General features: G+C 68.5%; 53 protein-coding genes and 1 tRNA gene (1 of these 54 cut by a window edge). 29 read left to right on the top strand and 25 right to left on the bottom strand.

Features of this window, described 5'->3' with window-relative positions; translation table 11 throughout:
• Together KBZ13_RS14805 and KBZ13_RS14800 are read right to left on the bottom strand one after the other, a co-directional pair.
• A protein-coding gene (locus KBZ13_RS14805) for a hypothetical protein (RefSeq protein ID WP_255010567.1) crosses the window boundary here: on the bottom strand, window positions 1-1,324 show its 5' portion. The gene continues 86 nt to the left of window position 1, outside the view; 1,324 of the gene's 1,410 nt are visible here — the first part of the coding sequence; it begins with the start codon at window positions 1,322-1,324; its stop codon lies off the left edge, out of view.
• A gap of 214 nt (window positions 1,325-1,538) precedes the next feature.
• A tRNA-Lys gene (locus KBZ13_RS14800) sits at window positions 1,539-1,610 on the bottom strand.
• A gap of 60 nt (window positions 1,611-1,670) precedes the next feature.
• Here KBZ13_RS14800 and KBZ13_RS14795 point away from each other — a divergent pair.
• The 6 genes from KBZ13_RS14795 (at window position 1,671) to KBZ13_RS14770 (ending at window position 6,463) form a co-directional block, all read left to right on the top strand.
• On the top strand, window positions 1,671-2,195 hold the full coding sequence (locus KBZ13_RS14795; protein ID WP_255010565.1) for a gamma carbonic anhydrase family protein: 525 nt from the start codon (window positions 1,671-1,673) through the stop codon (window positions 2,193-2,195).
• A gap of 110 nt (window positions 2,196-2,305) precedes the next feature.
• Complete coding sequence (locus tag KBZ13_RS14790; protein ID WP_255010563.1) at window positions 2,306-2,428, top strand: photosystem II protein Y; 123 nt, start codon at window positions 2,306-2,308, stop codon at window positions 2,426-2,428.
• 8 nt (window positions 2,429-2,436) lie between these two features.
• Window positions 2,437-3,807, top strand: a complete 1,371-nt coding sequence (trmFO, locus tag KBZ13_RS14785; protein ID WP_255010561.1) for an FADH(2)-oxidizing methylenetetrahydrofolate--tRNA-(uracil(54)-C(5))-methyltransferase TrmFO — start codon at window positions 2,437-2,439, stop codon at window positions 3,805-3,807.
• Between the two features lie 31 nt (window positions 3,808-3,838).
• A complete protein-coding gene (gene crtH, locus KBZ13_RS14780; protein WP_255010560.1) occupies window positions 3,839-5,404 on the top strand; it encodes a carotenoid isomerase in 1,566 nt (521 codons plus the stop codon).
• Window positions 5,405-5,582: 178 nt separating this feature from the next.
• The gene (locus tag KBZ13_RS14775; protein WP_255010558.1) at window positions 5,583-5,867 is read left to right on the top strand and encodes a hypothetical protein; all 285 of its coding nucleotides are present in this window, start codon (window positions 5,583-5,585) and stop codon (window positions 5,865-5,867) included.
• On the top strand, window positions 5,864-6,463 hold the full coding sequence (locus KBZ13_RS14770) for a hypothetical protein (protein WP_315859650.1): 600 nt from the start codon (window positions 5,864-5,866) through the stop codon (window positions 6,461-6,463). The genes KBZ13_RS14775 and KBZ13_RS14770 overlap by 4 nt, the downstream gene beginning before the upstream one ends.
• Here KBZ13_RS14770 and KBZ13_RS14765 read toward each other — a convergent pair.
• Entirely contained in the window at window positions 6,442-7,200 is a 759-nt protein-coding gene (locus KBZ13_RS14765) for a response regulator transcription factor (protein ID WP_261359083.1), read from the bottom strand. The genes KBZ13_RS14770 and KBZ13_RS14765 overlap by 22 nt on opposite strands.
• Before the next feature lie 196 nt (window positions 7,201-7,396).
• On the opposite strand from KBZ13_RS14765, the gene KBZ13_RS14760 reads away from it, so the two are divergent.
• Entirely contained in the window at window positions 7,397-7,663 is a 267-nt protein-coding gene (locus KBZ13_RS14760) for a DUF6761 family protein (protein WP_255010556.1), read from the top strand.
• A 49-nt stretch (window positions 7,664-7,712) separates the two neighbouring features.
• Here KBZ13_RS14760 and grxD read toward each other — a convergent pair whose 3' ends face one another.
• Genes grxD through KBZ13_RS14740 form a run of 4 tightly spaced genes read right to left on the bottom strand, consistent with a single transcriptional unit; the run spans window position 7,713 to window position 9,591 of the window.
• Window positions 7,713-8,036: a Grx4 family monothiol glutaredoxin gene (gene grxD / locus KBZ13_RS14755; RefSeq protein WP_255010554.1), complete on the bottom strand. Its 324-nt coding sequence runs from the start codon at window positions 8,034-8,036 to the stop codon at window positions 7,713-7,715.
• A 9-nt stretch (window positions 8,037-8,045) separates the two neighbouring features.
• Window positions 8,046-8,279 carry a BolA family protein gene (locus KBZ13_RS14750; protein WP_255010553.1) on the bottom strand — a complete coding sequence of 78 codons (234 nt, stop codon included), beginning with the start codon at window positions 8,277-8,279 and terminating at the stop codon, window positions 8,046-8,048.
• Window positions 8,280-8,326: 47 nt separating this feature from the next.
• Window positions 8,327-8,860 carry a hypothetical protein gene (locus tag KBZ13_RS14745; RefSeq protein ID WP_409995669.1) on the bottom strand — a complete coding sequence of 178 codons (534 nt, stop codon included), beginning with the start codon at window positions 8,858-8,860 and terminating at the stop codon, window positions 8,327-8,329.
• A 26-nt stretch (window positions 8,861-8,886) separates the two neighbouring features.
• The gene (locus KBZ13_RS14740; protein WP_255010551.1) at window positions 8,887-9,591 is read right to left on the bottom strand and encodes a lysophospholipid acyltransferase family protein; all 705 of its coding nucleotides are present in this window, start codon (window positions 9,589-9,591) and stop codon (window positions 8,887-8,889) included.
• Between the two features lie 152 nt (window positions 9,592-9,743).
• On the opposite strand from KBZ13_RS14740, the gene KBZ13_RS14735 reads away from it, so the two are divergent.
• Together KBZ13_RS14735 and KBZ13_RS14730 are read left to right on the top strand one after the other, a co-directional pair.
• Complete coding sequence (locus KBZ13_RS14735) at window positions 9,744-10,493, top strand: pyridoxine 5'-phosphate synthase (RefSeq protein ID WP_255010550.1); 750 nt, start codon at window positions 9,744-9,746, stop codon at window positions 10,491-10,493.
• Window positions 10,490-10,819 (top strand): MgPME-cyclase complex family protein, encoded by a 330-nt coding sequence (locus KBZ13_RS14730; RefSeq protein ID WP_255010548.1) that lies wholly within the window; start codon window positions 10,490-10,492, stop codon window positions 10,817-10,819. The genes KBZ13_RS14735 and KBZ13_RS14730 overlap by 4 nt, the downstream gene beginning before the upstream one ends.
• A gap of 40 nt (window positions 10,820-10,859) precedes the next feature.
• Here the strand turns inward: KBZ13_RS14730 and KBZ13_RS14725 are convergent, their stop codons facing one another.
• Window positions 10,860-11,234 carry a hypothetical protein gene (locus KBZ13_RS14725; RefSeq protein WP_255010547.1) on the bottom strand — a complete coding sequence of 125 codons (375 nt, stop codon included), beginning with the start codon at window positions 11,232-11,234 and terminating at the stop codon, window positions 10,860-10,862.
• A gap of 126 nt (window positions 11,235-11,360) precedes the next feature.
• Here KBZ13_RS14725 and KBZ13_RS14720 point away from each other — a divergent pair, with 126 nt between their 5' ends.
• From KBZ13_RS14720 to KBZ13_RS14690, 7 genes are all read left to right on the top strand, one after another.
• Window positions 11,361-12,029: a metallophosphoesterase gene (locus tag KBZ13_RS14720; RefSeq protein WP_255010545.1), complete on the top strand. Its 669-nt coding sequence runs from the start codon at window positions 11,361-11,363 to the stop codon at window positions 12,027-12,029.
• Window positions 12,023-15,433 (top strand): exodeoxyribonuclease V subunit gamma, encoded by a 3,411-nt coding sequence (locus KBZ13_RS14715; RefSeq protein ID WP_255010544.1) that lies wholly within the window; start codon window positions 12,023-12,025, stop codon window positions 15,431-15,433. The genes KBZ13_RS14720 and KBZ13_RS14715 overlap by 7 nt, the downstream gene beginning before the upstream one ends.
• On the top strand, window positions 15,430-19,233 hold the full coding sequence (locus KBZ13_RS14710) for a UvrD-helicase domain-containing protein (protein WP_255010542.1): 3,804 nt from the start codon (window positions 15,430-15,432) through the stop codon (window positions 19,231-19,233). Before KBZ13_RS14715 ends, KBZ13_RS14710 begins: the two co-directional genes overlap by 4 nt.
• Complete coding sequence (locus tag KBZ13_RS14705; RefSeq protein ID WP_255010540.1) at window positions 19,230-20,918, top strand: AAA family ATPase; 1,689 nt, start codon at window positions 19,230-19,232, stop codon at window positions 20,916-20,918. Before KBZ13_RS14710 ends, KBZ13_RS14705 begins: the two co-directional genes overlap by 4 nt.
• A 564-nt stretch (window positions 20,919-21,482) precedes the next feature.
• Window positions 21,483-21,818 (top strand): phosphomannose isomerase type II C-terminal cupin domain, encoded by a 336-nt coding sequence (locus KBZ13_RS14700; protein ID WP_255010537.1) that lies wholly within the window; start codon window positions 21,483-21,485, stop codon window positions 21,816-21,818.
• Between the two features lie 207 nt (window positions 21,819-22,025).
• Window positions 22,026-23,939, top strand: coding sequence for a DEAD/DEAH box helicase (locus KBZ13_RS14695; RefSeq protein ID WP_255010513.1), 1,914 nt, complete (start codon window positions 22,026-22,028; stop codon window positions 23,937-23,939).
• Window positions 23,940-23,944: 5 nt separating this feature from the next.
• Window positions 23,945-24,235: a hypothetical protein gene (locus KBZ13_RS14690; RefSeq protein WP_255010512.1), complete on the top strand. Its 291-nt coding sequence runs from the start codon at window positions 23,945-23,947 to the stop codon at window positions 24,233-24,235.
• A 49-nt stretch (window positions 24,236-24,284) separates the two neighbouring features.
• On the opposite strand, the gene KBZ13_RS14685 is transcribed toward KBZ13_RS14690, so the two are convergent.
• On the bottom strand, window positions 24,285-24,485 hold the full coding sequence (locus KBZ13_RS14685; protein WP_255010506.1) for a hypothetical protein: 201 nt from the start codon (window positions 24,483-24,485) through the stop codon (window positions 24,285-24,287).
• Between the two features lie 250 nt (window positions 24,486-24,735).
• On the opposite strand from KBZ13_RS14685, the gene KBZ13_RS14680 reads away from it, so the two are divergent.
• Entirely contained in the window at window positions 24,736-25,119 is a 384-nt protein-coding gene (locus tag KBZ13_RS14680; RefSeq protein ID WP_255010505.1) for an RNA recognition motif domain-containing protein, read from the top strand.
• An 87-nt stretch (window positions 25,120-25,206) separates the two neighbouring features.
• Here the strand turns inward: KBZ13_RS14680 and KBZ13_RS14675 are convergent, their stop codons facing one another.
• Window positions 25,207-25,407 carry a hypothetical protein gene (locus KBZ13_RS14675; RefSeq protein ID WP_255010501.1) on the bottom strand — a complete coding sequence of 67 codons (201 nt, stop codon included), beginning with the start codon at window positions 25,405-25,407 and terminating at the stop codon, window positions 25,207-25,209.
• A 236-nt stretch (window positions 25,408-25,643) separates the two neighbouring features.
• Between KBZ13_RS14675 and KBZ13_RS14670 the strand changes: the two genes are divergently transcribed.
• Window positions 25,644-27,464: an ABC transporter ATP-binding protein gene (locus KBZ13_RS14670; RefSeq protein WP_255010498.1), complete on the top strand. Its 1,821-nt coding sequence runs from the start codon at window positions 25,644-25,646 to the stop codon at window positions 27,462-27,464.
• Window positions 27,465-27,571: 107 nt separating this feature from the next.
• Window positions 27,572-28,495 (top strand): LCP family protein, encoded by a 924-nt coding sequence (locus tag KBZ13_RS14665; RefSeq protein WP_409995668.1) that lies wholly within the window; start codon window positions 27,572-27,574, stop codon window positions 28,493-28,495.
• On the opposite strand, the gene KBZ13_RS14660 is transcribed toward KBZ13_RS14665, so the two are convergent.
• From KBZ13_RS14660 to psbP, 4 genes are all read right to left on the bottom strand, one after another.
• Entirely contained in the window at window positions 28,477-28,719 is a 243-nt protein-coding gene (locus KBZ13_RS14660; RefSeq protein ID WP_255010495.1) for a DUF6737 family protein, read from the bottom strand. The genes KBZ13_RS14665 and KBZ13_RS14660 overlap by 19 nt on opposite strands.
• A 3-nt stretch (window positions 28,720-28,722) precedes the next feature.
• Window positions 28,723-29,148, bottom strand: a complete 426-nt coding sequence (locus KBZ13_RS14655; RefSeq protein ID WP_255010493.1) for an MgtC/SapB family protein — start codon at window positions 29,146-29,148, stop codon at window positions 28,723-28,725.
• A 120-nt stretch (window positions 29,149-29,268) separates the two neighbouring features.
• Complete coding sequence (locus tag KBZ13_RS14650; protein WP_255010578.1) at window positions 29,269-30,306, bottom strand: FAD-dependent oxidoreductase; 1,038 nt, start codon at window positions 30,304-30,306, stop codon at window positions 29,269-29,271.
• A 12-nt stretch (window positions 30,307-30,318) separates the two neighbouring features.
• Complete coding sequence (gene psbP, locus KBZ13_RS14645) at window positions 30,319-30,897, bottom strand: photosystem II reaction center PsbP (protein ID WP_255010577.1); 579 nt, start codon at window positions 30,895-30,897, stop codon at window positions 30,319-30,321.
• A gap of 107 nt (window positions 30,898-31,004) precedes the next feature.
• Between psbP and KBZ13_RS14640 the strand changes: the two genes are divergently transcribed.
• The 7 genes from KBZ13_RS14640 (at window position 31,005) to KBZ13_RS14610 (ending at window position 39,960) form a co-directional block, all read left to right on the top strand.
• Entirely contained in the window at window positions 31,005-31,757 is a 753-nt protein-coding gene (locus KBZ13_RS14640) for a pentapeptide repeat-containing protein (protein WP_255010491.1), read from the top strand.
• 62 nt (window positions 31,758-31,819) lie between these two features.
• Window positions 31,820-32,392, top strand: coding sequence for a recombination mediator RecR (gene recR, locus KBZ13_RS14635; RefSeq protein ID WP_409995672.1), 573 nt, complete (start codon window positions 31,820-31,822; stop codon window positions 32,390-32,392).
• A 19-nt stretch (window positions 32,393-32,411) separates the two neighbouring features.
• Window positions 32,412-33,329, top strand: coding sequence for a lipoyl synthase (gene lipA, locus KBZ13_RS14630; protein ID WP_255010489.1), 918 nt, complete (start codon window positions 32,412-32,414; stop codon window positions 33,327-33,329).
• Window position 33,330: 1 nt separating this feature from the next.
• The gene (gene gltS / locus KBZ13_RS14625; protein ID WP_255010487.1) at window positions 33,331-34,539 is read left to right on the top strand and encodes a sodium/glutamate symporter; all 1,209 of its coding nucleotides are present in this window, start codon (window positions 33,331-33,333) and stop codon (window positions 34,537-34,539) included.
• A 175-nt stretch (window positions 34,540-34,714) separates the two neighbouring features.
• Entirely contained in the window at window positions 34,715-36,472 is a 1,758-nt protein-coding gene (locus KBZ13_RS14620) for a SulP family inorganic anion transporter (RefSeq protein WP_255010485.1), read from the top strand.
• Window positions 36,469-39,678 carry an efflux RND transporter permease subunit gene (locus KBZ13_RS14615; RefSeq protein ID WP_255010483.1) on the top strand — a complete coding sequence of 1,070 codons (3,210 nt, stop codon included), beginning with the start codon at window positions 36,469-36,471 and terminating at the stop codon, window positions 39,676-39,678. Before KBZ13_RS14620 ends, KBZ13_RS14615 begins: the two co-directional genes overlap by 4 nt.
• A 3-nt stretch (window positions 39,679-39,681) precedes the next feature.
• Complete coding sequence (locus tag KBZ13_RS14610; protein ID WP_255010481.1) at window positions 39,682-39,960, top strand: hypothetical protein; 279 nt, start codon at window positions 39,682-39,684, stop codon at window positions 39,958-39,960.
• Here KBZ13_RS14610 and KBZ13_RS14605 read toward each other — a convergent pair.
• The 11 genes from KBZ13_RS14605 to lysA all read right to left on the bottom strand — a co-directional run bounded on the left by KBZ13_RS14605 (window position 39,902) and on the right by lysA (window position 49,999).
• Window positions 39,902-40,561 carry a GUN4 domain-containing protein gene (locus KBZ13_RS14605; protein ID WP_255010474.1) on the bottom strand — a complete coding sequence of 220 codons (660 nt, stop codon included), beginning with the start codon at window positions 40,559-40,561 and terminating at the stop codon, window positions 39,902-39,904. The two genes, KBZ13_RS14610 and KBZ13_RS14605, sit on opposite strands and share 59 nt — an antisense overlap.
• Before the next feature lie 85 nt (window positions 40,562-40,646).
• Window positions 40,647-41,939, bottom strand: a complete 1,293-nt coding sequence (locus KBZ13_RS14600; protein WP_255010471.1) for a M23 family metallopeptidase — start codon at window positions 41,937-41,939, stop codon at window positions 40,647-40,649.
• A gap of 76 nt (window positions 41,940-42,015) precedes the next feature.
• Window positions 42,016-42,564: a hypothetical protein gene (locus KBZ13_RS14595; RefSeq protein WP_255010467.1), complete on the bottom strand. Its 549-nt coding sequence runs from the start codon at window positions 42,562-42,564 to the stop codon at window positions 42,016-42,018.
• A complete protein-coding gene (locus tag KBZ13_RS14590) occupies window positions 42,561-43,532 on the bottom strand; it encodes a DUF952 domain-containing protein (RefSeq protein ID WP_255010464.1) in 972 nt (323 codons plus the stop codon). The genes KBZ13_RS14595 and KBZ13_RS14590 overlap by 4 nt, the downstream gene beginning before the upstream one ends.
• Window positions 43,533-43,540: 8 nt before the next feature.
• Window positions 43,541-44,461, bottom strand: coding sequence for a cupin domain-containing protein (locus tag KBZ13_RS15765; protein ID WP_315859649.1), 921 nt, complete (start codon window positions 44,459-44,461; stop codon window positions 43,541-43,543).
• 5 nt (window positions 44,462-44,466) lie between these two features.
• Window positions 44,467-44,823, bottom strand: coding sequence for a hypothetical protein (locus KBZ13_RS14580; RefSeq protein ID WP_255010461.1), 357 nt, complete (start codon window positions 44,821-44,823; stop codon window positions 44,467-44,469).
• Window positions 44,820-45,758, bottom strand: a complete 939-nt coding sequence (locus tag KBZ13_RS14575) for a rhodanese-related sulfurtransferase (RefSeq protein ID WP_409995671.1) — start codon at window positions 45,756-45,758, stop codon at window positions 44,820-44,822. Before KBZ13_RS14575 ends, KBZ13_RS14580 begins: the two co-directional genes overlap by 4 nt.
• Window positions 45,759-45,768: 10 nt before the next feature.
• Window positions 45,769-46,668, bottom strand: coding sequence for a biotin synthase BioB (gene bioB / locus KBZ13_RS14570; protein WP_409995670.1), 900 nt, complete (start codon window positions 46,666-46,668; stop codon window positions 45,769-45,771).
• Between the two features lie 103 nt (window positions 46,669-46,771).
• Window positions 46,772-47,578: an isoprenyl transferase gene (locus tag KBZ13_RS14565; RefSeq protein WP_255010457.1), complete on the bottom strand. Its 807-nt coding sequence runs from the start codon at window positions 47,576-47,578 to the stop codon at window positions 46,772-46,774.
• Window positions 47,575-48,498 carry a diadenylate cyclase CdaA gene (gene cdaA / locus KBZ13_RS14560; RefSeq protein ID WP_255010455.1) on the bottom strand — a complete coding sequence of 308 codons (924 nt, stop codon included), beginning with the start codon at window positions 48,496-48,498 and terminating at the stop codon, window positions 47,575-47,577. The genes KBZ13_RS14565 and cdaA overlap by 4 nt, the downstream gene beginning before the upstream one ends.
• A gap of 25 nt (window positions 48,499-48,523) precedes the next feature.
• Window positions 48,524-49,999 (bottom strand): diaminopimelate decarboxylase, encoded by a 1,476-nt coding sequence (gene lysA, locus KBZ13_RS14555; protein WP_255010454.1) that lies wholly within the window; start codon window positions 49,997-49,999, stop codon window positions 48,524-48,526.
• Window positions 50,000-50,187: 188 nt separating this feature from the next.
• Here lysA and KBZ13_RS14550 point away from each other — a divergent pair, with 188 nt between their 5' ends.
• From KBZ13_RS14550 to KBZ13_RS14540, 3 genes are all read left to right on the top strand, one after another.
• Window positions 50,188-50,640: a GNAT family N-acetyltransferase gene (locus KBZ13_RS14550; RefSeq protein WP_255010574.1), complete on the top strand. Its 453-nt coding sequence runs from the start codon at window positions 50,188-50,190 to the stop codon at window positions 50,638-50,640.
• Between the two features lie 191 nt (window positions 50,641-50,831).
• Window positions 50,832-53,429, top strand: a complete 2,598-nt coding sequence (locus KBZ13_RS14545) for an ATP-dependent Clp protease ATP-binding subunit (RefSeq protein WP_255010452.1) — start codon at window positions 50,832-50,834, stop codon at window positions 53,427-53,429.
• Between the two features lie 431 nt (window positions 53,430-53,860).
• The coding region (locus KBZ13_RS14540; RefSeq protein WP_255010450.1) for a tetratricopeptide repeat protein at window positions 53,861-55,867 on the top strand (2,007 nt) is incomplete at its 3' end.

Here is a 55,867-nt window from a genome sequence, read left to right as displayed (position 1 = left end):
TTGGGCGCTGGGCTCCTTCGTCGAGTGCCTTCTGGCGCACCATGCCCTGCTCCATCTGCTCGGCGGTCAGTTCGGCGAGGTAACGCTTGGCGTGGATGGCCTCGCTATGCCCCATGGAGGAGGCCTTGAGAGAGGTGGACCAGGTGGTCATCTCTCTCGCACGGATCGCCCAGGCATGCCGGAGGTCGTAGGCCTTGCAGCGTCCCCGCCTGGCCTTGGGCTTGGTCTTGCCCGGAACAGATCTTGGTTGGTGGCTGCCGTACAGCTTCACAGGGATCTCCCTGTCCTCCCGACCGCTGTTCTTGAGCCAGTGGGCGACGATGCGCCCCAGGTCGCTGTTGTTCCAGAACTGCAGGGTCCCATCGGCAGCTTCGGCTGCCTTGACGGGGTAGCGCTTGCGCAGTTCCTTGAGCATCTTCTGGCCGTGCTGAAGGTCATCCAAGCGGAAGCGCTTCAGCCAAGCCTCGGGCAGGGCGATGGCGAATCGGTGCCCCGTCTTGGTGGCTGAATCGCCGCCGGCTTCAAAGGCGCTGATCTGCAGGAAGGTCGGATCGGAGCACTGGCCAGGAAGCTGCTCGATGTGCCAGATCTCGTGGGGCCGCAGACCGAAGGTGGCGATCATCGCCATCACCCACCCCCGCAGGGGATCGATCTGTTGCAACTGGTCCAGCCAGGCCTGGAGTTCCTCGCTCCGGGGGATGTATCGAGGAGCGGGTGTCTTCGGACGGCCGGCAGAAGCCTTGAGGCCCTCCAGCTTCTCGCGAAGCTCGGGGGTGGCGATCGAGATCCCCTTCTTGGCCAGGTAGTTGGCCATCTGGATCGTGCCGTAGAAGACGCTGGTGTTGAACGTTCGCGAGACCAGGGGCTGGCTGGAATCGGTGCGGTGCGCCAGCAGCGACGCGGGGGTGTAGAGGCAGAACTGCTCCAGCTGCTCAGCCCTTGCTTCTTGGTCGTCACTGAAGGCAACACCGAAGTAGCCCTTGTCACAGAAGCAACTGAAGGGGTTCCGGTCTCGGGCTTTCGGTCCCCCAGGTGCGATGTCGTCCTTGATCACACGGCGGATCTCCCCCCAGCTCAGGCCACGGCTGGAGAGGCCGCCCTTGGTTGAGCCATCGAGTTGACTCCAGTCGAGACCTGGGCCACCTCGTTTGAGGTCCTTGCTGGCAGCGAGAAGGACCCCTGCCAGAGCCTCCACGGCTTCATCGTCATCTGCCAGGTAGGCCTTGGCAGTGAGCGCCCGTCCGTCTCTCTTCGTCTCGTAGACGGTCAGGTACGGGCTTCCCTGGCGTTCACGCAGCCGGTAGCGGCAGCCCGCCAATCGCAAGCGCTGAATCGCCTGTTCAACAGCCCTCCGCCCGTACACCGACCGTCCGTCGCAGCTGCCCCAGTCTGCCAGGAATGTTTGTCACTCAGTGACAGAAAAGTGCGTCAACTGGTCACAACCTGCACCAACTCGCACAAGTTGAGCCGGCTGGTGGATGACTGAGAAAGGCTGTTGGAGACTGGGGTTTGCCCCAGATCTCCTGCCCTGCTTGAGATGGGTCGCCTGAGATTCGAACTCAGGACCAATCGGTTAAAAGCCGAGTGCTCTACCGCTGAGCTAGCGACCCGCCCGGATGGGCAAGAGGCAACGTATCACACGGAGAATGGGGCGATTCGAGCTCCTCTCCATGCTCACGCCGCCCTGGCCTCAGCCCAGCATTCACCCCGAGGCCTGGGTGGCCCCCAGCGCTGTCGTGCTGGGCGATGTGACCCTTGAGGCGGGGGCGAGCCTCTGGCCTCTGGCGGTGGCCCGCGGCGATCTCTGCGCCATCCATGTGGGCGCTTTCAGCAACATCCAGGACGGGGCCGTGCTCCATGGCGATCCCGGCCAACCGGTGCGCATCGGTGCCGAGGTCACCGTGGGGCACCGGGCCGTGGTCCATGGGGCCACCCTGTTGGACGGCTGCCTGGTGGGCATCGGCGCCGTGGTTCTCAACGGGGTGACCGTGGGCGAGGGGGCCCTGGTGGCGGCCGGTGCCGTGGTCACCCGCGATGTGCCGCCCCGCACCCTGGTGGCGGGAGTGCCGGCCCTGCACCGCCGGGAGATCAGCCCCGCTGACGCCGCCGAGCAACGGGCCCATGCCCGCCGCTATGCCCTGCTCGCCCAGGCCCATGCCGGCCGCAGCGCCGTCACGGGCTTCGAGAGCGGCTGAAGGATCCTTTCGCTCAGCTGCCGATTGATGCGTTTTCGATCAACGCGGCCCCCTGACCCTGGCCCGGCCCTGGAGTTTCGTAGGATCAGATCACGCTTAACCTGAAAACCATGGATGCTCGGCTGCTGCTGGTTGCTGCCCCGATCCTGCTCGCCGTGGGCTGGGCTGGGTTCAACATCGGCCGTGCCGCCATCGGTCAGGTGCAACTGCTGCTCAAGCGGTCCCGCGCCTGAGGGCTGATTTGAGCCGATCGGTCTGGGTGGTGGGAGCCGGCTTGGCCGGCACGGAGGCCGCCTGGCAGATCGCCGAGGCGGGGATTTCCGTTCGCTTGATCGAGATGCGGCCCGTGCGCCGCTCCCCGGCCCACCACAGCCCCCATTTCGCTGAGCTGGTCTGCAGCAACAGCTTCGGGGCGCTCTCCAGTGATCGGGCCGCGGGCTTGCTGCAGGAGGAACTGCGTCGCCTGGGATCGCTGGTGATCGCCACGGCCGACCGCCATGCGGTGCCCGCCGGCGGGGCCCTGGCGGTGGACCGGGGTCGTTTCAGCGAGGCGCTCACGCAGGCCTGTGAGCGCCATCCCTTGATCAGCGTGGAGCGGCGCGAGCTCACCGAGCTGCCTCCGCCCGAAGATCTGGCGGTGCTGGCCACCGGACCGCTCACCAGTGCCCCCCTGGCCGAGCAGCTGCGGGCCTTCACCGGGCGCGCCGACTGCCATTTTTTTGACGCCGCCAGCCCGATCATCGAAGGCGAGAGCATCGATCTGGAGAAGGCCTTCCGCGCCAGCCGCTACGACAAGGGCGACGCCGATTACATCAACTGCCCGATGGACCGCGAGCAGTACGCGGCCTTTCGCGAGGCGCTGCTGGAGGCCGAGCAGGCGGAACTCAAGGACTTCGAGCGCGACAGCGCCACGTTCTTCGAGGGCTGCCTGCCGATCGAGGAGCTGGCCCGCCGCGGCGAGGACACCATGCGCTACGGCCCGCTCAAGCCGATCGGCCTCTGGGATCCCCGCTGGGGTGATCTGCACGACCGCGAGCTGCGCCGCGCCAAGCGCGCCTATGCCGTGGTGCAGCTGCGTCAGGAGGACAAGGCCGGCCAGCTCTGGAACCTGGTGGGCTTTCAGACCAATCTCAAGTGGGGCGAGCAGAAGCGGGTGCTGCGCCTGATCCCTGGCCTGGAGCACGCCGAATTCGTGCGCTTCGGGGTGATGCACCGCAACACCTTCCTGGAATCCCCCCAGCTGCTGGAGCCCAGCCTGCAGTTCCGCCGCCGCCCCAGCCTGCTGGCGGCCGGGCAGCTCACGGGCACTGAGGGCTATGCCGCCGCCGTGGCCGGGGGCTGGCTGGCGGGCACCAATGCCGCCCGGTTGGTGCGGGGGCTGGAGCCCCTGGTGCTGCCGCCCACCACCATGGCCGGCGCCCTGTTCGGCTTCATCAGCTCGGCCCCCTCCGATCGCTTCCAGCCCATGCCCCCCAACTTCGGCCTGATGCCCGAGCTGCCCGAGCGCGTCCGCGAGAAGCGCGCCCGCTATGGCGCCTACCGCGACCGCTCCCTGGCGGATCTGGCGCCGTTCAGCGCGCCGGTGGCCGAACCCTGGCTGCTGGTTGCCTAGCGTCGGCCGATCGCTTGCCGCGCCCTCTCCGGTGACCCTCGCCCCCAGCTCAATCGCCGCCGGCCTCCCCAGCGGTGACGCCACGGATCCCTGGGATGTGGTCGTGATCGGCTCGGGCTTCGGCGGCCTGGTGACCGCCACCCAGCTGGCGGCCAAGGGGGCGAAGGTGCTGGTGCTGGAGCGCTACCTGATCCCCGGTGGCAGCGGCGGCAGTTTCGAGCGCGAGGGCTACACCTTCGATGTGGGCGCCTCGATGATCTTCGGCTTCGGCGAAACGGGTCACACCAACCTGCTCACCCGGGCCATGGCCGCCGTGGGCGAACACCAGCCCACCATCCCCGACCCCAGCCAGCTCGAATACCACCTGCCCGGTGGGCTCACCGTTGCCGTCGATCGCGACTACGGGACCTTCATCGAAACGCTCACGGCCCGCTTTCCCCATGAGGCCCGGGGCATCCGCGCCTTCTACGACACCTGCTGGGGGGTGTTCCGCTGCCTCGATGCGATGCCGCTGCTGTCGCTGGAGGATCCGGCCTACCTGGCCAAGGTTTTTTTCAAAGCACCGTTGGCCTGCCTGGGGCTGGCCCGCTGGCTGCCGGTGAACGTGGGCGCCGTGGCCCGGCGCCACATCCGCGACCCCGAACTGCTGCGCTTCATCGACATCGAGTGCTACTGCTGGTCGGTGGTGCCTGCCGATCGCACGCCGATGATCAATGCCGGCATGGTGTTCAGCGATCGCCATGCCGGCGGCATCAACTACCCCAAGGGAGGCGTTGGTTCGATCGCCCGGCGGCTGGTGCACGGCCTCGAGCGCCATGGTGGCGCGATTCGCTACAAGGCCCGGGTGACGCGGGTGCTGCTGGAGGGGGGCCGCGCCGTAGGCGTCGAGCTGGCGGGCGGAGAGTGTCTCCGCGCCCGGCGGGTGGTCTCCAATGCCACCCGCTGGGACACCTTCGGATCGCTGGTGGATGAGGCCCACACCCCGCGCGCCGAACGCACCTGGCGCCAGCGCTACGAGGAATCGCCGTCGTTCCTGAGCCTGCACCTGGGGGTGAACGCAGGGGTGATCCCCGCCGGCAGCCACTGCCACCACCTGCTGCTGGAGCGCTGGGAGGACATGGAGGCGGAGCAGGGCACGGCCTTCGTCTCCATCCCCACCTTGCTGGATCCGGAGCTGGCCCCCGCCGGCCACCACATCGTGCACACCTTCACCCCCAGTTCGATGGCCACCTGGGAGGGACTGTCCCCTTCCGATTACCGCCGGGCCAAGGAGGCGGCCGCCCAGCGACTGATCGCGCGCCTGGAGGCTGTGTTCCCTGGCCTGGGGGCCGCCATCACCCTCCAGGAGATCGGCACCCCGCGCAGCCACCGCCGCTTCCTCGGCCGCCACCGGGGCAGCTATGGCCCCGTCCCCCGCGGTCAGCTGCCGGGCCTGCTGCCGATGCCCTTCAACCGCACCGCCATCCCCGGCCTCTATTGCGTGGGCGATTCCTGCTTTCCCGGCCAGGGCCTCAATGCCGTCGCCTTCAGTGGCTTCGCCTGCGCCCATCGCCTCGGCGCCGACCTGGGCCTCAACCCCTGGGCCCTCCCTGACTGAAATGGCGGCTGGTTGAGGGAAGTCAGTGGTGGAACCACTCAACCTGGCCGAGAGGCGCCCTGAGCTTCATTGACCCCGACGAGACGGGCAGTGGCTGGTTCGGGTTTCCGGGCCCGGGCCTGCCACGCGCTGCCTGCGTGCTCCATAGGCTGTTCCTTGAACATTCACGGTTCAGGTGATGGGCGCTTCCCCGCTTCCGAGTTCCGCAGATCTGGCTCTCTACCTGGAGCAGCGGGGCGAGCTGGGTAAGCCCTGGATGTGGCACCTGCTGCGCCAGGCCAAGTTGCGGGAAGCCAGAGCCACGATGGATCCGGAGCAGATGATGGAGTCGATCCAGGACGCCCACGCCGACCTGATGCGCCTGGGGGAGTTCTGGAAGGGGCGCGAGGCGGAGGTGTTCGGCGGGCGCTACGCCCCGAGCACCGTGATCGAACCCCTGCCCGGCTCCCCCGACGACCGATGAGCTCTGAGGCCACAGCCGTTGAGGGCCGCCCGGAGGTGCCTGAGACCGGCTTCTCCAGCTACCCGATGGCGCCCCTGATCCGCCTCACCCTGCTCAGCCTCTACCTGGCCCTGGTGCTGCCCCTGCCCCTGTTGGCCCCGGTGGACCTGAGACCCTGGATGCTGGCGGCGCTGCCCCTGGGTTTTCTGCTGGTGCTGGCGATCACCAGTGAACGGGTGATCACCGATCCCAGGGGCCTGTCGGTGGGTCACCCCCCCTGGTGCGCCTGGCTGTTGCGTCGGGGCTGGCGGCTGGAGTGGGACCAGATCGACGCGCTGCTGCCGGTTGCCACCAGCCAGGGTGGCCGCGTGTTCTACCTGCGCAGCCACGATCGCAGCCTGCGCCTGTTGCCCCAGCGCATCGCACGCTTCGAGGTTTTCCTGGCGGGATTTCAGGTGCAGACCGGTCTCGATCTCTCTGCTGTGGGCCGGCTGACGCCCCCATGGACCTACCAGCTCCTGGCGATCCTCAGTGGTTTGTTGCTGGTGGGGGAGCTGGCGGTCGGGGCCGCCCTGGCCAAGGGCGGCTGGCCGGCTCAGCTGGCGCCGGCGGGTTGACCCAGGGTTGCTGAGACGGCTGGGCTGCTGCTGGCCTCCGGCAGGGTTTCGAGGCTGAAGCGGTAGCCCTGCTGGCGCACCGTTTCGATGCCGCCACCTTCCCCCAGACCCGCCTGCTCCAGCTTGCGCCGCAGGGTGAGCACCTGGGTGTCCACCGAGCGGGGGCCGCCGCTGAACGGGGGCCAGGCCATGCGCAACAACTCTTGACGGCTGCGCACCACCCCAGGGGGCATCAGCAGGGCGCAGAGCAGGGCGAATTCCCGCGGGCTGAGTTCCACCGGTTCCTCCCGCAGGGTCACCTGGCGCAGCAGCACATGCACATCCAGGGGGCCCACGCAGACCCGCTCCTGCAGGCCGCTGCCATTGCGGCGCAACAGGTTGCGGCAACGGGCCGCCAGTTCCTCGAGGCCGAAGGGCTTGCGCAGCACGTCGTCGGCGCCGGCATCGAGCAGGGCGACGATCGGCTCGGCCCCGGAGCGGGCCGTGAGCACCATCACCGGGCAACGCAACTGGCCCGCCAGGCGCAGGGCGGAGCTTTCCTCCAGCAACTCGGCACTCACCAGCAGGTCGGGGGTGAGCTCTTCACAGAGTTGCAGCGCCTCAATGGAGCTGGCCACGGCGGCGGTGAGGTGGCCGTCCTGGCGCAGCCGCTGGGCCAGCACCGTGCGCAGGGTGGGGTGGGGATCCACCACCAGCACCCGCTTGAGGGTGGGGTCGTCCACGGCGGCGGCGGTCAGGGCCGTGCCATCGGCAGGGGCCGATTGGATCGGGATGGGTTTCGGTGGCAGTTCCACACGCTCAAGCCGGCCTTTTACCTACGCTATAGAACAGTCGGTGCGTTCTCCGGTCCCAGGCGATGCCTTTCGAGCTGTCCCCCCTTCCCCTTGCGCGCCAACTGCTTCACCATGGTTTCAGAGGCTCCCTGGCCCGTTCATGACAGCCCTGCAGAACACCGACGCCATCCGCCACTTTCAGTCCCTCTGTGATGCCTGCCAGGACCTGGCCAGTCGCTACCACGGCCCCTCGGAACTGAGGCTCTACGCCGATGGTTACCTCCACGCCCTGCGGCGCACCGCCATCCTCGACCCGATTTCCCAGCGGCGGCTCGAGGAGCTGATTGATCGCTGGATCCTCGATCCCTCCAGTTTCATCGGCCCCGACGGCAGCCTCAGCAGCCTCTACGAGAGCGGCCGCAACTGACCAGTGGCGAGCTCGGAGTGGCAGCAGGCGCTGAGTGGGGCCGAGCCGTTCAGGAGGCCAGGGCCACCGCGAGCGTTTCGCGCAGTTCGCCCGAGTTGTACAGCTCGATCAGGATGTCCGAGCCGCCGAGGAACTCTCCGTTCACGTAGACCTGCGGAATCGTGGGCCACTCGGAGAACTCCTTGATCCCCTGGCGGATCTCCCCGTCGGAGAGCACGTCGAAGCTTTCGAACGGCACCGCCAGGGAATTGAGGATCTGCACCACGTTGTTGGAGAAACCGCACTGGGGCATCAGCTTGGTGCCCTTGATGAACACCACCACGGGGCTGCTGGCAATGAGCGCGTCGATGCGTTGCTGAACGGCGGGATCCATGGTTCGAGTTCAGGTGGGAAGGGAGGTTTGCAGGGCAAGGGCGTGGATGGCTTCACTGGCCAGTTCCCGGCGCAGGGCGCCGTAGACGAGCTGGTGTTGGCGCACCCTGGACAGTCCATCGAAGGCGCTGGAGACCACCTTCACCTGCAGGTGATCACCGCCACCGGTGAGGTCTTCCACCTCCACCTGGGCATCGGGCAGGGATTCGATGATCGCCGCCTTCACCTGTTCCGGTTGAACCATCGGGCGCTGGTCCGCTCACGTCGGGGGGAATCTAGAGGCGGCTCGGCTCAGCTGCCGGGAACCGCCACGCCGCCGTTGTAGGGGATGGTGGCGAAACCGATCTCGATCAGGCTCTGGTAGGCCTTGCGGCCTTCCTCACGGGAGGGGGTCATGATCTTGACCACCTCCACCAGCAGGGGAACGGCCACCTCGGGCTGGTTCTGGCGACGGAACACCGCCGCCAGCCGCAGGTTGGCCTGGGCCAGGGTTTCGAGCGACTCGAGGGCGTTCTGGTCCATTTCCCGGGGGATACGGGCATCGAGACCGCGGAACGCACCGCTGATGTCGCGGTAGGAGGTGAGCAGGCGGCGGGAGATGTCCCGGGCGAGGTCGTACTGCTTGCGGGCCTCGGCGAGGTTGCCGCTGGCGGCGGCCGCGTCGCCCTTGGCCAGAATGGCGCGGACAGCCGTGAGGTTCAAACCGCCGCCGGAACCCTCCAGCGCTTTCGGCGCTTCACCCTGGGCACGCACCGCAAGGGATGGGGCCAGTGGCACCAAGGCCGCCATCAGAACAAGGCTGAGGGCCACAACAGGCCTGCGCACGGCAGATCATCCAAGGTGGCCGAACTTTAGGGGTTGCCGAAGGGACGCCCCACCGCGGTCCGGGCCGCTTCTTCAGCTGATTGCATCCCCAGAGCCAGCCGTTCGTTCAGGTTCCGCACCGCCGAACGACCCTCTCCCTGCACCCGCAGCGCCGGCCCGAAGCAGAGGGCCCCCTGACCGCGCCAGCGGGGTGGGCTGGAGCTGTAGCCGAGGCCCACCGGCACCACCGGCACGTCGATTCCCTGGCTTTGTGCCAGCACCGCCACCCGTGCCAGGCCCTGGTGCAGCCGGATCGGTTCGTCGCTGCGGCGGATGTGCCCCTCAGGAAACATCACCACCTGTTGGCCCTGGGCCAGCAGATCCACGGCGTAGCGCAGGGGGGCGGTGCCGGGGCGGCTCTGGTCGACGGGGAAGCAACCCAGCCGGGCCAGGAACCAGCCCTGGATCCCCTGCATCTCGGTGAGGGTGACCATGAAGCGGCAGTCCCGGCCGCAGGCCCGGCGGCCGGCGAAGCTGCTCAGCAGCAGGGCATCCCAGCGGGCCCGGTGGGTGGGGGCCAGCAGCACCGGTCCGCCCTGGGGCAAATGCTCCTGGCCGAGCACGGTCAGGGAGCTGAAGAAGAACGACAGCGGGCCGTCCTGGGCGAGCAGCACGGCGATGGGCGCCAGCACAGGGTTGACCCCGTTGCAGAGCCGGCGTTCCCGCTGGATCAGTGCCGTCTGCGCCGTCACCGAAGGGACTCGATCAAACCTCAAGCTAGGGGCCGTGCCCGGTCGCCCTGGGCCGTGGGCGGGCAGTTGCGGCGGCGTCCGCGTCGCCCGAGGGGTGCCAGCGGCCGCGGCTGGGCGCTCCATAGGATCGGTGGCCTTGCGGCGCAGCGACCGTGGCCAGCCTGGGCGTCAACATCGATCACATCGCCGGCGTGCGCCAGGCCCGCCGCGCCGCCGAGCCCGATCCGGTCACCCTGGCGCTGCTGGCCGAGCTCGGCGGCGCCGATGGCATCACCGTGCACCTGCGCGAAGACCGTCGACACATTCAGCTGCGCGATCTGGAGTTGTTGCGCGCCACCGTGGGCAGCCGCCTCAACCTGGAGATGGCCGCCACCGCCGAGATGGAGGCGATCGCCCTGCGGGTGCGCCCCGACATGGTCACCCTGGTGCCGGAGAAGCGCCAGGAGATCACCACCGAAGGCGGTCTGGACGTCGCCGGCCAGGAGGCGACGCTCTGTGCCCTGGTGGAGCGCCTGCAGGCGGCCGGCATCCCCGTGAGCCTGTTCATCGACCCCGAGGCCGATCAGCTGCGGGCGAGCCAGCGCAGCGGTGCCCGCTGGGTGGAGCTGCACACCGGCACCTACGCCGAGGCCGCCTGGGCGGAGCAGCCCAGGGAACTGGCACGACTGATCGAGGCCACGGTCCGCGCCCGAGAACTCGGGCTGCGGGTCAACGCCGGCCATGGGCTCACCTATCAGAACGTGGAGCCGGTGGCGGCGATCGAGGGGATCGAGGAGCTCAACATCGGTCACACGATCGTGGCCCGGGCCCTGGCGGTGGGTCTGGAGGCGGCGGTGCGGCAGATGCGGGCTCTGGTTCAGAATCCCCGCCGGGAACCATTGTTCAACGCCCCCTTTCCATGAGCGAGTCCTCCGCCCCCGTCTTTCACTTCGTGGCGGCCAGCGAAGCCTTCCTGACGGTGGAGGAACCGCTGGAGGAGGTGCTCCGGGAGCGGCAGCGCCACTACGGCGAGCAGGACAAGGCGATTGACTTCTGGCTGGTGAAGCGGCCGGCCTTTCTGGAGAGCCCGGCCCTGGCGGCGAGTGCCGCTGCCGTGCCCCGTCCGGCCGCTGCCGTGGTCTCCACCGATGCCAAGTTCATTGAATTTCTGAAGCTGCGCCTGGAATTCGTGCTCAAGGGACGTTTCACCGCCGCCTCCCTGACCGAGGCTCTGGCCAGCCTGGGCTGAGGGCGCTCGGGGACCCGCGCCCCCGGATCTGGTTCAGGCCTCAGAACAGCCCGAAGAAGCGTTTGCGGGGCCCATCGGTGCTGGCGGGATCGCTGGAGTCGGGCGGCTGGAGCTCCTGCTGGCGCTGCCGTTCCCGCTGCTGGCGGCCATCCTGCTGATAGCGCGGCACGTTGTCGCCGAGGGTCAGCAGGGCCTCTTTGTTCTTCCACCAGATCCAGTCGCGGATCGGCGGCGTCGCCAGGAGGTCCTCGCGGCTGAGTCCCAGCCCCAGCTTGTTGGAGGCATCCACCAGCACAGCGACCATGCCGTCGCCATCGCTGCAGCGGGCCAGGGCCTCGTTGGTGCGCTCGGCGCCGTTCAGCGCCTTGACCAGAAGTTGCACCCGGCGGGCAACCGGCAGCGACCGAGGGTCCATGGGCCGGACGGCATCAGCAGTCCGCAAGGTAACCGGGGACACCATCAACTGGTGTTGACGTTCATCGATGGGGGGGCTGACAGATTCACCCCCTTCAGGTCAGACTCAAACCAGCATGTGCTCTGCATGACGCTCCGGCCCCATCCGCTTCGCCATTGGGTGATCGGCGACGTCCACGGATGCGCTGATTCGCTCTGCGATCTGCTGGGGCTTCTGCCCGCCACCGACCGGCTGATCCTCTGTGGTGATGTGATCAACCGCGGCCCCGAGATCGAGCGGTCGATGGAACTGGCCTGGTCGCTGGTGACCTCCGGCCGGGGGGTGTGGCTGATGGGAAACCATGAGTTCAAGCTGGTTCGGGCCCTGCGCCTGGGCACCTGGAAAGCCCAGCGGGATCTGGCCGGCTGCGACACCTATCGCCACCTGGGCGAGGGCCTCTGCCGCCAGTGGCTGGAGCGGCTCGAGCAGTTGCCCCTGGCCTACTGGGGCCGCGGCTGGGTCGCCACCCACGCGGGCTTCGATCCCCACACCTGGGAGCCGGATCTGTCCGTGCGCGAGCCCTTCTGGGACCACTACGACGGGCGTTTCGGCGAGGTGATCGTGGGCCACACCCCCAGCACCCGGGTGCACCGCCGCCCCAACAACATCATCACCATCGACACCGGTGCCTGCTACGGCGGCACGCTCACCGCCTACTGCCCGGAAACCGGCGCCCAGCGCCAGGTTCACGGCCGACGCGGACCCGGCTCCCGCTGGCTGGAGCCCCGCGAGGCCCTGCTCGGCAGCCCTTGCTGATCGTCTATCGCAGCAACCGGGTGGAGTTCCTCGCCCGGCTGCTGGCCGCCCGCCTGCAACTCAGTCCCGCCGGCCCGTTTGAGCAGGCCCAGGTGGTGGTGAACACCTGGCCCACCAGCCGCTGGCTCGGGGAGCAACTGGCCCTGCACCTGGGCAGCACGGACCAGAGCGTCTCCGGCGCTGAGGCGGCCTACGCCGATGGCATCGCCGCCCATCTGCGCTTTCCCTTTCCCAGCAGCCGCCTGCGCCAGCTGGTGGAGGAGCTGCTGGGGGAGGGTGCCTGCTCCACCACCAGCCCGCCGGCGGTGGACCCCTGGCGGGCCACGGAGCTGGTCTGGCCCGTGCTGGAGCTGCTCGGTGAGCTTGTGCAGGAGCCAGAGGCCGCCCTGCTGCGCCGCTGGCTGGAACGGCGGCGAGGGGAGAGCCTCGGGTTGCCCCTGTGGCAGCTGGGCCGGGCCATCGCCGATGCCTTCGATGACTACGCCCTCTACCGCCCGGAGTTGCTGGAGCACTGGTGGCGGGGCGGGGATGGCGACGGTCTGGGCGGGGAACTGCCGGCCCAGCAGCGCTGGCAGCCGTTGCTGCTAAGGCGCCTGCGGGACCGCCTTGGCGTCGAGCCCTTCGGCCTGCGGGTGAAGCGGGCGATTGAGCAGCTGCGCCGGGGCACCCACGCGCCCCTGGCCAGTGACCAACCGTTGCGGCTGTTCGGCCTCAGCAGCCTGGCGCCGCTGCAGGTGGAGCTGCTGCAGGCCCTCTCGGGCACGGTCGATGTGGAGCTGTACCTGCTCACCCCCTGCGGCGACCTCTGGCGCCGCTGCCGCACGCGCCGCCAGCAGCTCCAGGAGGCGGAGGCTTGGCGCACGCCGTTCACGGGCGAATGGGTGCTGGAGGCACCACGGCTGGAGGGGCTGTTCGGCCGCCTGGGGGCCGAGTTCCAGCAGTTACTGGAGGGCACCGGTGAAGCCCAGCTGGGGCAGTGGGAAGGCCGGGATCTGTTCTTCCTGCCCGCCGCCGTCAGCGCCCAGCAGGGGCGGGAGCCCAGCCTGCTGGAGCAGATCCAGCAGGATCTGGTGGGGCCGGCCGAGGGCCCTGGGTCCCCTGAGCCGGAGCGGCAGTCCGATAGGGCTCAACCCCCCTGGGTGCTGGCGGCGGGCGACAGCTCCCTGGAGTTCCACCCCTGCCCGGGCCATCTGCGCCAGGTGCAGATCCTGCGCGACCGGCTGCTGCAGCTGATGGCGGCCGATCCCACGCTCGAACCGCGGGACATCCTGGTGATGACCCCCCAGGTGGAGACCTTCGCCCCCCTGGTGGCCTCGGTGTTGGGCGACAGCGCCGCCACGGGTGTGGCGTTGCCCTGGCGCCTCACCGACCGCAGCCAGCAAAGCCAGGCCGGTCTGGCCACGGCCCTGCTGGGCCTGCTGCGGCTGGGTGGGGAGCGACTCACGGCCACGGCCCTGGAGGTGCTGCTCGGCAACGGGGCGCTGCTGGAGCGTTTCGGGCTCGCCGCCGTAGACGGCCCGCGGCTCACGACCCTGCTCCAGACGGCGGGCTTCCGCTGGGGGCTCGATGGCCAGGAGCGCGGCGGTGGGCGTCAGCACAGCCTCAGCTGGGCGATCGATCGAATTTTGCTGGGCCTGGTGCTGCCGGATCAGCCGGGCCTGGCCCTGGGGGATGCGGCTCCCCTGGCGGTGGCCGGCAGCCTGGAGTCCCAGGGCAGTGGCCTGCAGCTGTTGCTCAGCCTGCGCCGCTGGCTTCTGCGACTGCGCCAACCTCGCACCTCAGGGAGCTGGGGCACCCTGCTGGTGGAATTGCTCGACGATCTGTTCGGTGAGGGCGGCGAGCGGGGCTGGGAGCGCCAGGCGATCCTGGCCGCCAACGACGACTGGGTGCGCAGCGCCGGAGAGACCAGCCTGGAGCTGGGGGCGCCGGTGGTGGCGGCGGTGCTGGAGGAACGTCTCTCGGTCGACAGCGGCCGCTTCGGCCATCGCAGCGGAGCGCTGACCATCAGCGCCCTCGAGCCGATGCGGGCCATCCCCCACAAGGTGATCGTGCTGATGGGCCTCGACGCCGGCGTCTTTCCCCGCCAGAAGGAGCGCCCGGGGTTTGACCTGCTGGAGCGCCAGCGGCGCCTGGGTGACCCCAGCCCGGCGGACCAGGACCGCTACGTGCTGATCGAGGCCCTGCTCTCGGCGCGCCGCCACCTGCTGATCAGCTGGAGCAACCGCGACGAGCGCAGCGGCGAGGAGCTGATGCCGGCGACGCCGGTGCGTCAGCTGCTGGAGACGCTGGGCCAGCGCCTGGCGGGCGGGGCCTCCGCTCTCACGATCACGCACCCGGCCAACCCGCTCGATCGCGCCAACTTCCTGGCCCAGCCGCCCCGGCCCTCCCCCAGCTGCGACCGCCGCCTGCTGGACGCCCTGCGCTTGCTGGAGCAGGGAGACGCTCAGATGACCCTGCCCCTGGCCCTGCGGGAACCTCCCCCCCGCAGCTCAGGCGATCCCGCCGGTGACCTGCGCGATTGGTTGATGGCTCCCCAGAAGCACTGGTTGCGCCAGCTGGGGATCAACCCCGGCGAGTGGCATGAGCCGGTGGATGACCTGGAAGATCTGGAACTCAATGAGCTCCAGCGTTCGGCGCTGCTGCGGGCTCAACTGCAGGATCAGGCCCTCGCTGATCGGCGCGCGGCTGAGCCACCGGACTGGCTCGCTTTGGACCGGGGCCGGAGCCAGGTTCCGGCCGGATCGGGGGGGGGGCTCGAGGCGGCCTTGATGGAGGGCCGCTGGCGCACCCTCGCTGAGGTGCTGGAGGGGCTGGGGACACCCCACAGCGCCACCAGCCGCTGGCAAGGTCTCAGTCTGGAACTCGATTGGCGTGGTTCCTGGCTGGTGCTCACCCACACCGCCAGGGATGGGGTGGCCCAGCGCCTCGACCTCTGGCTGAGGTTGCTGCTGGCGGCCGCCGCCGGGGAGGCGCCGGCCGCTGGGGTGCTGGTGGCCCGCCCGGGGAAGACCGAGGACACCTTCGCGGAGATCCTCCGCCTGGAGGCCCCGGAGGCCGATCAGGCCCGCCGACAGCTGGAGGCGCTCCTCGCCCTGCGCGAGCAGCTGGGGGGCGCCTGCTGGCCCGTGCCCCCCAAGACCGGCTGGGCGTTCGTGGAGGCCGAGCGCAAAGCGCCGGGCAGCGGCCCGGCCGAGGCGGCCGCTGCCTGGCAGGGGAGAGGACAGTCCACAGGGGAACGGCAGACCCCTGAGCTGGCGGCCTGTTTTGGCGCCGACACCCCCATCGAGGCGCTGCTCGGCGAGCCCTTCTCGGCGGCGGCGGAGGCCCTCTACGGCCCCGTGCTGGACCATGTGATCAAGGCGAAAGCGGGCAAGGGAAAAGCGGGCAAGGAGAGAGGGCGATGAGCGCTCCGGCGGGTGTCTTCGATGCCGACGTCTTCAGCCTTGAACCCGGGGTGCGGCTGCTGGAGGCCAGCGCCGGCACCGGCAAGACCTTCGCCCTGGCGCACCTGGTGCTGCGGTTGGTGCTGGAGCGCGGCCTGCCTCTAGCTGAGCTGCTGGTGGTCACCTTCACCAACGCCGCCGCCGCCGAACTGCGCGATCGCATCGGCCGGAGGTTGCAGCAGGCGCTCACGGCGCTGGAGCCGGCGCAGCAGGCGCTGCCCACCTTTCCCGATCCAGTGTTGGAGCGCTGGTTCGCGCGTCAACCGGTCGATCGCGCCGGCCGTCGCCAGCTGATGGGCCGGCTGCTGCTGGCCCTCGATGACCTCGATCGCGCCGACATCACCACCCTGCACGGCTTCGGCCAGCGCAGCCTGCGCCGCCAGGCCCTCGAGGCCGGCCTGGCTCCCGATCTGGAGATCGATCCGGAGGCGCGCACCCTCGTGCGCCAGGTGGCCCATGACTACTGGCAGGCCCAGGTGGTGGCCCTGCCCGTGGAGCTGCTGAAGGGGGTCCTTTCCCTCGGGGTGACGCCCGGGGCGCTGGAGGATCAGCTTGCCCAGCTGGAGAGCGATCCGTCCCTGGAGCTGGATCCCCTGCCCCAGGGCCTCGATCCCAGCGAGCCCCTGGCCCCCCAGCTGGTGGCCCTCTGGGAGGAGCGCTGGAATCGTTTTCAGGCGCTGTGGGCGGAGCGGGCTGAAGGCCTCGAAGAATCCTTCAAGTCGTCTGCGGCCCAATGGAGGTCGGAAGGCGCTGATCCAAAGCCCTATGTCCCCAAGCCCACCAAGGATCGGATCGGCCTGATGACGGGCTGGCTGGAGACCCAGCCGAAGCAAGGCTCCTATGCCGCCCTGCTTGAGCAGAAAGAACTGCGCGACTACTTCCACCCCGGCCCCTTCAGCGCCGCGGCCCGCAGGGCGGGTGAAGAGGATCCCTCCCTGCCGGAGGCGCCGCTGCTGCGAGCGATCGCCGATCTGGTGGAGGGGCCGGCCGAAGCGCTGCTGCTCCATGCCGCCCATGGGGGCCGCTCGGAGCTGGCCCGCCGGCGCCAGAGCAGTGGCCGCCTGGGATATGCCCAGTTGCTGGAGGGGCTGGACCCCGGCCCGGAGGGCACCGACCACGCTGAGTTGCTGGAGGCACTGGGGCGCCGCTACCGGGTGGCCCTGGTGGATGAGTTCCAGGACACCGATCCGATCCAGTGGCGCATCCTCCAGCGCGCCTTCACCGGCCCGGAGCACCTGCTGCTGATGGTGGGCGACCCCAAACAGGCGATCTACCGCTTCCGCGGCGGCGACCTGGACACATACCGCGCTGCCCGGAAACGCGTCGATTCGATCACTGAACTGAACGAGAACTTCCGCTCCAGCGAGGCCCTGATCACCTGTCTCAATGGCCTGATGCCGCCGGCAGGGCTGATCCGGAGTGAGTTGCCTGTGCCCCAGGTGCGGGCCAACCCCGCCAAGGCCGCCAGCCATGCCCTGGAGCTGCCGCCGGGGGAGTCTCCTCTGCAGCTGCTCTGGCTGGCGGGGGAATGCAGCCTGGCCGAGTCGGGAACCCTGGGGGAGATCGATGCCATCCTCCCGGCCCAGGTGGCCCAGCTGGTGCTCGATCTGCTGCGTCGCGGTCTGATCCTGCGCGAAGGCGACACCAGCCGCCCCCTCGCTCCCGCCGACATCGCCCTGCTGGTGAACAAGCACCGGGAAGCGGAGGCCCTGCGCCAGGCGCTGGAGCGCCGGGGCATCGCCAGTCGGCTGATCAGCCAGGGGAGTGTGTTCGCCAGCGACGGGGCCACCGTGCTACAGCGGTTGCTGGAGGCCCTGGCGGATCCCGGCAGGGGTTCGGCCCTGCGGCTGCTGGCGGCTTCGCCGCTGCTGGGTTGGAGCCCCGCGGAGCTGGCGGATCCTGATCCGCGCGCCCTTGATCGCCTCGGCGCCAGGGTGGGCCAGCTGGCCGCGGCCCTGGAGCGTGACGGGCTGCTGGCGGTGCTGGGCCAGCTGCTGGGCAGTGCCGAGCTGGCGGGGCTGTCCCTCGCCGGTGGCCTGCTCGCTGATCTCCAGCAGGTGGCCCGGTTGCTGCAGGAACAGATGCACCGGGAGGGCCTGGGGGCGGCCGCCGCCGCCGACTGGCTGCGGCGCCAGCGGCTGGAGCCGGTCCGCCCCGTGCCCGAAGCCCATCAGCGCTACAGCGATGCGCTGGGCTCCGCCGTGGCCGTGGTGACCATTCACAGCAGCAAGGGCCTGGAGTACCCGGTGGTGATCGCTCCCAGCCTCTGGCGGGGGCTTTCGAAGCGACCGAAGCAAGGTCTGGGGCGGCGCTGGACGCCGACGGACAGCGTCGCTCCCCGCTGGGATCTGCACCTCAACCACCAGTGGGCCGAGGGGTTGGCCGCCAGGGCCCAGGCCCGTGCCGCCGAGGTCCAGGAGCTGGAACGCCTCACTTATGTGGCCGCCACCCGGGCCCGTGACCTGTTGGTGCTGGTCTGGGCTGCCGCCGGGGAACCCGACTCCGACCCCCTGCGCAGCTGGCTGTTCGGTGAGCAGCGCTTCGGCAGCGCCCCAACTGTTGCCAGCTGGCGGGAGGGGCTGGAGCAACGGCTGGAGGCCTCGGGCCTGCCGCTCCAGTTGATCGAGCCGTTCGAGCTGCCGGCCCCAGGGGCACCCGCCGATCGCTGGCAGGCTCCGGCGCCTGAGGGGGTGCTGGAGTGCGGCCCGGTGCCCCTTCGCCCCCTCGATCGTCGCTGGGGCCGCAGCAGTTACTCCAGCTGGACCCAGGCCGCCGCCGAGGGACTTGGGCCGATCGCCCTGGAGGAGGGGCGGGAAACGGATGGGGCGGCAGAAGGGGCGCCAGAGGGGGTGACCGGGCTGGCTGCCTCCGAGGCCACGGCTGCCCCCGGAGCGCCCGAGGCCTGGCCCGATCGCGGCCCCCTGGCGGCGTTCCCCCGCGGCGCCGCCGCCGGCGATTGTCTGCACCGCATTCTTGAGCAGATCGACCATCAACAGCCCGCCGGCAGTGACGACCAGCGCCTGCTGGTGGGCCGGGAGCTGCGGCGGGCCGGCCTGCCCATCGAGCAGTTGGAGGCGGTGCTGGAGGGCCTCGACTGGCTGCGGCACACCCCCATGGGCGGCGCCCTGGGGGGCTTTGCCCTGGCCGATCTGCCGCGGAGCCTGAGCCTCAACGAACTCAGCTTCGATCTGCCCCTGGCGGTACCGCTGGGCGAGGGCCAGCGGCTCCCGCCTGGGCCCCAACGGCTGGTGCGGGCCCGCGGCCTGGCCGAGGTGTTCGCCCACCACCCCGGCGGCCGCTTCGGAGCGGCCTACGCCAGGCAGCTCGCCCAGCTGGATGTGGCCAGCCGCGGTTTTCTCACCGGTTCGATCGATCTGGTGTTCACGGCCCCTGATCCCCAGGGCCACCCCCGTTGGTGGGTGGCCGATTGGAAGAGCAACTGGCTGGGGCTGCGCGACGGCGAGAACCGTCCGCTGGCCTGCGGGCCGGCCCACTACACGGTGGCGGCGATGGAGGAGCAGATGCTTCATCACCACTACCCGCTGCAGGCGCACCTTTACCTGGTGGCCCTGCACCGCTACCTGCGCTGGCGCCTGCCGGGCTACCGGCCCGAACGCGATCTGGGCGGCTACGTCTACGTGTTCCTGCGTGGGGTGCCGGGCCCCACCGCGGCCGATCCCGTGCCGGGGATGCTGGTGGATCAGCCGCCGCTGGAGCGCACCCTGGCACTGGACCAGCTGCTGCGGGAGGGCCTGCCATGAGCCTCGCCGGCGAGGCCCCCTGGCTTGGGGCCCTGGGCCAGGCCCTGGCCGAGGCGCTGCCGCGGCTGGTTGGGGCAGCCCCCGATCCGCTGGTGGCCGAGGCGATCACGGCCCTGACCCGCGCCATGGAGCGGGGTGAGTTGGCGCTCGCGTTGATGGGCCCTGCCCCGGAGGGCCTCTCGGCCGAGGCCTGGCCCGACGGCCACCGCCGGGCCCTGGCCGCCTCCCCCCTGGCGCGCGATCTCCCCGAGTCTCCCCTGGTGCTGCGGGGCGACCAGCTCGCCTGGCGCCGCTGGTACGAGCTGCAGGAGCAGGTGATCGGCCGTTTGATCGAGCGGGCCAACCGCCCCTGGCCGCAGGCACCGGGGCCGGAGCTGATCGCCGCAGCCGTGGACCGGGCGGGCAGCCGTGGCGCCCTCGATCCGCGCCAGCGACAGGCGGTGGCGGCCCTGCTGGGCCATGGACTGGTGCTGCTGGGGGGCGGCCCCGGCACGGGCAAGACCAGCACCGTGGTGCAGATGCTGGCGGCGGCCCTGGAGCAGGACGCCGAGGGTCCCTTACCTGGCCTGCGTCTGCACCTGGCGGCCCCCACCGGCAAGGCGGCGGCCCGGCTCAAGGCGGCGATCGGCGAGGGCCTTGGGCGCGTGCCGGCCCCCATCGCCGCCCGGCTGGCCGAGGCACCCTGCACCACCTTGCACCGGTTGCTCGAGAGCACCGGTGACACATTCCGCCGGAACCGCCGCCATCCCCTCGCCCTTGATCTGTTGGTGGTGGATGAGCTGTCGATGGTGGATCTGCCCTTGATGCAGGCCCTGCTGGAGGCCCTGCCGGACCCGGCGCGGTTGCTGCTGGTGGGGGACCCGGCCCAGCTGCCGCCCGTGGGCCTTGGGCCAGTGCTGCTTGAACTGCACCGGCCGGGCAACCTCCGGGCCCTGGGGACCGCCGCCGTCGAACTGATCACCATCTACCGCAACAACGGGGCCCTGGCGGAGGTGGCGGCCGTCCTGCGTGGTGCGGAGCGGGGTGACCATGATCCAGTGGCGCTGAGGCGAGCCCTAGAGGGGCTTGGCGAAGGGGCCAACCTTCAATGGCAGAGCGCCGCTCCAGGGCGGCTGCCTCCGGTTCTGCGCCAGCGCCTGGAGCGCCACCTACGTCGCCTGGGCCAGTTGGCGAGCCAGCTCGAGGGTAAGGAGGCTCAAGTGGAGCCCTTGCTTGAGGAGTTGGAGGCCTGCGTGCTGCTCACCCCCGTGCGCGGGGGCCCCTGGGGCGTCGAAGCGATCCATCGCGCCCTGCTCGGTGAGCTGGCCAGCCAGCCGCCGCGGTTCTGGCCGATCGGTACGCCGCTGCTCTGCCAGCGCAACCTGCCGGAGCAGGGGCTGGCCAACGGCGATGTGGGGGTGGTGGTGGACTGGGCCGGAGAGCGTCAGGTGCTGTTCGCCGCCCCAGCGGCCCAGGGGGGGCATCGGCTGATCCATCCCGATCGGCTGCCCGGTGCGGAACCGGCCCTGGCGTTGACGATCCACAAGTCCCAGGGCAGCCAGTACGGCGAGGTGTTGCTGCTGGTGCCGGAGTCGGTGCGCTGGGATCCACGGCTGCTTTACACCGGTCTGACCCGCGCCCGCGGGCGGGCCCTGCTGATCACGCCGCCAAGTCCCAGCTGGCTGGGGCTTGGCAGGTCTGCTTGATGAAGCCGCGAACACAGAGGCCTATGAAGCGCAACATGCCAACGAAAAGTGAACGGAATGGAAGTGTCTCTGGCGGCCAACCCATACTTCAATCACCGGAGGGAGGTTCACCCCAAACCCCGGTCGAGGCCAGCCTTGCTGGCGTCGTTTCCATCAGAGACCCTGCTCCAATAGTCTCCCCTGACGTGCGCCCTTGGGTTCCATCCGGAACCACCTTCTGCATCGATGACCCGGCATCTTGATGGATGTCAGCGAGGTGCCCCGAAGGTGAAATAGGGCAGCCACCTGGAACACCCGGCCCCAGGCGTCTCTGATGAAACATTTCACCCTCGCCCCCTTGATGGTCTGAAGACGAACGGGGGCTGGAGGGTGGCAACAAGGTCAGGTTCATCGATTCTTGCCGCAATCACCACACCCAGCACCGAGGGCGATTGGCGGGCTGAGCTGAACGAGGTGCCGGTGGGATTGTGATCCCAGCCTTCCGCATCAGGGTCCCAGTTGGATCCGTTCATCCCTAACCCCGCTGGGCCACGCCAACATGGCCCAGCCCGAGCGATGTCGGCGATGACGCGGGAAGAGCGCCCCTGGGGTTGGTTCGAGCCCCTGGGCGAAGGCCCTGGCTATCTGGTCAAGCGCCTGTTGATCCGCGCTGGCCAGCGCATCAGCCTGCAGCGCCACCACCACCGCGACGAGCACTGGGTGGTGGTGGCGGGCAGCGGTTGGCTGGAGCTGGACGGCAGCCGCCAGGCCTGCGCCGTGGGCAGCACGTTCCAGGTGCCGCTGGGAAGCCTGCACCGGGCCAGCGCCGCAGATGAGGATCTGCTGATCGTCGAAGTGCAGCTCGGAGCAACACTGCGGGAAGACGACATCGAGCGGGTCTCCGATGACTACGGACGCTGACGGGCGCTGGGGAGTGGTTGGTTTTCCCTCGAACCCAAGGGAGCCTCGATCGGAGCGCCTGGGCAAAGGTGAGCCCGGGTGTTAAGGTGGAATTTCACCCTTTGATTAAGGGCAAGCCGTTTTTCTTGGAATTCCCATCTTGGGATTCAGCGTGTGACTGCCGGCCTGCATTGAAGGACATCCAGGCCAAGGCCCTTTAACGAATACGTGACTAACACCCCTGCGTGCGAAAGCTTCGGCTGCACGGTTGATCTCAGCGCGGCTGAACTTCCCGCGACCACCAGCGCCGCCGAACTCGACACCACCTTGATCGGCCCGCTCGATCCAAGCGATGGCGGCGCCAACGCTGCCGCGGCGACTACAACCCTCAACACCCCAGCCAGCACCATCCCTGAAGCCTCCAGCGACAGCTCCAATGGCTTTGCCTCCTTCGGCTTTGTGCCCGAGGTGCTCCAGGCCGTCGCCAGCCTTGGCTACAAGGAGCCAACCCCGATCCAGCAAGCCGCCATCCCCGAGCTGATGCTGGGCCGTGATCTGGTGGGCCAGGCCCAGACCGGCACCGGCAAGACGGCGGCCTTCGCCCTGCCGATGCTGGCCCGCATGGATCTGCACCAACGCACCCCCCAGGTGCTGGTGCTGACCCCCACCCGCGAGCTAGCCCTGCAGGTGGCCGAAGCCTTCAACAGCTTCGCCGTCAACCTGCCCCACATCCGCGTCCTGCCGATCTACGGCGGCGCTGATTTCCGCGACCAGATCGCCCGTCTCAAGCGGGGCGTGCAGGTGGTGGTGGGCACCCCTGGCCGGGTGATGGACCACATGCGCCAGGGCACCCTCGATCTGTCCGGCCTCAAGACATTGGTGCTCGATGAGGCCGATGAGATGTTGCGCATGGGCTTCATCGACGACGTCGAATGGGTGCTCACCCAGCTGCCCGAGCAGCGCCAGGTGGTGCTGTTCTCGGCCACGATGCCCTCGGAGATCCGGCGCATCTCCCAGAAGTATCTGAACGATCCAGCCGAAGTCACCATTCGCCAGAAGGGCGACGACGCCAGCCGCATCCGCCAGCGTTACCTGATGGTGAATGCGCCCCACAAGCTGGAAGCCCTCAGCCGTGTGCTCGAGGCCGAAACCAGCGAAGGCGTGATCATCTTTGCCCGCACCAAGGCGATCACCCTCACGGTGGCCGAATCCCTTGAGCAGAGCGGCTACGACGTGGCGGTGCTCAATGGCGATGTGCCCCAGACCCAGCGGGAGCGCACGATCGATCGCCTGCGCAACGGCAAGGTCGACGTGCTGGTTGCTACCGACGTGGCCGCCCGTGGGCTCGATGTCGAGCGCATCAGCCTGGTGATCAACTACGACATCCCCTTCGACAGCGAGGCCTATGTGCACCGCATTGGCCGCACCGGCCGGGCGGGCCGCAGCGGTAACGCCATCCTGTTTCTGACCCCCCGTGAGCGCCGTTTCCTCGGTGGCCTCGAGCGCGCCGTCGGGCGCCCGATTGAGCCCATGGAGGTGCCCAGCAACGCCACCATCAACCAGAGCCGGCTCGATCGCCTGCGCCAGAAGTTGACCACCACCGTTCAGGAACCGAGCTCCAGCGAAGAAGAGCGGGCCCTGCTGGCGGAAATCCTGCAGCGGGTCGCCCAGGAGATCAACGCCAGCCCCGACCAACTGGCCCTGGCGGCCCTGCAACTGGCGGTGGGCCAGGGTCCCCTGCTGGTTCACGGTGATGAGAACTGGCTGCGCCAGTCCATGGCCTCCCCCCGGGACCGGGACCGTCCCTCCGCCGGCGGGCTCGATCGCCGCGGCGAACGCCCGGCCCGCTCGGTGGGTGGTCGCTTCCCCCAGCGTGCTGAGGGTGGCGACGGCCCCAGCGAGGAGAACATGGACCGTTTCCGCATCGAGGTGGGCTGGCGCGATCGGGTCAAGCCCGGCAACATCGTCGGGGCCATCGCCAACGAAGCCGGATTGGCCGGCCGCTCGATCGGTCGGATTCAGATCTTCGACACCCACAGCACCATCGACCTGCCCACGGGCATGCCCGATGACGTGTTTCAGTCGCTCAAGCGCCTGAAGGTGATGAACAAGGAGCTCCAGATCACCCGTTCCCCTGTGTGAACCCCATGACACGGCCGACCCTTTCCTGGACCTTGAAGACCACCCTGGCGGTGTTTGGGGCCGGCCTGTTCGGCTCCATGCCCCTGCCGGCTGCCGCCAGCGCCACTGAGACCATCAACCAGCTCTGCCTGGCCGGTTTCTCAGCTGTGGTGAGTGCCTCCGGCAAGGAGCCCCCGGCCGGCATGGCCTCCTATGCCTGCACCTGTTTCGTGGATCAGGTGAGCCAGAACGCCAGCCTGAGCGATGCCCAGGCCACCTGCACCAAGCTCGCCAGCAGCCGCTTCAAGTTCAGCTGAGGCCCTGCAGGGCAAGGCGTCTCAGCTGGATGAAAAGCGCCTCGGCGCCTCAGGCGCAGAGGCCCGTCACATCGCCTGTGGAGAGCATCGACACCTGATCAAGGGGCATCCGCTCGATCATGGCGATCAACGTGGACTGAGAGGACTCCGACTCGGTCGCGACCAGGCTCTGGAACAGGTCGAAACGGTCCTGGGGGGCGAGTTCGCCGTCGTTGCTCCAGGCCAGACTCCAGGGAACGGGGGCAGCCATCACTCCGGGAGCACAGTGTTGAAATCCTAACAATGATTGGCTCGATTTTCGAATGCCGGCTTCGTGGTCTTTTCTCGGGGCCCCCATCCAGGCGCTCCAGACCGCTTGGGACGCCCAGCGCTGACCCTGTAAAGTTGCTGCCGATTCACAGGCTTTCAGGCTCCAATCGGCTTGCTCGGTAAGGACTTCCGACGGGCTTTCCTTGAGGAACCCCAGCATCAGCGAATCAGTTCCAGGTTCCCATCAAGGAATGACCATTTACGTAGGCAACCTCTCGTTCCAGGCTGAACAGGAGGATCTGGTCGATCTTTTCGGCCAATACGGCGAAGTCCGTCAATGCAGCCTTCCCCTCGACCGCGAAACCGGCCGCAAGCGCGGTTTCGCCTTCGTCGAGTTGGCAAGTGATGCCGAAGAGCAAAAAGCCATTGACGACCTCCAGGATGTGGAGTGGATGGGGCGGATGATCCGCGTCAACAAGGCCACCCCCCGTGAGCGCACCGGAGGCGGTGGAGGCGGCGGCGGCCGTGGTGGTTACGGCGGTGGCGGCGGCGCTGGTGCCGGCGGCTACGGAGGCGGAGGAGGCGGCGGTGGCGGTGGTGGCGGCTACGGCGGTGGTGGCGGTAACCGCTGGTGAACCGCCTGGAGCCAGCAGCACCAGCTCAGCTCAGGCCATGCCACGGATGGTTCCACCTGGAGAGGAAGCTGTGCTGCTGAGGCGTCCCTAGGCGAGGCTGAGCTTCTCCTCGGTCTCGATCAGATCGGCCCGTTGATCCCGTTCCCAGTCGTGGTGGCGCAGATCGGCCCCGGGCTTGAGCAGGGCCAGTTCCCCTTCCCGGGGCTCGGGCAGGGCAGCGCGCAGGTGACGGCGGCGGATTTTGGCTGTCCAGCGATGGAAGCGATGGAACGCTCTCGATCGGGTCATGGGAACCTCCTTGGTGGAGACACTTCCGGTCTAAGGCAACCGACTGAAATCGCCAAGGCCCGCTTGGTGTGCTTTGCCACCGAAGCAGCGATGGAACTCATGGGCAGGGCGCGCAGCGTGACGCAGGCGGCACCCTGCGAACACGCCAGGTCTCTGCAGCAGCCCGCTCGCTCGGAGACACCAGGGGCCCGTCCTTCGGGGCTGGCCTTTTGAATGGCGTTCTGCAGCCGCGCCCCATGGTCCGCCGATCCGATCCCGACCCCCAGCCACGCTCGTCGCGGCCAGCGCTGAAGCGGCTGCTGATCACCCTTCGTCCCCACCGGCGCTGGGTGGCCCTGGCGGCCTCTTGTTCGGTGCTCAACAAGCTGTTCGACCTGGCGCCACCGGTGCTGATCGGCCTGGCGGTGGATGTGGTGGTCAAGCAACAGCAGTCCTGGCTGGCCCAGTTCGGCGTCGCCAGCGTGCCTGGCCAGCTGACCGTGCTGGCGGTGCTCTCGTTCGCGATCTGGAGCGCCGAGTCGCTGTTCGAATACCTCTACGGGGTGCTCTGGCGCAACCTGGCCCAGACCGTGCAGCACGAATTGCGCCTGGAGGCCTACGACCATCTGCAGCATCTGGAGATGGCCTTCTTCGAGGCGGGCAGCAGCGGTCGCCTGATGACGATCCTGGGCGACGACATCAACCAGCTCGAGCGCTTCCTCGATCACGGCGCCAACGAGATCCTGCAGCTGATCACCACCGTGCTGGCCGTGGGCGGCGCCATGGTGGTGCTCTCACCGGGGGTGGCCGGGGTGGCCTTCCTGCCGATCCCGGTGATTCTCTGGGGTTCGCTGGTGTTTCAAAAACGCCTGGCCCCCCTCTACCAGGATGTGCGCGAGCGGGCCGGCGACCTCTCCAGCCGACTGGCGAACAACCTTGGCGGCATGCTCACGATCAAGAGCTTTGCCGCCGAGGACTGGGAAAAGGAACGTCTAAGGCTCGACAGTGAGGCCTACCGGCTCAGCAACCGCCGGGCGATTCGCCTCTCGGCGGCCTTCATTCCCCTGATTCGCTTTGCGGTGCTGTTCGCCTTCCTGGCGATTCTGGTGATCGGCGGGCTGCAGGCCTGGCGTGGGCTGATTGCCGTGGGCACCTACAGCTTTCTGGTCTTCATCACCCAGCGCTTGCTGTGGCCCCTCACCACCTTGGGCCGCACCCTCGATGACTACCAGCGGGCGATGGCCTCCACCAACCGGGTGCTCGACCTGCTCGAAACCCCGATCGCCATTCCCGGCGGCCAGCGCGCACTGGAGCCCCATCGGGTGGCCGGGCGCCTGGAGTTTCAGGGGGTGAATTTCGCCTACGAGGGCCGCGCGCCGTTGCTCGAAGGCTTTGATCTGCTGGTGCCCGCCGGCACCACCCTGGGGATCGTGGGGTCCACCGGTTCGGGCAAGAGCACGATCGTGAAGCTGCTGCTGCGCCTCTACGCCATCGACCGGGGTCAGATCCTGCTCGATGGGATCCCCATCGGTGAGCTGAAGCTGGCCGACCTGCGCCGCGCCATCGGCCTGGTGAGCCAGGAGGTGTTCCTGTTCCACGGCAGCGTGGCCGAGAACATCGCCTATGGCAGTTTCGGGGCCAGCCGTGCGGCGATCGAGCGGGCGGCGGAGTTGGCCGAGGCCTCGGCGTTCATTGCCGCCCTCCCCGAGGGCCTCGACACGGTGGTGGGGGAACGGGGCCAGCGCCTCTCCGGCGGCCAGCGCCAGCGCATCGCCCTGGCCCGGGCGATCCTCAAGAATCCACCGGTGCTGATCCTCGATGAGGCCACCGCCGCGGTCGACAACGAGACCGAAGCGGCGATTCAGCGCTCCCTCGATCTGATCACGGCCGAGCGCACCACCTTGGTGATCGCCCACCGCCTGAGCACGGTGCGCCACGCTGACCGGATCGTGGTAATGGAGCAGGGCCGCATCGTCGAAAGCGGTCACCATGACGACCTGCTGGCCCGGGGCGGGGCCTACACCAACCTCTGGCGGGTGCAGGCGGGGCTGCGCCAGGATGAAGCTCTGCAGCCATGACGAGCCCTGGATCGGGGGCGGGCCAGGGGAAAGGTCAGAACCCGAACTGGCTTAGGACTTAACCGGGATGGAAGAGAGGGGCCAGAGGGATGAAATAAGTTCAGATCATGAAAAGTTCTGCCTTGAAAAAGCGCAGCAGCTGGGCTCCGGTGCTGCTGGCCACGGCCGTGGGGCTCGGCGGTGGTCTGGTGCTGGCGGGCCCATTGGCGGGTTGGCTCAAGGGAGATCTGCTGACCAAGAACCAAGCCCTCGCTAACCCCTTCGCCGCCTGGACGGGCCTGGGGGATCAGGAGCTGGTGGTGCTGGGCACCGACGTGGGCGGCGGCAACACCGATGTGATGTACCTGGTGAAGGTGCACAACGGGGTCACCAGCCTCACCCAGGTGCCCCGGGACACCTACATCGACTCCAATGGTTTCGGGCCGCTCAAGGCGAACGCCCTCTACAGCCTCGGGGGAACGGAGGCGGTGAAGCGGGAACTCTCCCGCCAGGTGGGCCGGCCGATCGAGCACCACATGGTGGTGAACCTCTCGGCGATTCGCCGCCTCGGCGACCAACTCGGGGGGCTGGAGGTGAATGTGCCCAAGCGCATGTACTACACCGACAACAGCCAGGGGCTCTACATCGATCTCAAGCCGGGTCTGCAGACCCTCAAGGGGCGCGATCTCGAGGGTTTCATTCGCTTCCGTCACGATGAGGAGGGCGACATCGGCCGCCTTGAACGTCAGAAGTTGCTGCTCAATGCCCTGTTCAGCAAGCTCATCCGGCCGGAGAACCTGCTGCAGCTCCCCAGCCTGATCGGCTCGGCCGGCAAGGACCTCAAAACCGATCTCGGGCCGATGGAAATCGGCGGCCTGGTCACCTCCATGGCCACCACCCATCTGGACACCAAGCGCCTGGGAGGGCGGCCCTTCGATCGTGACGGCATCAGCTACTGGGAAGCGGATTGGCCCAAGGCAGAAAGCGCTCCTGAGGCCGCCAGCGGCGGTTCCGGTGGCGATGGCTCCAATCGCTACAAGTTCTTGTTCTGATCGGCGTAGCTCGCGGGCACCAGCACCAGGAACAGCAGCCACCAGAGCAGTACCGCCAAGCTGAGCGGAGCGGTGATCCACCAGCGCTGCAGCAACAGCCAGCTGCCGAGCATCGCCACCACGCCGGTGAGCAGGATCGACCAGGGCTGGCACCACCAGGGTTTGAGTTGCCAGAAGGAAGCAGATTCACCTGGGCTGGCTGCCGCGGTCGGTTCGACGCTCATCGCTCAGGGCTGACTGGAGCCATTCTCGGTGACGTAGAGGGTGATCAGGGCCAGCCCCAGCGCCGCCGCCGCCAGGATCGGCGTGGAGGCCGCCACGGTGACGCCGAGGGCGGCGGTGAACCAGATCGAGGCGGCGCTGGTGAGTCCGCGCACCTGCACGTTGCCGGCCCGGTCGCTGCGGGGCTCCACCAGGATCTCGCCGGCGCCCAGGAAGCCCACGCCGGTGGCCACCCCCTGGATCGCATGGCTGCGGGCCTGCAGATCGTGTCCGGCAGCCAGCACCATCAGGCAGGCGCTCAGCCCCACCAGCGCATGCACACGCAGGCGGTTGGTGCGGTGGGTGGGGGTGTGGGCGCGGTTGAGCCCCACGGCCAGGCCGCAGGCCACCGCCAGGCCCATGCGCAGCAGGGCGTCCAGTTCGGTGCTCATCGGCATGGCTTCACGGGCTCAGGGTGCCTTGGGCGAACGGTATGAGCTCCCCATCTTCGTGAGCGCTGCGACCTTGAACGGCAGGGGATCGCCATACCCTTGATCCAAATAGCCCAGCTGTCAGCGGGTCAGGGTGGTCAGGGCCTGGGTGTCGCCGCCGAGGGCCGCGGCCAACAGGGGCGCCAGGGGCGGCACCAGTGCAAAGGGGCCGCTGAAGCCGCTGAACACCCACAGCCCCGGGCTGCCTGGGATGGGTTCCACCAAGGGCCGCCCCGAGGCGGTGAAGCTCACGGGCACCTGCAGGAAGCGAGCCGGCAGGGCGGCCAGAGCGGGCCAATACCGGGCCAGCTCAGCGCGCAGGGCGGCCTCCAGCGGTGTGGGCTCCGGAGGCTCCCCCAGCCCACCGCCCGGCCGCACCAGGGTGGTCTGCCCCAGCAACAGGCCTTCGCCCCGGGGGGCCAGGCCCGCATCCACCACCCATTCCTCGGCCGTGAGCGTGGGGGCGCGGGCTTCCAGGGCCTGGCGCTGGCCCACCAGGGGCATCACGATCGCGTCGGTTTCTGGGCCTGAGGCGCCGTGCCAGGGGAGCGCCGCCGCCGGCGGCAATCGATCGGCCTGCAGCACCCCGGCCCAGCTCACCAGCAGCCTGCCGGCCAGGGCTGGCCAGAGCGCCAGGTTGCCCGCCCCCGCCGCCAGCACGACCTGATCGGCGTTCAGGCTGCCTGCTTCGCGGGGTGCAGGTCCTGCCAGCGTCACCTCCCAGCCGCCGCCGGCCTTGGGCCGCAGGCCCGTGGCCCGGCCGCTGTGCGTTGTCACCCCCGCCCGCTCCAGGGCCGCCGGCAGGGCGCGGGCGAAGTGCTCGCCATCGAGCCGGGCGTAGGGGTGCCGCTCCAGGCTGCCGCCCGGGCCATGGAGCAGCAGTGCGCAGGGGCACCAGCCCAGGGGGCCGTGGCGCCGCTCCAGGGCCTGCCAACAGTCCGGGGCGGTGGCCATCAGCGCTCCAATCGGCCCTGGGGGGCCTGCCCACCAGGGCACACCGCCATAACTCAGGTCCGTCGCCCAGGGGCCCGGGCCGCTCAGAACGGTCACGGCGGCGCCGCGCTCGGCCAGGGCCAGGGCCAGCAGGCCGCCGGCCAGGCCGCCACCGATCACGAGCACGTCCGCCAAGGCTCAGCTGGTGAGGTTGAACGAGCCGATCACCTGCTCGAACAGCCCCTCGACCTTGCCCCAACGCAGCTCGTTGGTGCTGGTGGACAGGGTGTAGAGGCGGCCACGGTCGGCCACCACCGTGGCCAGCTCGTGGCGCTGGCGGTCGCTCAGCTGCACCGTGTATTCCAGGTCGTAGAAGGTGCGGCCCTCCTGCTGCCGCTCCCGGGCGTTCACCAGCTCGGCGCTGCGGTCACTGCCCGCCGGGGCGATCGCCGTGCTGATCAGGCGCTCACCCACCGCCCGGGCGCCGGCCTCGGCTGCCGCCTCGATGGCGGGGGTCACCGGGGCCACCAGCAGACTCAGGGTCTCGTCGGTGTGGATCAGGTCGTGGAAGACCACCTGGGGGCCGCCACTCACCTGAACCCGGGTCCAACCGGTGGGGTAGAGGAAGGCATAGCGGCCATCGGGGCTGCGGTAGGCATTCAGCCCCGCCGCCGAGGCGCTGCAGCCCACCAGCACCAGGGCCAGCAGCAGGGGCAGCAGCCAACCCGAGAGCCGGGCCCGAAGCTCGCCGGGCAGGTGATGACGGAAAGGGTCCATGGCGATCAGGGGCGGCAGGGCTTTCGCCATTCTCCAGCCCGGGTGCGATGGGTGACCGCAGGGCCCGGCCCGCCCAGCATGGGGTTTCCATCAACGCAGCGCCACCGATGACCGCCAGCCCAGTCACCCCAGGCCCTCGCCCCCAGCTGCGCAGGAGCTGGGCCCAGATCCAGCGCGAAAAGCAGCAGCGATGGTTTTACCGCTTGCTGGATCGCTCGTTCGGTTTCCGACTGCTGGTGGCCGTCGGCTCGGCGATCCTGCTACTCGGCGCCGTCAATCGCTGGGAGCAGTGCCGGGATCACGGCGTCAGCGCGGCCTGCGTCCTGCGCGATGCCGGCGGCATCATCAGCGTCAGCAACATGGAATCGCTGAGCATCGTCACCGCGGCTTTCCTCTATGTGCTGGAGGGCAGCAAGCGGCGTCAGCGTGAGAACCAGGAGGCCCTGGAGGTGATCCTCACCTTCCAGCAGGCCGGCGCCAAGCTCAGCTATGCCCGCAACAGTGCCCTGGAGCGGCTCAGCGAGGGCGGCCTCTGGCTGGATGGTCTCGACCTGAGCCGCACCCACCTGGATGACCTTCAGGCGGCCGGCGGCCGCTGGCGGGAGGTGAACCTGAGCCGCGCCAGCCTGCGCCATGCCTGCTTTGAGGATGCCGATCTGCGTGGCGCCGACCTCAGCGAGGCCGACCTCAGCCACGCCAACCTGCGCCATGCCGACCTGCGGGGAGCGAGCCTCCGCGGCGCTGACCTGAGCGAGGCGGACCTGCGGGGCGCCGCTCTCACTGGAGCCAGCACCGAAGGAGCTCGGCTCAGTGGCACCCGGCTCGAAGGGGCGGCCCTCGGGGACCACGCCCTGGGCTGAGCGCCTAGATTCCGCCCAGTTGCCCCAGGCTCCTGAGCGGCTTCACCCGGCCCCTGGCCCGCCTGATCGACCAGTTCGAGCGACTTCCCGGGATCGGGCCGCGCACGGCCCAGCGGCTGGCCCTGCACGTGCTGCGCCAGCCGGAGGAGCAGATCCGCAGCTTTGCCGATGCCCTGATGGCGGCCCGCACCCAGGTGGGCCAGTGCCAGCGTTGCTTCCACCTTTCGGCCGAATCCCTCTGCGAGATCTGCCGCAATGAGGAGCGCCGCACAGGGGTGCTCTGCGTGGTGGCCGATTCCCGCGACCTGCTCGCCCTGGAGCGCACGCGTGAGTTCAAGGGCGGCTACCACGTGCTTGGCGGCCTGATCTCACCGATGGATGGGGTGGGCCCGGAGTTGTTGCACGTGACCCCATTGGTGGAGCGCGTCGATCGCGATGGCATCAGCGAGGTGATCCTGGCCCTCACCCCCAGCGTCGAAGGCGACACCACCAGCCTCTATCTGGCGCGGCTGCTGCGGCCCTTCACCCTGGTGAGCCGCATCGCCTACGGCCTGCCGGTGGGCGGCGAACTGGAGTTCGCCGACGAGGTCACCCTGGCCCGGGCCCTGGAGGGGCGCCGGCGCATGGATGAGTAGCTCCCTTCCCGAACCAGCCATGGCCCCACGCTCCTCCCGCTACAGCACCATCCCCCCGGCCGAGCGGCTGCCGGAGTGGCTGCGCCAGCCGATCGGCAACGCCTCCCAGCTGGAGAAGGTGCAGGGGATCGTCAAGGGCCAGCGGCTGCACACCATCTGCGAGGAGGGCCGCTGCCCCAACCGCGCTGAGTGCTACGCCGCCGGGACGGCCACCTTTCTGCTGGGGGGACCGATCTGCACGCGCAGCTGCGCCTTCTGCCAGGTGGACAAGGGACAGGCGCCGGCGCCCTTCGATGCCGGCGAGGCCGAGCGCGTGGCCGAGGCGGTGGAGCAGATGGGGCTGCGTTACGTGGTGCTCACCGCCGTCGCCCGCGATGATCTCGCTGACCATGGCGCCGGCCTGTTCACCGCCACCATGGCGGCGATCCGCCGCCGCAACCCGCTGGTGGCGATCGAAGTGCTCACCCCCGATTTCTGGGGGGGGCACCGGAGCGAGGCGGAGGGGTTGGCGGCCCAACGGCAACGGCTGGGAGCGGTGTTGGCCGCAAGGCCGGTGTGCTTCAACCACAATCTGGAAACCGTGCGCCGGCTGCAGGGAGAGGTGCGCCGCGGCGCCACCTACGCGCGTTCCCTTGGGCTGCTGGCGGCGGCCCGGGAGCTGACGCCGCAGATTCCGACCAAATCGGGGCTGATGCTGGGGCTGGGGGAGACCTTTGCGGAGCTGGTGGAGGCCCTGGAGGATCTGCGCGCCGTGGATTGCCAGCGCCTCACCCTCGGCCAGTACCTGCGGCCCTCGCTGGCCCACCTGCCAGTGCAGTGCTACTGGGAACCCGCCGACTTCGAGCGGCTGGGGGCGATCGCCCGGGAGCTGGGCTTCGCCCAGGTGCGCAGTGGCCCGCTGGTGCGCAGCAGTTACCACGCCGGAGCAGAGTCCTGAGATGGGCGTTCAACTGGCGAGCTTTGCCACCCTCAACGTCGCGATCGTGGTGCTGGCGGCGGGCCAATGGCTCAACCGGCGCGTGGCCTTGCTCTCGGCGTACAACATCCCCGAGCCCGTGAGCAGCGGTCTGCTGGTGTGTGTGCTGCTGGCGCTGGTGCATGGGATCTGGGGGCTGGAGGTGAGTTTCAACCTCGCCACCCGCGATTTCCTGCTGCTCTATTTCTTTGCCGCCATCGGCCTCAATGCCGACTTCGGCACCCTGCGCTCGGGCGGTCGTCCGTTGGCGCTGCTGGTGGCCCTCACCACCGGCTACATGATCCTGCAGAACCTCACGGGCCTCGGCGTGGCCAGCCTGCTGGGGCTCAATCCCCTGGTGGGGCTGCTGGGGGGCTCTGTGTCGCTGCTGGGGGGGCACGGCACGGCCATCGCCTGGGCGCCCCGCTTCGCTGAATCCCACGGCATCCCCAACGCGCTGGAGATTGCGATCGCCTGCGCCACCCTCGGTTTGGTGCTGGCCTCGCTGATGGGCGGTCCGATCGCCAAGATCCTGATCGGGCGCCACAGGCTTGAACCCCGGGGCAGCGCCAGGGAAGAAAAGGAGCGCCAGGGGGACGCGGGCGCCCAGGCCCGTGGCATCGACGGCTTTTCCTTCCTGCAGACCTTGTTCTGGCTGAATATGAGCCTGGCGGTAGGCGAGCTGATTTACGAGTTGCTGCAGGCCGCCGGCAGCAACCTGCCGCGCTTCGTCTGTTGCCTGTTCGGGGCGATCCTGATCACCAACACCGTGCCGCGCCTGGCCCCGACCATCCCCTGGCCAGCGCAATCAGCATCGCTGGCCCTGGTCAGCGAGGTGGCGCTCGGGATCTTCCTGACGATGTCGCTGATGAGCCTGCAGCTGTGGACCATCGCCGAGCTGGCGGGTCCGATCCTGGCGATTCTGGTGGCCCAGTTCGTGGTGGCCTTTCTGTTCGCCCTGTTCGTGGTGTTTCAGCTGATGGGCCGCGACTACGAGGCGGCGGTGATCTGCTCGGGGTTCGGCGGCGTCGCGTTGGGGGCCACCCCGACGGCGATCGCCAACATGACGGCGGTGGCGAAGCGCTACGGCGCCGCCCAACTGGCCTTCATCGTCGTGCCACTGGTGTCGGGCTTTTTCGTCGACATCATCAACGCGGTCGTGATCCAGCGGTTCTTGAACCTGTTCGGCTGACGGCCTGTTGAGCTGGCCATGACGACATGCCAACGGGTCTTGCCGCTGGAGGTTTCCAGGGCCAGGCTGAACCCAGGCTCCGGCGTCATTCAGCTGCCTGCTGGCGCTGGAAGGCCTTGGGCGGCAACGGTTCATGGGAACCGGCAGGTCCTGAAGATTCGACGGTGAGCCGGCCATGGTGCAGCAGGGGAAGGTTCAGGGGGGAACCGGCACCGCCACCGCCACTGGAACGGGTGCCGGAACCCTGATCGCCCTGCTCCCGGGCCTGAACCAATGGAAGCTCTACCGGCCGGAGTGGTGGCGGGGCGATCTGCTGGCCGGCCTCACCGTGGCGGCCTACCTGATTCCCCAGTGCATGGCCTATGCGGAGCTGGCCGGTGTGGCGCCGGTGGCCGGTCTGTGGGCGATTTTGCCGCCGATGCTCCTCTATGCCCTGATCGGTTCCTCGCCTCAGCTCTCGGTGGGTCCGGAATCGACCACGGCCGTGATGACGGCGGCGGCGATCGCGCCGATCGCCGGGGGGGATCCACTGGCCTATGCCAGCCTCGCCAGCCTGCTGGCCCTGGCCGTGGGCCTGATCTGCCTGGTGGGAGCCTGGACCCGGCTCGGGTTTCTCGCCGATCTGCTCTCCAAGCCGATTCTGGTGGGCTACATGGCCGGGGTGGCGGTGATCATGATCACCGGTCAGATCGGCAAGATCAGCGGCGTCAGCCTGGCGGCCGAGTCGCTGCTCGGTCAGCTGCGGGAACTGGCCGGTCGGGCCGGTGAGATCCATCTGCCCACCCTGGCCCTGGCCTTCGCGGTGCTGGCGTTTCTGCTGCTGGTCCAGCGCCGCTTCCCCACGGCCCCCGGACCGCTGCTGGCGGTGCTGTTGGCGGTGGCGGTGGTGTCGGTCCTGCATCTCGATCAGCGGGGCGTCGCCGTGATCGGAGCGATCCCCGCCGGGTTGCCGAGCTTCGCTCTGCCGGCCGCCGCTTCCTCGCTGCAGCTGAAGTACCTGGGGGCGACCGCCCTGGGCATCGCGCTGGTGGGCTACTCCGACAACGTGCTCACCGCCCGGGCTTTCGCGGCCCGTGGTGGCTACCGCATCGACGCCAACCAGGAGCTGCTGGCGCTCGGGGTGGTGAACGTGGGCAATGGACTGATGCAGGGCTTCCCGGTCAGCAGCAGCGGCAGCCGCACCGCCATCGGTGATTCCCTCGGCAGCCGCTCCCAGTTGTTCTCGCTGGTGGCCTTCGCGGTGGTGCTGCTGGTGCTGCTGTTCCTGCGACCGGTGCTGGCCCTGTTCCCCAAGGCGGCCCTCGGCGCGATCGTGATCTATGCGGCCCTGCGCCTGATCGACCTTCCCGAATTCCAGCGGATGCGGCGGTTCAGGAAGAGCGAGTTCCACCTGGCGCTGGTCACCCTGGCCGGGGTTCTGCTCACCGACATCCTGGTGGGCGTCGGCCTGGCGGTCGCCCTGTCGGTGATCGAACTGTTCGCCCGCCTGGTGCGCCCCAACGATGCGGTTCTCGGCGCGGTGCCCCAGATGGAGGGGCTCCATGACGTGTCCGATTGGGAAGGGGCCACCACCATCCCCGGATTGGTGCTCTACCGCTACGACGCGCCGCTCTGTTTCGCGAACGCCGAGGACTTCCGTCGCCGTGCCCTGGCGGCGATCGCCGCCGAGCCGGTGCCGGTGCGCTGGTTCGTCCTCAACGCCGAAGCGATCGTGGAGATCGACATCACCGCCGCGGACATGTTGCAGGAGCTGCGGGAGCAACTGGCCGATGCGGGCATCGTCTTCGCCCTGGCCCGGGCCAAGCAGGATCTGCTCCAGCAGCTCGGCCGAGCGGGGGTGGCCGAGAAGATCGGCGCGGACCGCTGCTTCCCCACCCTCCCGACAGCCGTCGCCGCCTTCCGGGCCCGGTTCCCCGAGCTGATTGCCAAATGAGCCTCTCCGATCGCTTCATTCGCAACCCCGTCCTGACCACGGTCTGCTCCCTGGTGATCGTGATCCTGGGTGCGATCGCCCTGCCGATGTTGCCGCTGGAGAAGCTGCCCCAGCTGGCGCCCACTCAGATTCAGGTCACGGCCTCGAACATCGGCGCCGATGCCCGCACCACCGTGGACACGGTGACGAATCCACTGGAGGAGGAGATCAACGGCGTCGAGGCGATGAAGTACATGTCCTCGAACACCTCTTCCGATGGCATCGCCAACATCGTGGTGTCGTTTCCGGTGGCGATCGATCGAAACATCGCCCAGGTGAATGTGCAGAACCGGGTGAACCAGGCCACCCCTGGCTTGCCGGATGTCGTCAAGCAGACGGGGGTGACCGTGGAGGCCGCCTCCCCCAGCCTGCTGCTGGCCTATGGCTTCTATGCCGACAAGGACGCCCAGGGACAGCCGCTTTACGACACGTTCTTCATCAGCAACTACATCGATCGCACGCTTCTCAACGAGATCAAGCGCATCCCGGGGATCGGCCAGGCCAAGCTGATCGGAGAGCGCAAGCTCGCCCTTCGGATCTGGCTTGATCCGATCAAGATGGCGGCCCAGAACCTCACCCCCCTCGATGTGGAGCGGGCGCTGAAGGAGCAGAACATCCAGTCGGGCGCCGGCAGAATCGGCCAGGAGCCGATCGACCCCAAGCAGCAATTCGCCATTCCGCTCAAGGCTGAAAGCCGGTTCACGAGCGTGGCCGATGCGGAAAATCTGGTCGTGAGTGTCGGCCCGAACGGGGAGACCGCCAAACTTCGGGATCTCGGTCGCGTTGAGCTGGGTGCCGAGAACTACGACCTGAGCACCACCCTGGGTGGCCGGCCTTCCGCCGGTCTGGCGCTTTATCAGCTTCCAGGCGCCAACGCCCTGGACACCGGGAATCGGGTCAAGGCCCTGGTGGAGCGTCTGTCCGCCGATTTCCCCCAGGGCCTGCGCTACGAGATCCCCTACGACTCCACCCTGTTTGTGACCACATCCCTGAAGGATGTGACCTCCAATCTGTTCCAGGCGATCGTGATGGCGGTGCTCACGATCCTGCTCTTCCTCCAGGACTGGCGCTCGACGATCGTGCCGGCGTTGGCGATGCCGGTGGCGATGATCGGCGCCATGGGTGTGTTGCTGGGCTTCGGCTTCAGCATCAACCAACTCACGATGTTCGGCATCATCCTGGCGATCGGTACGGTCACCGATGATGCGGTGGTGATCGTGCAGTCGATCAAGGACAAGCTCGGCCAGGGGATGCGGCCGATGCAGGCGGCGCTCGATGCCATGAACGAACTGGCCACGCCCTCGATCACGGCGGCGCTGGTGCAGCTGGCCGTGTTCATTCCGGTCTGCTTCTTCCCGGGCACCACAGGGATCGTCTATCGCCAGTTCGCGATCACCCTTTCGGCGGCGATCGTGTTCTCCACCTTCAACGCCCTCACGTTCTCGCCCACGATCGCGGCCTTGTTCCTGCGGCCTGAAGGGACGCCACCCGGTGCGATCGACAAGCTGATCAACGGCGGCCTGGGCTGGATCTTCCGGCCGTTCAATCGCGCGTTTGCAGCCCTGTTCGCCTGGTATGGACGCACCATCGGCACGCTGGTGCGCTTCCGCCATGTCGTCGTGACGGTGTTCGTGGTGGGGCTGGTGGCCACGGTGCTGATGCTCAAGATCGTGCCCACCGGCTTCATACCGGAGGAGGACCAGGGGTTGATGATCCTCCTGGGCGAGTCTCCGCCTTCCGCCTCCCTCAGCTACACCCAGAAGCAGGTGGAGCAGGTGAATGGGATCCTCGCGGAGTTCACCGACATTGAGAGCTATCTGGGTGCCGCCGGTTTCGGACTGGAAGGCAACAGCTACAACAAATACCTGTTCTTTATCAGGCTCAAGGCCTGGGATCAACGTCCAGCGCAGGATCAATCCGTGTTCAGCCTGCTTGAGCGCCTCAATCAGCGGCTCAAGAAGGAGATCACCGGTTCAAGGGCGTTTGCTGCCAATGTGCCTCCCGTCGACGGGGTGGGGGCCACCGGTGGCTTTGATTTCCAGCTGCAGAACCGCGCTGGACTACCGACCGAGGCCCTGCTCAAGAACCTCAACACGATGATTGCCGCTGCTCGGGAGCGGCCCGAGCTCCAGGGGGTCACCACCACCTTCACGCCGGGCGTGGAGCAGATTTCGATCCGGGTGAATCGGGATCTGCTCAAATCACTCGATGTGGACATCAACGAGGTGTTCGGCACGCTCCAGGCCTATCTCGGTGGCCGCTACGTGAATGACTTCGTGTTCGAGCAGAACCAGTACCGGGTGTATGTGCAGGCCGACGGCACCTTCCGCGACCAGCCTGATGCCATCTCCTCGTTCTTTGTGCGCTCCCGAAAGGGTGGCCTTGTGCAGCTCAAGGACGTGGTGGTGACGGAACGCTTCTCGGCCCCACCCACGATCACCCGCTACAACGTCTACGAGGCGATCAAGATCCAGGGAGGTCCAGCCCCTGGCTACAGCTCCGGCCAGGCGTTGGCGGCCATGGAGGAGGTGGCCGCCAAGGTGCTGGATCCAGGTTTTGGCTACGAGTGGAGTGGCCTGTCGCTGGAGGAACGCTCGGCCGGCGGCGCCACCGGTGCGATCTTCGCGCTGGCCTTCGTGTTGGTGTTCCTGGTGATGGCCGCCCAGTACGGGAGCTACGTGGATCCCACGATCATCCTGCTCACGGTGCCGCTGGCTACGCTGGGGGCGATGGTGGCGATCTGGTGCCGCGCCAATTGGTTGCAGGCCGGCAGCAGCTGGCCGGTGATCAGCAACGACATCTTTGCCCAGGTGGGTCTGTTGATGCTGATCGGCATGGCCAGCAAGAACGCCATCTTGATCGTCGAGCAGGCCAACGAATACCTGCGGCTGGGCATGAGCCTGAGCGAAGCCGGCATCGCCGCCGCCAAGGCCCGTTTCCAACCGATCGTGATGACCGCGGCCTCAGGTCTGGTGGGCTACATCCCGCTGATGACCGCCTCCGGCGCCGGCTCGATCAGCCGCTGGTCGATCGGCACGGTGAGCTTCGGCGGTTATCTGGTGGCCACCGTGCTCAGCCTGGGGGTGGCGCCGGTGCTGTTTGTGGTGATCAAGGGCCTCGAGCGGCAGTATCTGTTGCGCACGCCCCCCACACCGGAGAAAGGGTGAGCCATGGCCAGCGGTAACGGCACCATCAACGGGAGGCTGGTGGTGTTCGCGGCGCTGATGACGGCAGTCCTCGGAGCCCTGTTCGGTTTCACCCTGCGCTACCTGGGCCAGCCCGATCTGGGCCAGCCACGTTTTGAGAGCGCCTTCTACCAGGATTTGTACCACTGGTTCCCTCTGATCGGCGCCGGCCTGGGGGCGGTCTTCGGCGCCGGCTTCGCGGTGGTCAGCCAGACGGCGCGGGCGCGGCAACGGGCGTCGTCGCGTCGTCGAAGCCGGCGGTGATCAGCCGTGCCATGAAGATGTTGCCGATCTTCATGCCGTAGGGGGTGCTCCACCAGCGCCGCGGCAGGGCACCCTCGGGCAGATCAGTGGCATCGGCCTCCGGCGCTGCCGGGGATTCAGCCTCGGCCTCCGCTGCGTCATCGGGATCGGCAAGCAGGCCGTTCGGGTCCCAGCCCACCCGCCCGCAGAAGGCCCGAAAGCGTGCCCCATCCTGGGCGATCAGCGTCTCGAGGCTGCCCCCCAGGGAGCGGTAGATCCGCAGCTGGGCGCTGAAGCCGTAGTGGCTGCCGCTGGCGTCGCGCCAGAGCCGGTCGATGATCTGCAGGGGTGTGCCGGGGCAGGCTTCGATCGCCTCGGGCGTGATCTCGTCCACCGTGCTGCCGAGGTAGTCGTAGAGAACCCGCGTCGTTTCCCGGTCGGCAGCGTTGAAGCGGCCCTGGGCCAGCAGTTCCCTCAGCTTGGCGAAGCGCACCACGTCGGAGACAACGCTCAGACAGGCCTCGTGTTCCCGCAACTGGGCCTCGGTGGTCTCCAGCCGCCGGCTGAGAGCCGCCAGGGCGGCCTCCAGTGCGGCGACCCGCTGCTCGCCAGGGTCGGTCATGGGTGAAGAGGGCTCGTGCTGCCCATGGTGCGCACTCCATCCTGCGTGCTCAGGGAGGCCGTGGACCACCAGCGGGAATCAGGGCTCATGGCGCGGGGGTGGTGGGGAAATCCAGCACCGAGAAGAACAGGGGGAACTGATTGGCGCGGGGCGCTGGGGTGGGCAACAGCGTCTGGTTCCAGGCCCCTTTGAAGCCATAGAAGGCGTCGGCCTGTGCTTCTGGGATCTGACCCGCCAGCTGGAACTGGTCGATCACGTAGGGCAGGCCATCGGAGCCCAGGCTGGGCCCACGCATCAGGTGGAAATGCAGGTGGGGCGCCGAGGAATTGCCGCTGTTGCCCAACAGGCCCAGGGGCTGGCCGCGCCTGACCCGCTCGCCGGCGCGCACCCGCACCGATCCGGGCTGCAGGTGGGCGTAGACGGCGTAGGCCTCAGGGCCCACCTGCAGGATCACGTGGTTGCCGAGCACCGTGGCCAAGGACACCGCGCTGGGGGCCGGCAGGTTGGGGGGCACCTGCTCCGGCAGGTCGTTGCGGACATCGACGACGGTGCCATCGGCCACGGCGATCACCTCGGCGCCGAAGGAGGGGTAGCTGCCCACCTTGCTGAGGTCGCCGTTGGCGAGGCGCCCCTGGCCATCGAGACGCATCCAGTCGATGGCGAAGCGCTGGGCGAAGGCGAGCCGGCCATCGATCGGCAATCCCGTGCTGCGGTGGCCCACATCGGAGCGGCAGCAGCCGTTGATCGCCACCCAGCCCTTTCCGCCCAGGGGTGGTCCGAGCACGAACAGTTGGGGTTCGATGGCGATCGGCGCGGCGTCGTAGCTGACGGGGCCCGCCTTCCCCGGAGCCGGGCCGGTGGAACCACTGACCTTCAGCCGGTGTAGGAGCCGGGCGGGCAAGGGACCGCCGGGTGGAAGGCTGAGATTGATCAGCACCAGCCGGGCCTGGTCGAAGGGGATCACGGGATCGGCGGCGGCGCTGTTGCCCAGAGTGCGCAGGCGCGGGAGCAGCTCAGGCCCCGTGAAGCTGGCCAGCACGCGCTCGGGGCGCGTCCCATCGCGCACCTCGAGGGACTCCAGGCGGGCGGGGCTGCGCGTGGCATTGAGCAGCTCGAGTTCGTAGACCAGATGCCGTTGCCCATCCACCCCTGGCACCGCCGGGGCCAGGGGGGTGAGGGCGCGAGCGACCACGGGGGTCCACAGGGGGGGAGCCTGGGTTGCTTCAGCCACCGCGCCCCGACTGGTGGGTCTGATGATGGTCGGCAGCGGGATGGCAATCGGGGGGGGCATCGGCTGAGCCCAGATCGGGGCAGGCCCCAGCGCGAGCAACCCCCCGAGGGCCGCGAGGGTCAGGGGGCGCGCCGACGGACGTGCCATGGCGACAGCAGCAGGCAGGAACCAACCTAGGGAAGGCCGCTGAACGGCAGGTTCAGGCAGGCCTGGATCGTCGCCCCTAGATGGCTGTGGCCTCGGATCGCTCCTGGGCCGCCAGGCGCCGCCCGCAGCGCCCCAGGCCATCGCGGCAGTCGCCCTCCATCAGCAGCCCCGAGCCGCCCCAGATCAGCCGTGGCCCCAGGTCCAGCACCCCCGCCCCCAGCTCCCGCAGGGGCGCAAAGCCCAGCCCCCGGAAGTAACGCACCAGGCGCAGGTGCTGGCGTGCGTCGTCGCGGATCGCCAGCAGACGGGCGCGGCGGCAGGGGCTGGCCTCCAGGGCCCAGGCGAAGGTGGCGGCCCAGATCAGTGGTCCCACCCCGGCGGTGTCGTGGCCCTGCACCCGCATCGTGTCCAGGTGCAGCCCGCGGGCGGTGGGCAGGGCCCAGCCCTTCAGCTCCCCCAGCAACAGGGGTGCCTGAGCGGGCCTGGGCCTGGCCACCACCACCCGCAGACCCCGCAGGGCCGCGGGCCCCGTGGGGCGCATTCGCAGCAGCAGCCCCCGGGCGGCGGCCATGGCCTCGATCGACTCCAGGGTGAGCGGAGCTCCAACGACAGCGGCCTCGATCATGGGTAGGACTCCACGGCCACCACCGCGTCGATCGGCAGAGGGCCGTGGATGTGGGGAAACAGCTCGACGCCGCCTGGGGCCGCCTCCAGGGCCAGGGGCACCGCCAGGCGGGCCGGGTCGATCACCAGTTGCAGCAGCTCGGGGGCATCGACATAGAAGCGGGCGTGGGTGGCCGCCAGCTGGTGCTCGAAGCTGGCGTGGATGAACCCCACCTGCTCCAGCGAGAGGCCGCGGGTGGAGCGTTCGTAGACGCCGGCGCGTTCGGCGGCTCGCCACTCCTCGGCCAGGGCCAGGTGATGGATCAAGCGCCCCTTGGGGAACAGCCGCGGCGACTCACCTGGAGCCCAGGGCGGCTCCCGCTCCATCACCACCGCCAGCTCGGGGCTGGCCAGAAAGCGTCCCAGCCAGGTGTGAAGGGGGGCCAGATCGGGGAGGCGATCGAACCAGCCGGCATCGGCCTGGCGGAACTGGCGCACGAAGGGCAGCAGGGCGATGTCGGCCAGGGAGGGGCGCCCCCCCAGAAGCCAGCCCCCCAACTCCAGCCGGGCGTTCCAATCGCGCAGGATGTCCAGGGTGGCCTGGCGGTGGGCCAGGGGATCGGCGCCGGCGAAGCGATGGGCGTACTTGTAGCGATCCAGATGGACCTTGAACGTTCCATCGTTGGCATCGATCAGGGCGGCGATCTGTGCCCGTTCGTTTGCGGCGGCCGGGCCGTCGCCGGCGCGGCGCCAGTCGCCGGGATCGTGCTGGCCCAGGGCCCAGGCCATCACCGCCAGGCTCTCCTCGATCACCTCGCCAGTGGGGAGCACCAGCACCGGCACGGTGCCCTTGGGGGAGGCCGCGAGCATCTCGGCGGGCTTGGCCTTCAGCTCCAGCTCCCGCAACTCCACCAGCAACCCAGCGGCTTCGATCGCCAGCCGAGCTCGGATGGCGTAGGGGCAGCGCCGAAAGCTGTAGAGGATCGGCAAGCATGGGCTCACCAGGGGCGCCCGTCCTTGTGGCTGAACCGCCAAGCTCCCTCCACCAGCTCTGCCGTCAGATCGTCGTCGGGGTAGCTGGCGCCGTCGCCGGGGCTGCGGTCGCCGATCTCCAGCAGCACCACATCCACCGCCGTACGGTTGACCAGATGGTGGGCGTTGCCATCGCCGGCGGCAAAGCCCGCCGCCAGCCCCGGGGCAAGTTCCCGCTCGCCGTGATTGGTGATCAAGGTGGGGTGGCCCTCCAGCACGTAGACGAATTCGTCCTGCTGGCTGTGGGCATGGCGCAGGGCGGTGCGGGCACCCGGCGCCAGCCGCGTCTGGTTGACGCCGAAATTCCGCAGCCCAAAGCTCTCCCCCAGCACCCGTTTCTCCCGGCCCGTCATCAGGGCAGCGAATGGGGCGGGGTAGTGGCTGCCCCGGGGGCGTGGCGGCGCCGCAGCGGCCCAGAGGGCCCTGGGCCCCAGGTCGGGCTCCAGCCAGCTACGGCGCGCCTCGATCGATTCCAGGCGCCCGCGGCTGTAGGCGGCCAGGGGCCAGTCGCGCTTCGCCAGGGGGGAAGCGAGCAGGGCGGCCAGGGAATCGGCCAGGGGCCAGCCGGGGTGGCGGGCGATGTGGCCACCCACCCCGCGCAGGAAATGGACCGTGAGCGTTTCGTGGTAGCCGGAGTGATCGCTGTTGGCGGTGCCGGTGGCTTCGTTGTAGGCGCGGATGCGGGTGCGCAGGTGTTCGAGAGCAGCGTTGAACGGGCGCTGCTCCAGGGTCTTGAGGGCCACCACCAGGTGGGCTTCGTGGGTCCAGCGGGCCCGGGGCAGGGTGCCGGCTTCGAAGGCCACCACCAATGCCTCAATCTCCGCCGCAGTGGAGGGCAACTCCAAGCTGCTCTCGGGGTGCCAGTGCTGCAGGGAGGGCTCGGCCATGGCGATCAGTTCGCGGGGCTGACGCCAAGGCTCACGCGCACGGGCATGGCGGGGCCCTTGGGCTGGAAGCTGCGCTGGGGCTCGACGCGCTCCAGGGTCAGGGCCTGGCCCTGGAGCACCAGCCGGCTTGTCATCGCTGGGGTTTGAAGCGGAGGCTGGCTCAGCACCACCTGCCGGAGCGGTTGGCCCGGGGCCTCGCGCACCCCCAGCGTCGCCGCCACGTAGCCCGCCCAGACGCATTGCACACCCTTGGGGCAGCGGTGATCCTGCACCGACTCCAACCTGACGGTGGCGGTCGTGCCCGGCACGGCCACGGTCTGGCCCAGGCCCAGCAGCAGCAGGATCAGGGCCGTCGTGCTCATGGCTCCACCCGGGCGCTGCGCTGCCTCTTCCTCTCCAGCTGTCGCTGGCGCTCGGCAAACCGCTGGCGATCGCTGTGGCTGAAGCGGCTGAGGCAATGGCGGCAGCTCACCCCCACCACGTAGCTCTCCAGGGCGCGATCCTCCGGGCCCAGGGGCAGCCCGCAGGCATGGCATTGGCTGTGGGTGCCGGGCTGGAGACGGTGGTTGAGGGCCACACGCCGATCGAACACGTAGCACTCGCCGTGCCAGCGGCTGCGGGCTTCGGGGGTGTCTTGCAGGTAGCGCAGGATGCCGCCCTGCAGCTGGTGCACCCCCTCAAAACCCTGCTGGCGCAGGTAGGTGGTGGCCTTCTCGCAGCGGATGCCGCCGGTGCAGAAGAGCGCCAGGCGCTCGGGCTGGCGCTCGGCCACCAGGGGGCGTAGCTCCTGCTCCACCCAGGCGGGAAAGTCGCGGAAGCTTTCGGTGCCGGGATCGATCGCCCCGTCGAAACTGCCGATCGCCACCTCATAGGCGTTGCGGGTGTCGATCACCAAGGTGGTGGGATCGTCGATCAGCTCATTCCAGGCTTCCGGCGGCACGTTGGTGCCCGCGCCCTGGGCTGGGTCGAGCCCCTCGATGCCGAGGGTCACGATCTCGCGCTTCAGGCGCACCTTGAGCCGCTGGAAGCTGGCCACGGTGCTCCAGCTGGTCTTCAGCTCCAGCTCCGCCAGGCCGGTGCCCGATCGGAGTGCTCTCAGCAGGGCCTCCACCGCCTCCGGCTCACCGCTGATCGTGCCGTTCACCCCCTCTGGGGCCAACAGCACCGTGCCGAGCACGCCTTTGGCGCGGCCCAGCTGCTGCAGCTGCTCGCGCAGGGCCGACAGGACTCCAGCGTTCAGGGCACCGAAGCGGTAGAAGGCCGTCACCTGCTGGGCCGCTGGCGCTGCGCTCAACAGGGGAGCGGCCTCAGCCAGGGGGCACCTCCAGGGTCTTCACCCCCGCAGCGGCCAGCAGTTCCCGATCGGCTTCCACGGCGGGGTTGCTGGTGGTGAGCAGGGTGTCGCCGTAGAAGATCGAATCGGCCCCCGCCAACAGGCACAGCAGCTGGGCCTCCCGGTTCATCTGCTCGCGCCCGGCGCTGAGTCGCACGCGGCTGAAGGGCATCAGGATCCGGGCGGTGGCGACCATGCGCACCAGATCGAGGGGATCAAAGGAGGCCTGATCCTCCAGGGGGGTGCCCTCCACCGCCACCAGGCCGTTGATCGGCACGCTCTCGGGGTGGGGATCCAGATTTGAGAGCACCTGCAGCAGGCCGGCGCGGTCCCGCACCGATTCCCCCAGGCCGATGATGCCGCCGCAGCAGAGGTCAATGCCGGCGGCGCGCACGCGGCCCAGGGTTTCGAGCCGCTCCTGGTAGCTGCGCGTGCTGATGATCTGCCCGTAGTGCTCGGGGCTGGTGTCGAGGTTGTGGTTGTAAGCGGTGAGACCGGCTTCGGCCAACCGCGCCGCCTGGGTGTCGGTGAGCATGCCGGCGGTGACGCAGGCCTCCAGCCCCAGCTCCCGCACCCCCCGCACCATCGCCAGCATCGCCTCGAAGGGGGCGCCATCGCGGATGTCGCGCCAGGCCCAGCCCATGCAGAAGCGGTGGGCGCCGGCATCTTTGGCCGCCTGGGCCCGTTCCAGCACGGGTTCCACCGCCAATGTGGGCCGTGCGCCCACGTCGGCGCTGTGGTGCATCGACTGGGGGCAGTAGGAGCAGTCTTCTTCGCAGCCGCCGGTCTTGACGCTCAGCAGGGAGGCCAGCTGCACGTGGTAGCCAGGGTTGGCGGCCCGGTGCACCTGCTGGGCCTCGAACAGCAGATCCATCAGCGGCCGTTGCAGCAGCGCCAGGATCTCGGCGACGCTCCAGTCGTGGCGCAGGCTGACCGCGGCGGGGCTGGCGATGGAAGTGGCGATCAAGGCTGGCGCTCTAGGGGCAGGGGTCGACGCCGCCGAAACGGCGCTGGCGGCCCTGGTAGTCCAGCAGGGCGGCCACCAGGGCGTCCTGGCCGAAATCGGGCCAGAGCACGTCGGTGACGTGGAGCTCGGCGTAGGCCAGTTGCCAGAGCAGGAAGTTGCTGATGCGGAATTCGCCGCTGGTGCGGATCAGCAGATCGGGGTCGGCCTCGCCGGCGGTGTGCAGCCCGGCGGCGAAGGTTTCTTCATCAATGGCGGCGGGATCGAGTTCGCCCCGGGCCACCTGCTCCGCCAGCCGGCGGGCGGCCTGCACCAGCTCGCGGCGGCCGCCGTAGTTGGTGCAGACATTGAAGTGAATGCCGGTGTTCGCCGCGGTGCGGGCGGTGGCGTCGGCGATCAGCTCCTGCAAGCCCGTGGGCAGCTGGTGCAGATCCCCAAGAAAGCGGATGCGCACCTGCTCCTGCTCGAGCGCCTCGATTTCCCGAGCCAGCACCCGCTCGAACAGCGTCATCAGGAAGCTCACCTCCTCTCCGGGCCGGTTCCAGTTTTCGGTGGAGAAGGCATAGGCGGTGAGCGCCCCGATGCCCCAGTCGCTGCAGAGCCGCAGGGTGCGCTTGAGCGCCTGCACCCCTTCCCGGTGGCCCAGCACCCGCGGCAGCCCCCGTTGGCGGGCCCAGCGGCCGTTGCCATCCATGATCACGGCCACGTGGGCGGGCAGCCGCGTTGGATCCAGAACGCTGGGCAGCACCAGCTGGGCCGGGAGCTCGGTCGTCGCTCCTTTGGCCGAAAACGGTTCGGTGGTCGCCAGGGAGCGACTCATTCGCGGGGTTCCGGCTTCTCCGGCGTCAGGCTACGACCCCCGGGAAGGGCCGCCAGCGGTGCCGGGGGACTCACTGTTTTGGCGGGGGCCTTGGTCTCGCCTTTGGGGGGGGGTTTGGTGGCCGCCTTGGCCGGGCCTTTGGCGCTGGTGGCGGCGGCCAGGGCGGCGCTGAGCAGCTCCTGAAGCCGGCTGCTGGTGATCGGCCGCTCCAGCCGCCCCTGACTGGCCAGCGAAAGGGTGCCTGTCTCCTCGGAGACCACCACGCAGAGGCAGCGGTCAAAGCGCTCGGTGAGCCCCAGGGCCGCCAGGTGGCGGGTGCCGTAGCGGTTCTCACCCTGGCGCGAGAGCGGCAGGATCACGCCGGCCGATTCGATGCGGTTGTCCTTCAGCAGCACCGCCCCGTCGTGCAGGGGGGTGTCACCGGCGAAGAGGTTGAGCAGCAGATCCACCGACAGCTGGGCATCGAGGCTGATGCCGGGATTGAGGAAGTCTTCCGGGCGAAGGTCGCTGCCGAGATCGAGCACGATCAGGGCACCCCGGCGCGCTTTCGAGAGTCGGCCCGCCGCATCGGCCAGCAGGGCGGCGGTGCCGGCGCCCATGGATTGGGCGCTGTTGCTGCCGAACAGCACATCGAGCCGACCGGTGCCCAGCAACTCCATGAGCCGACGCAGCTCCCCCTGCCAGAGGATTGCCAGGGCCAGGCTGCAGGCCAGCACCACCGCATCCACCAGCTTGCTGGTGAGCGGGAGGTTGGCGTAGCGCTGCACGAACCAGGCCAGGGCCACCAGAAAGAGATAGCCGCGCAGCAGCCAGAGGGTGCGGGGTTCGTTGACCCGCGACAGCAACAGAATCCCCAGGGCGGAGGCGAACAGAAGATCCAGCAGCAGCAGGCGCGCGTCCCAGAGGTGCTGCCAGATCACGTTTGCGGCCCCCTCCTGCGTGGGCTCAGGTTACCGGCGAGAACCGTTCGGGCAGGAGGTCGTAGCGCAGCAGTTCCTCTGGCTGTTCACGGCGCTGGACCAGCTCCGCCAGACCGCCCCCCACCAGCACCGTCGCCGGTCGGGGGATGCGGTTGTAGTTGGAGGCCATCGAGGCGTTGTAGGCGCCGGTGGCGAAGACCACCAGCACATCGCCCGGAGCCGCGGGTGGCAGGGCCAGATCCTTGAGGAGCACGTCGCCCGATTCGCAGTGCTTGCCCGCCAGGGTCACGGTTTCGCTGGCCTCGGCCTGGGGCCGGTCGGCCAACACGGCGGTGTAGGCCGACTGGTAGGTGATCGGACGCGGGTTGTCGCTCATGCCCCCATCCACCGACAGGTAGGTACGCAGGCCCGCGATCTCCTTGCGGCTGCCCAGCTCGTAGAGGGTGACGCCCGCCGTGGCCACCAGGGAGCGTCCCGGTTCGCACAGCAGCCGGGGCAACTCCAGCTGGCGTTCGCGGCAGGCCGCCGCCACCGCTTCGGCCACGGTGCGCACCCACTCTTGGATCGACGGGGGGTCATCGGAGCTCACGTAGCGGATGCCCAGGCCGCCGCCCACGTTCAGGTCCGTGCAGGGGTGGCCGAGGGAGCGGGCCAGGGCGAGGGCATCGGCCATCACCCCGGCCAGGTCCTGGTGGGGCTGAAGCTCGAAGATCTGGGAGCCGATGTGGGCGTGAAGCCCCCGCAGGCGAGCCCAGGAACAACCCGCCAGGTGACGCAGCACCGGCTCCAGCTGGTCGGGATCGAAGCCGAACTTGCTGTCGAGGTGGCCGGTGCGGATGTACTCGTGGGTGTGGCACTCGATGCCGGGGGTGAAGCGCAGCAACAGCGGCACCGGCTCTTCGGGGCTTGCACCGAAGGCGGGGGCCAACCCAGTGAGAAGTTCGATGTCGCGCCAGTTGTCGAGTACCACGGTGACACCGTGAACCAGCGCCAGGGCCAGCTCCGCTTCCGATTTGTTGTTGCCATGAAAGACGATGCGCTCGGCGGGCATGCCCCCCTCCAGGGCCGTGAGCAGCTCGCCGGCGGAGACGGCATCGAGCCCCAGTCCCTCGGAGGCCACCAGGGCGCTGATCGCCAGGCTGCTGTTGGCCTTGGAGGCGTAGAGGGCCAGCGACGGGCCGGGGTAATGCTCGAGCAGGGCTTCGCGGTAGGCGCGGCAGGTGGCCCGCAGGCTGGCCTCATCGAGCACGTAGAGCGGTGTGCCGTAGCGGCGGGCCAGCACCGAGAGGGCCACACCGCCCACCTCCAGGCGACCTTCGGCGTCAAGCTGGGTGGTGATCGGGGTGAGGTTGCGGTTGGGGCTGAGCAGGTCTCGGCCGGCCTCATAGGGGCGGCCCCCGGCCTGGGTGGCGCTCAAGGTCACGATTTGAGTGGTCACGGCTTCACCGGCATGCTCCTGTTCGCTGGCGACAGTCGTTTCACCCGGTACTGCCGTGGTCATGGGGTGGGCTCCGCAGCGAAGACTGAATTCGAACCAATCTACGAACGACCGGCGGACCCGATGGTGAGCGGTGAACGTCCCCGTGCCCCCCTGGGCCACAGCAGCGGCCATCCCATGGCACACCAGGCGGCCCGCCCCAGCCTGAGGCTCCCTTGAGCGCCGCAGGCCCCAACGGGGACCGGCGGCCCCTGGAGGTTCGAACGGGCGAGCTTGGGGAGACCCACCTGTTCGCCTGCCGTGCCCTCGATCGGTCCGCCCTGGGCGGCTTCTGGAGCGAGGGCCAGTGGGCCACGGAACTGGCCGATCCGCGCCGGCCCTGCCTGGGGCTCTGGCAGCAGGACTCCCTGGTGGCGGCGGCCTGCGGCTGGCTGATCGTCGATGAGCTGCACATCACCCTGGTGGCGGTGGATCCCGCCCAGCGGCGCCGCGGGCTGGGCCGGCGGGTGCTTGAGGTGCTGCTGGGGCGCGCCCAGGCCCTGGGGGCGGAGCGCGCCACTTTGGAGGTGGCCGCTGACAACGCCGCCGCCGTGGGGCTTTACGGGTCGCTGGGATTTCACACCGCTGGCCGACGTTGCCATTACTACCGCGATGGCCGGGATGCTCTGATCCAATGGCGCCAGCTGGGGCCAAGGGCCGTCTGAAACCGACGGTTCGACAGGTACGGATTGCCGACCATTGTTGTTGCAATCACCCCCCATATTTCCGGGTGATTCGTTGTTGTTTTCGCTTGGGTCGCTCTAGGCGTGGCAAGGGTTCTGGCCATTCCGATCGGGAGCTGCGCAGGCCCACGACAATCCTGATAGGTTGGGGTCACCTGCATTTGGCACCGCACATGTTCGAGCGGTTTACCGAGAAGGCCATCAAGGTGATCATGCTGGCCCAAGAGGAGGCCCGCCGCCTGGGTCACAACTTCGTGGGCACCGAGCAAATCCTGCTGGGCCTGATCGGCGAAGGCACCGGTGTGGCCGCCAAGGTGCTCAAGTCGATGGGGGTCAACCTCAAGGATGCCCGCGTCGAAGTGGAGAAGATTATCGGCCGCGGCTCCGGCTTCGTGGCCGTGGAGATCCCCTTCACGCCCCGGGCCAAGCGTGTGCTGGAGCTCTCCCTCGAGGAGGCCCGCCAGCTGGGCCATAACTACATCGGCACCGAGCACCTGCTGCTGGGGCTGATCCGTGAGGGTGAGGGCGTCGCCGCCCGGGTGCTGGAAAACCTCGGCGTTGACCTGGCCAAGGTGCGCACCCAGGTGATCCGCATGCTCGGCGAGACCGCTGAGGTCACCTCCGGTGGCGGTGGCGGCAAGGGCTCCACCAAGACCCCCACCCTTGATGAATTCGGCAGCAACCTCACCCAGCTGGCGGCTGACGCCAAGCTCGATCCCGTGGTGGGCCGCCACAACGAGATCGACCGGGTGATCCAGATCCTGGGCCGCCGCACCAAGAACAATCCCGTGCTGATCGGCGAACCCGGCGTCGGCAAAACCGCCATTGCTGAGGGGCTGGCCCAGCGCATCCACCTGGGCGAGGTGCCCGACATCCTCGAAGACAAGCGCGTCCTGACCCTTGATATCGGCCTGCTCGTGGCCGGCACCAAATACCGGGGCGAGTTCGAGGAGCGCCTCAAGAAGATCATGGAGGAGATCCGCAGCGCCGGAAATGTGATCCTCGTGATTGACGAGGTGCACACTCTGATCGGTGCCGGCGCCGCCGAGGGGGCGATCGACGCCGCCAACATCCTCAAGCCCGCCCTGGCCCGGGGTGAGCTGCAGTGCATCGGCGCCACCACGCTGGATGAATACCGCAAGCACATCGAGCGGGATGCGGCCCTGGAGCGTCGCTTCCAACCGGTGATGGTGGGCGAACCCACGGTGGCGGACACGATCGAGATTCTGCGCGGTCTGCGTGAGCGCTATGAGCAGCACCACCGGCTCAAGATCAGCGACGAGGCCGTTGTCGCCGCCGCCACCCTGGGCGATCGTTACATCTCCGACCGCTTCCTGCCGGACAAGGCGATCGATCTGATCGATGAGGCCGGCAGCCGTGTGCGCCTGCTCAACTCCAAGCTGCCCCCGGCCGCCAAGGAGCTCGACAAGCAGCTGAGGGCGGTGCAGAAGCAGAAGGAAACCTCCGTCCGCGAGCAGGACTACATCAAGGCCGGCGAGCTGCGTGACAAAGAGGTGGAGCTGCGTGAGCAGATCCGCTCGATCCTTCAGGCCCGCCGTGATGAGGAGCCCAGCGGCTCCGCCGCTCCCGTGCTCGAAGGGGAAGCCACCACTTCCATTTCCGCCGACGTCGCTCCTGCGGGTGATGCGGGCAGCGCCTTCGGCGGAGCGAGCATCGATTCCGACGGCGACCGTATTCCTGTGGTCACTGAGGAAGACATCGCCCATATCGTCGCCTCCTGGACCGGTGTGCCCGTCCAGAAGCTCACCGAGAGCGAATCGGTGAAGCTGCTGAACATGGAGGAGACCCTCCACCAGCGGTTGATCGGTCAGGACGAGGCGGTCAAGGCGGTGTCGAAGGCGATCCGGCGGGCACGGGTGGGGCTCAAGAACCCCAACCGGCCGATCGCCAGTTTCATCTTCTCCGGCCCCACCGGCGTGGGCAAAACCGAGCTCACCAAGGCTCTGGCCGCCTACTTCTTCGGCAGCGAAGAGTCGATGATCCGGCTCGACATGTCGGAGTTCATGGAGCGCCACACGGTCAGCAAGCTGATCGGCTCGCCTCCGGGCTACGTGGGCTTCAACGAAGGCGGCCAGCTCACCGAGGCAGTCCGGCGCCGGCCCTACACCGTGGTGCTGTTCGATGAAATCGAGAAGGCCCACCCGGATGTGTTCAACCTGCTGCTGCAGCTCCTGGAAGATGGTCGCCTGACCGACTCCAAGGGCCGCACGGTGGACTTCAAGAACACCTTGATCATCATGACTTCCAACATCGGCTCGAAGGTGATCGAGAAGGGTGGTGGCGGCCTGGGTTTCGAATTCTCCGGCGCTGGCGTCGAAGACACGAACTACAACCGCATCCGCTCGCTGGTGAACGAGGAGCTCAAGCAGTACTTCCGCCCAGAGTTCCTCAACCGGCTCGATGAGATCATCGTCTTCCGCCAGCTCAGCCGCGACGAAGTGAAGCTGATCGCCGAGATCATGCTGCGGGAGGTGTTCGCGCGCATGCAGGAGAAGGGCATCACCCTTTCCGTCACCGAGGCGTTCAAGGAGCGCCTGGTGGAGGAGGGCTACAACCCCAGCTATGGGGCCCGCCCCCTGCGCCGCGCCGTGATGCGCCTGCTGGAAGACAGCCTGGCCGAGGAGTTCCTCACCGGGCGCCTCAAGGATGGCGACTCCGCCCTGGTGGATGTCAATGAGGAGAAGCAGGTGGTGATCCGCCACCAGACCATCACCGCGCCGCTGCCGGAGCTGGCAGGGGCGAGTGCCTGAGGGGCCGGGCGCTTAGCGCCTCTGATTCAGAAGATTTGGGGGGCCGATGGGCCCCCTTTTTCATGGAATGGTGTTGTCAATCGTGCGCAAATTACGACCATCCTTCCGAGCGGCCGAATGCAATTGAGCCCAGCCAACAAGCCGCGATGGGCACTTTCTCCTACGGCGATCGATCACTCAACCCACGAGGGCTCTACTCCTTTACGCAGGCATAAAAAACTCCCCGTAGCAACGTGATCAGCCACCCACTTTTCCATTGCTGGCAACGAGGTCAAATCCTGAAGGATTGCACATACCATGGCGGCTCATCTCGGAGGCTGGCCATGCTCCACCGGATCCTTGCGGCACCAGGCAGGGCGTCGGGACTGCGGCTTGGCCTGATCGCGGCGACAGGGATCGCTTCCCTCAGTGCTTGCTTCCAAGCCCAGGCCATGCCGCTTCTGGGGCCAACCGTGTTGGCCCAGGCGGCGCCGGCGATGGCGGAGAACCTGCCGCCCCAAGTACGCGAGTGGATTGACCAAGCGAAGGCATTGGAAGACAAGGGTTCCTACCAGGAGGCCTTGCTGCTACAGGAGAAGGTGCTGCAGTGGGCCAGGGCCAACCTGGGGGGGCGTCACCCTCTCGTCGCGACCAGCCTCCATCGCCTGGGGTTTTTGAACAGCGCACTGGGTCGCCTCGTCGAAGCCTTGCCACCCGCGGAAGAAGCTGTGAGGATTCGCCGCGAGCTGGCGGTCGGCAACCCCGCATTCCGCGGCGATTTAGCCAACAGCCTCAACAACCTAGTCATTTTTTACATGGATTTGGGCAGCTACGCCGAAGCCTTGCGGCCCGCGGAAGAAGCGGTGAAGAACTACCGCGAGCTTGCGACCAGCAACCCTTCCTTTCGTCGCGGTCTTGCTGACAACCTCTCCAACCTGGGCACGGGTTACAAAGAGCTTGGCCGTAGCGCCGAAGCCCTGCCGCCCAGCGAAGAAGCGGTGAAGATCTACCGCGAGCTTGCGGCCAGCAACCCTACCTTACGCGGTGATCTGGCCAGCGGCCTCAACAACCTTGGCGTTAGTTACCAGGACCTGGGCCGCTCCGCCGAAGCCCTGCCTCCCACGGAAGAGGCGGTAAAGATCCGCCGTGAGCGGGCGGCCAGCAACCCGGCTTTCCGTGGCGATCTAGCCACCACCATCAACAACCTGGGCAACATCTACAGCGCGCTGGGCCGCCGCGCCGAAGCCCTGCCGCTCACCGAAGAAGCGGTGAAGATTCGCCGCGAGCTGGCAGACAGCAAACCGGCCTCCCGCGGTGATCTGGCGGCCAGCCTCAACAGTCTGGGCAACCGTTACAGCGAACTGGGCCGCCGCGCCGAAGCCCTGCCGCCCACGGAAGAAGCGGTGAAGATTCGCCGCGAATTGGCGGCCAGCAATCCAGCCTTCCGCGATGATCTGGCCGGCAGCCTTGACAACCTGGCCTTGCGTTATGGAGAGCTCGGCCGCCGCGCCGAAGCCCTGCCGCCCAATCAAGAAGCGGTGAGGATCTTCAGCGAGCTGGCGGCCAACAACTCTTCTTTTCGCGTCAATCTGGCGAATAGCCTCAGCAACCAGGGCACCTTTCTTGCCGACCTAGGCCGCTTCGCCGAAGCTGTGCCGCCCAATGAAGCCGCAGTGAAGATTCGCCGCGAGCTGGCGCTCAGTAATCCTGCTTTCCGCGGTGATCTGGCCATGAGCCTGAATAACCTTGGAAATATTTACAGCGTGCTGGGTCGACGGGCCGAAGCCATGCCACTCACGGAAGAATCGTTGCCAATCCTCCGCGAGTTGGCGACCACCAACCCGGCCTTCCGTGGTGATCTGGCCAGCAGCCTCAGCAACATCGGCATGCGTTACAGAGAGCTGGGTCGCCCTTCCGACGCCCAGCCGCCCATGGAAGAAGCATTGAAGATCCGTCGCTTGCTGGCGGCCAGCAACCCGGCCTTCCTACCGGATGTTGTGAAGTCATCATTCATCCTGGCTCTTTACTTCCTCGATCAGCAACAGGCCATCAAGGCTGAACCCCTGCTGCGCGAAGCGTTGGGCAGCCAGGTGCTGTTTCTGCAAGGCCAATTGCCCTTGCTGGCGGAGGTGCAACGCCAGCCCCTGTTGCAGACCTTCGGAGAGGGTTGGTTGGTGAATTACTCGGTGGCCGGCAGCGGCGGTGGCGGTGCTGAGGTGGCCCTGTTTACCCGGCTGAACCGCCACGGTCTGTTGCAGGACATCGAACGGCGCCAGGCGCTGCTGGCCCGCGCGCCCGGGCCCCAGCGCGCGCTCAGTGAACAGCTCAAGGCGCTGACGGCGCGGCTGAGCGATGCCTCCTTGGGTCAGCCTGAGCGGTTGGCGCTGCAGAAGGAGCGCGATCAACTGGAACAACAGCTCTACCGCCAGCTGCCCGCCCTAAAGCCGAGGCTGGTGGAG

Source organism: Cyanobium sp. ATX 6F1 (genome assembly GCF_024346315.1).
Classification (GTDB): Bacteria; Cyanobacteriota; Cyanobacteriia; order PCC-6307; family Cyanobiaceae; genus ATX-6F1.
Note: the sequence above shows the minus strand (reverse complement) of the source record. Positions and strands in the feature narration are given on the sequence as shown.

Coding starts and splice junctions, on each gene's coding strand:
- KBZ13_RS14795 (WP_255010565.1), top strand. CDS start 1,671: ATGCTCACGCCGCCCTGGCCTCAGCCCAGCATTCACCCCGAGGCCTGG.
- KBZ13_RS14790 (WP_255010563.1), top strand. CDS start 2,306: ATGGATGCTCGGCTGCTGCTGGTTGCTGCCCCGATCCTGCTCGCCGTG.
- KBZ13_RS14775 (WP_255010558.1), top strand. CDS start 5,583: ATGGGCGCTTCCCCGCTTCCGAGTTCCGCAGATCTGGCTCTCTACCTG.
- KBZ13_RS14770 (WP_315859650.1), top strand. CDS start 5,864: ATGAGCTCTGAGGCCACAGCCGTTGAGGGCCGCCCGGAGGTGCCTGAG.
- KBZ13_RS14760 (WP_255010556.1), top strand. CDS start 7,397: ATGACAGCCCTGCAGAACACCGACGCCATCCGCCACTTTCAGTCCCTC.
- grxD (WP_255010554.1), bottom strand. CDS start 8,036: ATGGATCCCGCCGTTCAGCAACGCATCGACGCGCTCATTGCCAGCAGC.
- KBZ13_RS14750 (WP_255010553.1), bottom strand. CDS start 8,279: ATGGTTCAACCGGAACAGGTGAAGGCGGCGATCATCGAATCCCTGCCC.
- KBZ13_RS14730 (WP_255010548.1), top strand. CDS start 10,490: ATGAGCGAGTCCTCCGCCCCCGTCTTTCACTTCGTGGCGGCCAGCGAA.
- KBZ13_RS14725 (WP_255010547.1), bottom strand. CDS start 11,234: ATGGACCCTCGGTCGCTGCCGGTTGCCCGCCGGGTGCAACTTCTGGTC.
- KBZ13_RS14720 (WP_255010545.1), top strand. CDS start 11,361: ATGACGCTCCGGCCCCATCCGCTTCGCCATTGGGTGATCGGCGACGTC.
- KBZ13_RS14710 (WP_255010542.1), top strand. CDS start 15,430: ATGAGCGCTCCGGCGGGTGTCTTCGATGCCGACGTCTTCAGCCTTGAA.
- KBZ13_RS14705 (WP_255010540.1), top strand. CDS start 19,230: ATGAGCCTCGCCGGCGAGGCCCCCTGGCTTGGGGCCCTGGGCCAGGCC.
- KBZ13_RS14700 (WP_255010537.1), top strand. CDS start 21,483: ATGACGCGGGAAGAGCGCCCCTGGGGTTGGTTCGAGCCCCTGGGCGAA.
- KBZ13_RS14690 (WP_255010512.1), top strand. CDS start 23,945: ATGACACGGCCGACCCTTTCCTGGACCTTGAAGACCACCCTGGCGGTG.
- KBZ13_RS14685 (WP_255010506.1), bottom strand. CDS start 24,485: ATGGCTGCCCCCGTTCCCTGGAGTCTGGCCTGGAGCAACGACGGCGAA.
- KBZ13_RS14680 (WP_255010505.1), top strand. CDS start 24,736: ATGACCATTTACGTAGGCAACCTCTCGTTCCAGGCTGAACAGGAGGAT.
- KBZ13_RS14675 (WP_255010501.1), bottom strand. CDS start 25,407: ATGACCCGATCGAGAGCGTTCCATCGCTTCCATCGCTGGACAGCCAAA.
- KBZ13_RS14670 (WP_255010498.1), top strand. CDS start 25,644: ATGGTCCGCCGATCCGATCCCGACCCCCAGCCACGCTCGTCGCGGCCA.
- KBZ13_RS14665 (WP_409995668.1), top strand. CDS start 27,572: ATGAAAAGTTCTGCCTTGAAAAAGCGCAGCAGCTGGGCTCCGGTGCTG.
- KBZ13_RS14660 (WP_255010495.1), bottom strand. CDS start 28,719: ATGAGCGTCGAACCGACCGCGGCAGCCAGCCCAGGTGAATCTGCTTCC.
- KBZ13_RS14655 (WP_255010493.1), bottom strand. CDS start 29,148: ATGAGCACCGAACTGGACGCCCTGCTGCGCATGGGCCTGGCGGTGGCC.
- psbP (WP_255010577.1), bottom strand. CDS start 30,897: ATGGACCCTTTCCGTCATCACCTGCCCGGCGAGCTTCGGGCCCGGCTC.
- KBZ13_RS14640 (WP_255010491.1), top strand. CDS start 31,005: ATGACCGCCAGCCCAGTCACCCCAGGCCCTCGCCCCCAGCTGCGCAGG.
- lipA (WP_255010489.1), top strand. CDS start 32,412: ATGGCCCCACGCTCCTCCCGCTACAGCACCATCCCCCCGGCCGAGCGG.
- gltS (WP_255010487.1), top strand. CDS start 33,331: ATGGGCGTTCAACTGGCGAGCTTTGCCACCCTCAACGTCGCGATCGTG.
- KBZ13_RS14620 (WP_255010485.1), top strand. CDS start 34,715: ATGGTGCAGCAGGGGAAGGTTCAGGGGGGAACCGGCACCGCCACCGCC.
- KBZ13_RS14615 (WP_255010483.1), top strand. CDS start 36,469: ATGAGCCTCTCCGATCGCTTCATTCGCAACCCCGTCCTGACCACGGTC.
- KBZ13_RS14610 (WP_255010481.1), top strand. CDS start 39,682: ATGGCCAGCGGTAACGGCACCATCAACGGGAGGCTGGTGGTGTTCGCG.
- KBZ13_RS14605 (WP_255010474.1), bottom strand. CDS start 40,561: ATGACCGACCCTGGCGAGCAGCGGGTCGCCGCACTGGAGGCCGCCCTG.
- KBZ13_RS14600 (WP_255010471.1), bottom strand. CDS start 41,939: ATGGCACGTCCGTCGGCGCGCCCCCTGACCCTCGCGGCCCTCGGGGGG.
- KBZ13_RS14595 (WP_255010467.1), bottom strand. CDS start 42,564: ATGATCGAGGCCGCTGTCGTTGGAGCTCCGCTCACCCTGGAGTCGATC.
- KBZ13_RS15765 (WP_315859649.1), bottom strand. CDS start 44,461: ATGGCCGAGCCCTCCCTGCAGCACTGGCACCCCGAGAGCAGCTTGGAG.
- KBZ13_RS14580 (WP_255010461.1), bottom strand. CDS start 44,823: ATGAGCACGACGGCCCTGATCCTGCTGCTGCTGGGCCTGGGCCAGACC.
- bioB (WP_409995670.1), bottom strand. CDS start 46,668: ATGGATCTGCTGTTCGAGGCCCAGCAGGTGCACCGGGCCGCCAACCCT.
- KBZ13_RS14565 (WP_255010457.1), bottom strand. CDS start 47,578: ATGAGTCGCTCCCTGGCGACCACCGAACCGTTTTCGGCCAAAGGAGCG.
- lysA (WP_255010454.1), bottom strand. CDS start 49,999: ATGACCACGGCAGTACCGGGTGAAACGACTGTCGCCAGCGAACAGGAG.
- KBZ13_RS14545 (WP_255010452.1), top strand. CDS start 50,832: ATGTTCGAGCGGTTTACCGAGAAGGCCATCAAGGTGATCATGCTGGCC.